Source organism: Clostridium sp. ETTB3 (genome assembly GCF_053571985.1).
Genome location: NZ_CP199832.1, coordinates 2,186,959 through 2,244,629, shown reverse-complemented (window position 1 = coordinate 2,244,629; position 57,671 = coordinate 2,186,959). Strand labels below are relative to the sequence as shown.

Sequence of the window (57,671 nt, the reverse complement as noted above, 5' to 3'; positions counted from 1 at the left end):
TGGAAAGATTGGAATGGGGACAATTATTTCAATGTTAGCAATAGGGCCATTTATACAATTTTGTTTACCATATGGCAAAAATTTAGTTGAGTTTATTATCAATGAAAAAGATGACTCAGATAATGATTCAAATTTAACAGTGGAATTAAATTAAAAATATATTGACAATGTTTACATTTGTTGATAAAATTAAAATAAGTTAATAGTGAAGTCCATTTTGGGATTGTTACTGAGTAAGCAGGCAAAACCTAAATTGATACCAAATATATGTATATTAATTATTTTTATATGATGATTATATGTATTATTTGATATTGATTTAGGTTTTTTTGTATAACTTTAATTAAGTTTAATATCTTAAATTAGTGAATATAAAAATGAGGAGATTATACTGATATGATCATAAATAAAGTATTAAATAACAATGTTGTGACAATTATAAGTGAAAATAGTGAAGAAGCAGTTGTTATGGGAAGGGGTATAGCTTTCCAAAAGAAAAAAGGCGATGAGATTGATGAGAGTAAAATAGAAAAAATATTCGTCTTAGAAAATAAAAGTATAAATGAAAAGTTGCTTACTTTAGTGAATGATATTCCAGCAAAGTATTTAGAAGTTGCAGAAAATATAATAAAATATGCAGAAAATAAGTTGGGTACAAAGTTAAATGAAAATATTTATTTAACACTTACAGATCATATTAGTTTTGCAATTAGTAGAGCAGAAAAAAACTTAGAAATAAAGAATGCAATGCTTTGGGATATTAAGAGACTTCATAAAGTTGAATTTGAAATTGGAATCCATGCATTAAAGATTATTGAGGAGAATTTAAATTTTGAGTTACCAGAAGATGAAGCAGCATCAATAGCAATGCATATTTTAAATGGTGAACTTGATCAAGAAATGCCAGAAATAGTAGATATGATTAAATTAATTGAAGAAATATTAAAGGTGGTAAAGTATCATTTTAATATTGAATTTGATGAAGAGTCGATTAATTATTACAGATTTATTACTCATTTAAAATTCTTTACTCAAAGACTATCTAGTGGAAGATATTATGAAGATAATGATAATGATTTATTTGACATGATAAAACTTAAGTATCCAAATTCTTATGAGTGTGTAAAAAGAATTGAGGGATTTATAAAGCAAAAATATTGTACTCAATTAACTAAAGAAGAAATGCTATATTTAATAATACATACAGCTAGAGTAGTACATGAAAATTGTTAAAATTAAATATAATTTTAATACTTTCCATTAGGATTGTTACTGATTCGATCAGGCAAAACCTAAATTAATAATTAAAATTAAGCAGTAGATATGATAATTCATTAGAATAATTTATTAAGGTATTTATCATTTTATTTGAAGTAGAATGCTAGAAGTAATCATATCTGTAGTTTTAATTTTAAAAGTTAGTTTAGGTTTTTTTATATAATTTTTTATTAGCTGATAATTAAATTGTGGAGGTGATGATTAGGAAAATTAATATAACCTTAGAAGTTTCATAGGATTGTTACTAGGTTAGGCTAGGCAAAACCTTAATTCTTCAAAATTTTAAATTTTAGAAAATTAAAATATTGAAAGCGAGGAATTAAGCTATGAATTATGAAAATTTAGCAAAAGAAATATTAAAAAATATCGGTGGACAAGAAAATATATCGAATTTAACACATTGTGCAACAAGATTAAGATTTAATCTTAATAATGTATCAAAGGCAAATACAGAAAAAATTAAAAAAATTAAAGGTGTAATGGGGGTTGTAGATAAGGGTGGACAATATCAGGTAATTATAGGTAATGATGTGAATTATGTTTATAAGGAAATAATTAAAATTGCCAATATTGAAGGAAATGGTGAATATAAAGAAGTAGATAATCGCAAAACTATTGCAAAGGTTATAGATACTATTACTGGGATATTTACCCCAATATTACCAGCTATTACGGCAGCAGGTATGATGAAAGCAGTGCTTGCATTATTAACAGCTTTTAAATTAATTTCTACTGGCTCTCAAAGTTATCAAATATTTAACTTTATGGCTGATGCAGCATTTTATTTCTTACCAATATTTTTAGCAAATTCAGCAGCTAAGAAATTTAAATGTAATCCATATTTAGCTATGATGCTTGGAGGAATATTACTTCATCCAACATTTGTAACAATGGTTAATGCAGCTAAGGAAACAGGTGAACCACTAGCTATTTTTGGATTACCAATTACTTTAGCTTCATATAGTTCAAGTGTTTTACCAATAATACTTGGTATTTGGTTTATGTCATATGTTGAACCAATTGCAGATAAAATATCACCAAAGGCTATTAAATTTTTTACAAAACCATTAATTACAGCAGTTATTTCAGGAATAGTAATTTTAGTCGTAATTGGACCTATTGGTTATATAGTAAGTGATAAAGTTGGATTAGGAATAAAAACATTAGAATCTTATGCTAGTTGGTTAGTACCTACTTTACTAGGAGGGTTAACACCATTATTAGTTATGACAGGAACACATTATGGACTTATACCAATTGGAATAAATAATCGTATGACTATGGGATATGATACTATAATATATCCAGGTATGTTAGCTTCAAATGTATCTCAAGGTGGAGCAGCTTTAGCAGTAGCAATAAAAAGTAAAGACAAAGAAGTTAAACAATTAGCATCTTCTGCTGGAATTACAGCAGTTTGTGGTATTACAGAACCAGCGTTATATGGTATAAATTTAAGATTTAAAACTCCATTATATGCATCAATGATTGGTGGAGCAGTTGGGGGATTATTTTTAGGGTTATTTAGAGTTTCTAACTATTCAGGAGGATCTCCAGGATTCTTAACATTACCAAGTTATATTGGTGGAGAAACTATGATGAATTTTGTATATGCATGTATAGGGGCTGTAATAAGTGTATTTGTTGCATTTGTTGCTGGATTAATATTATATAAAGATAAAGTAGAAGCTATAGAAGATGAATCTTTAGGAGAAGTTTCAGTAGATAAAGCACCATTAATGAATAAAATTACTATTGCTAGCCCATTAAAAGGAAATATAGTTCCTTTAAATGAAGTTAAGGATGAAACATTTGCATCAGAAATGATGGGGAAAGGTATTGCTATTAATCCAACAGAAGGAAAGGTAGTATCACCAATAAACGGTACAGTTCAAATGATATTTAAAACAAAGCATGCAATTGGATTAAAATCAGAAGATGGAGCTGAAATTTTGATTCATATTGGTATGGATACAGTTCAATTAGATGGTAAGCATTTTACTGCACATGTTAAAGATGGAGATAAGGTTAAAGTTGGAGATACTTTAGTTGAATTTGATATGAATGCTATAAAAAATGAAGGTTATGAATTAATTACACCTGTTATTATCACAAATACTATGGAATATTTAGAAATAGTACCAAAGGACATTAAATCAGTTAATACAGGAGAAACATTGATTACAATACTTTAGTAAATAAAAGAGGAGATAGTTATGAATAATAATTTTAATAAATTTCCAAAAGATTTTCTGTGGGGAGGAGCTTTAGCTGCAAACCAATGTGAAGGTGGATACAAAGAAGGGGGAAAAGGATTAACAACTGTTGATCTTTGTCCAGCTGGAGAAAATAGAAGAAAAGTTATGGAAGGTAAAATTGATATTTTAAGACCTATTGAAGGAGAGTATTATCCATCACATGAGTCTATAGATTTTTATCATAGATTTAGAGAGGATATAGTATTATTTGCAGAGATGGGATTTAAATGTTTAAGAATATCAATTGCTTGGTCAAGAATATTCCCTCAAGGAGATGAAGAAACTCCAAATGAAGATGGATTAAAATTTTATGATGAAATGTTTGATGAAATGATTAAACATGGAATAGAACCAGTAGTTACAATATGCCATTTTGATACTCCAATTGGAATTATCGAAAAGTTTGGTGGGTGGAAAAATCGTAAATTTGTAGATTTCTATTTAAATTATTGTAAGGCTATCTTCACAAGATATAAGGATAAAGTTAAGTATTGGATGACATTTAATGAAATTAATATGATATTACACCTACCATTTATGGGGGCTGGTGTTAGATTTGAAGAAGGGGATAATGAACTTCAAATTAAGTATCAATCAGCTCATCATGAACTTATAGCAAGTGCATTAGCAACTAAAATGGCACATGAAATAATTCCAGGAGCTATGATAGGATGTATGCTTGCTGCTGGAGCAACTTATGCATATAGTTGCAATCCAGAAGATGTGCAAAAAGCTATGGATAAGGAAAGGGAAAATTTATTCTTTATAGATGTTCAATCAAGAGGAGAATATCCTGGTTATGCAAAGAGATTCTTAAGAGAAAATGGAATTGAGCTTGTATTTGGTGAAAATGATGAAGAAATATTAAAGAGTAATACTGTAGACTTTATTGGATTTAGTTATTATTCAAGTAGATGTGCAAGTGTTGATCCAGAAATAATTAATGGAAAAACTTCAGGGAATGCCTTTAAAACTGTAAAGAATCCATATTTAAAGGCATCAGAATGGGGATGGCAAATTGATCCACTTGGATTAAGAATAACGTCAAATCAATTATATGATAGATATCAAAAGCCATTATTCATAGTTGAAAATGGATTAGGTGCTATAGATACTCCGGAAGAAGATGGAACTATAAATGATGATTATAGAATTGAGTATTTAAGTGAACATGTTAAAGCAATGAAAGAAGCAATTGCAGATGGAGTTGATTTAATAGGATATACTCCATGGGGATGTATAGATTTAGTATCGGCATCAACTGGAGAAATGAAAAAGAGATATGGATTTATTTATGTCGATAAAGATAATGAAGGAAATGGTACTTTAAATAGAAGTAAAAAGAAGAGTTTCTATTGTTATAAAAAAGTAATAGAAACTAATGGTGAAGAACTTTAGTAATTAATTAAGAAAATGGATTGCATTTTATTTATAATATGTGATCCATTTTTTATGTTACTTAATAAATTTAACTTTATTATTTATATCTTATATAATAAAGTTTGGTATAATAAATAATATAAAATAACATTAAGGATAAGGAGTAGGCGAATAAAATATGATAAAATTAATAGCAAGTGATATGGATGGAACTTTATTAAATGATGATCATATGATATCTGAAGAAAATTTAAAAGCTATAAGAAAAGCACAAGAAATGGGAAGGCATTTTACAATCGTAACAGGAAGAGATTATGATACAGTAAAGCCATATTTAGAAGAATGCAATTTAAAATGTGAATGTATATTAAGTAATGGTGCAGAATATAGAGATATAAATGGTAATGTAATTGAAAATGTCTATATGAATAAACAAAGTGTAAAAATAGTATTTGATATATTAAATGAAGCAGGATTATGTATTCAATTAATGACAACTAATGGAGCATATATGACTAATAAAGAAAGTGATAAAAAAGCTGTTATAGAAAGATTTAAATTATTTAATCCAAAGATGAATGAAGAAGAAGTAATTGAGTTTGTTAATAAATTTCATGCAGAAAGAGGAATGAAATTTTTAGATGATATTTTTGAAATTATAGAAACAGATATAGAAATTTTAAAAATTATTACTTTTGATAATGATGAAAAATTAATAGCAGAATTAAAGAATAAAATTAAAGAAAACACATCAAATTTAGCAGTTGCATCAACTTTTTCTAATGATATTGAAATAAGTGATATTGAAGCTCAAAAGGGATTAATATTAGCTAAAGCAATTAAAAAAATGGGAATAGATAAAAATGAAGTAATTGTTCTTGGGGATAGTTTTAATGATTATTCAATGTTTATTGAGTTTGAAAATTCTTATGCTATGGAAAATGCAATTCCAGAAATTAAAGAAATAGCTAAATATATTACAGATACTAATAATAATGATGGGGTAGCTAAGGCAATTTATAAGTGTTTAGATGAGTAATGTAAAGCAGCAATCTTACAGTTGTATTGTGAGATTGCTATTTTATATTTTATATTCAAATTTGTCATTAAGTAATTAGTGACATTTATATGACATCTATTAATTGAACTAATAATGGTACTAATATAAAATTAATATTGGTTATATTTACAAGAAATAAAACTTATTTACTAAACTTTAATGCGACTAAGGATTATTTATATTATTGAGACAGTTCGCCCTTAATTATATGTAAATATAACCTAAAAATGAAGAAGAAAGTAGGTGTCAAAAAGGAAATTAATCTTTATATAAAGCGCCAGGACTCTTATGAGTTGACGAGGATGGGGAGTATCGAATTCTTCGGCGGGTGCCCCACGGTATCGCACTACCGTTAACGACTAGTAAAACTACAGAGTGATTTGTATGACAGGTCTAGTTTGGTGTTAAAACCTTAATTGTATTTTTTAATGTCATATTATTTGTATGTATTTTTACAATGTTTGAATTAAATTATTACAATGATTTTTTTGATGGATGATTATTATAACATTGATTTCTTTTATGAAAGTTATAAAGATAAATATATTTTTATAGTATAAATTTTAATAATAATCAATTTTAACTTTAAGAGTAAATTAAATCCATCTTAAACTAATAAATAAGTTTATAAAAAAATGAAATATGAAAGGAAGAAAATATATGTGCGGAATAGTTGGATATGTAGGAAGTAAGAAAGCAAGTAAGTTTTTAATAGAAGGATTATCAAAATTAGAATATAGAGGATATGATTCAGCAGGGATAGCAGTTATTGATAATGATAAGATTGAAATAAGAAAGCATAAGGGTCGTTTATCAAATCTTGTTGATGAATTATCAAATAAATCAGCAGAAGGAACAATAGGAATTGGACATACAAGGTGGGCAACTCATGGAGAGCCATCAGATGTAAATTCACATCCACATCAAGCATCAAAGGGAGATATAACTGTAGTTCATAATGGAATTATTGAAAACTATAATGAGCTTACAAAATGGTTAAAAAGTGAAGGATATGAATTTAAATCTGCAACAGATACAGAAGTAATTCCAAATTTAATACATTATTATTATAATGGTAATCTTCTTGAAGCTGTAATAAAAGCTAGTGAAAAATTAGAAGGAAGTTATGCCTTAGGGGTAGTTTCTGGACAAGAACCTGATAAAATAGTTGCTGTTAGAAAGGATAGTCCTTTAATAGTTGGAATAGGCCAAGGTGAAACATTTATAGCATCAGATATACCAGCAGTATTAAGTTATACTAGAGATATTTATCTTTTAGAAGATAATGAATTTGTAGTATTAACTAATAATGGGGCCCAAGTTTTTGATAAAAATGGAAATGAAATAAAGAAAGAAATATATAAAGTAACATGGAATGAAGATGCAGCAGAAAAGGGTGGTTATGATTCTTTCATGTTAAAAGAAATTCATGAACAACCAAAAGCTATTAGAGATACAATGACAGGAAGAGTATCTTTAAATGAAAAGATTAATTTAGGTGATTTTAAGCTTACAAAAGAAGAATTAGATAATATAGATAGAATATATATTATTGCATGTGGAACTGCATATAATGCAGGATTAATTGGAAAGGTAGCTATTGAAGATTTAGCAAGAATACCAGTTGAAGTAGCTATAGCATCAGAGTTTAGATATAGAAATCCAATAGTAACTAATAAAACTCTTATAGTTACATTAAGCCAATCAGGGGAAACTGCTGATACATTAGCAGTTCTTAGAGATGCAAAAAAAATAGGTGCTAAGACATTAGCAGTAACAAATGTAGTTGGAAGCAGCATTTCTAGAGAGGCAGATAATGTAATATATACTATGGCTGGTCCAGAAATTGCAGTAGCATCAACTAAGGCATATACAACTCAAGCAGTTGTAATGAACTTATTAGGTATGTATTTAGCTGATTTAAAGGGATTATTAAAATCAGAAGATGAAATTGAAATTAAGGAAGCTTTATTAGAATTACCAAATAAGATAGAAGAAGTATTAGAGAAAAAGCCACAAATTTCAGAAATTGCTAAGATTATAGCAGGAGAAAGAGATTTATTTTATTTAGGAAGAGATGTGGATTATGCATTAGCTATAGAAGGAGCTCTTAAAATAAAAGAAATAGCATATATTCATTCAGAAGCATATGCTGGCGGTGAACTTAAGCATGGTACTATAGCATTAATAGAACCAGGAACTAAATTAATAGCAATATTAACTCAAACTAATTTAAAAGATAAAATGATTAGTAATATAAGAGAAGTTAAATCAAGAGGTGCTGAAATTATTGGTATAGCATATGAAAATGAAGATTTAGATTTATCAGTTTTTGATAAAGTTATAAGAATTCCAAATATATCAACTAGAATAGCACCAATATTAGGAGCGGTTGTATTACAATTATTATCTTATTATGTAGCAAGTGAAAGAGGTTGCGATATAGACAAGCCAAGAAATCTTGCTAAATCAGTAACAGTTGAGTAATAAATTAAATTTATAAGTAAATTAATGGATTATATCGAAGTACAAATTAAGTTGATTTTGATATAGTCCATTTTATTAAAATAAAATTAATGAGGGGATAATAAAATGAGAAATGTATCGTTAGATGTATCAAAATTAAAGGGATTTATTAATGAACATGAAATAGGTTATATGGGGGATATGGTGAATAGTGCACATAATGCTATCCATAATGGAACAGGTGCAGGAAATGACTTTTTAGGATGGTTGGATTTACCTAAAAATTATGATAAAGAAGAATTTGAAAGAATAAAAAATACTGCAGAAAGAATAAAGGAAACTTCAGATGTATTAATAGTAATAGGAATTGGTGGATCATATTTAGGAGCAAGAGCTGCAATTGAAATGTTAACTAGCAATTTTAACAATATATTACCTAAGTCAAAAAGAAAAGCTCCAAAGGTATTTTTCGTAGGAAATAATATAAGTTCTACTTATATATCAGAATTATTTGAAGTTATTGAAGGTATGGATATTTCAGTAAATGTAATATCTAAATCAGGAACAACAACAGAACCAGCAATAGCTTTTAGATTATTTAAAAAGTATATGGAAGAAAAATATGGAGTTGATGAAGCAAGAAAAAGAATTTTTGTAACAACAGATAGAAAAAGAGGAGCATTAAAAGGGTTAGCAAATGAAATGGGATATGAAACATTTGTTATACCTGATAATGTAGGAGGAAGGTTTACTGTATTAACACCAGTTGGATTACTTCCAATTGCAGTTGCTGGAATTAACATTGATGAAATTATGAAGGGGGCAGCAGATGCTAGAGAGAGATATTCTAATGAATTAGTAGAAGAAAATGATTGTTATAAATATGCAGCAATAAGAAATATTTTATATAATAAGGGAAAATCAGTTGAAGTATTAGTTAATTATGAACCATCATTACATTATTTTAATGAATGGTGGAAACAATTATATGGAGAATCAGAAGGAAAAGATAAAAAAGGAATTTTTCCAGCAGCAGTTGACTTTTCAACAGACTTACATTCTATGGGGCAATTTATTCAAGATGGTAGCAGAATAATGTTTGAAACTGTGCTTAATGTTGGAAATGTTAATAAAAATATAGTTATTGGAGAGATGAAAGGTGACGTTGATGGATTAAACTTTTTAAATGGAAAAACTATTGATTATGTAAATAAAAAGGCATTTCAAGGAACTGTATTAGCACATAATGATGGGGGAGTGCCTAATGTTATTATAAATATACCAGAATTAACTCCATATTATTTTGGACAATTGGTTTATTTCTTTGAAAAATCATGTGGAATTAGTGGATATTTATTGGGAATTAATCCATTTAATCAGCCTGGAGTAGAGGAATATAAGAAAAATATGTTTGCACTTTTAGGTAAACCTGGATATGAAGAGCTTAAGGAAAAGTTAGAAAGTAGATTAAAATAAATTTTTAGTATTAAATTAAGATAAAATATAAGGATATTTAATAAATATCTATTATATTTTAAAAGATATATGTATAATCTATAATGATATTACTATTATTATAGGGGGTACATGAATTGGAGAATAAGAAACAAGAACTTTTAGCACTAGGATCTATAGTAGTCTTAAATGGTGGATATAAAAAATTAATGATAATAGGAAGAATGCAGTTACAGGGAAAAGAGGAAAAACTGTGGGATTATTTAGGTGTTTTATATCCAGAAGGTTATTTAGGAGATAATTATAAATTTTTATTTAATAATGAAGATATAAGTGAAGTTATTTTTGAGGGATATTCGGATTTAGAAGATGAAACCTTAAAATTAGCATTAAAAAAGTATAGTGAATAAAAGAAGTGTTTTAGGACACTTCTTTTTTTGTGATAATATAAAAATAGTAAATTATATAAAAAATGATGTATAATTATAAAATAGTTATATTCAAATTTGTCACTAAGTAATAGGGACATTTATACTGTATGAATAGATTGATGTAAACGAATAAAAGATATAAAATAAATTTGTAAGTGATAAGTATTTAAAAATGTCACTAATAGGAGAGCCTATGAAAAAGAAAAAATTAATGTCTAGACAAAAACAAATTATACAAATTTTAACTAAATCAACTAACAAAAATCCAATAACTATTTCTACAATTGCAGAAATTTTAAATGTAAGTTCAAGAACAGTATTAAGGGAAATGCCTAAAATTGAAGAATGGTTAGATGAAAATGGTTTTAATTTTATAAAAAAGCCAGGAGTTGGTTTGATAATAGATGAAAGCTTAGAAAATCAACAATTAATATTAGAACTTTTAGAAGTTGAAAACGTTCAAAAAGAATATAGTAAAGAAGAAAGAAAAAGGATTATTTTAAGTGAGCTATTAATAGCAAAGGAACCATTAAAATTATTTTATTTCACTAATCAATTGAAGGTTTCAGAGGGAACTTTAAGTAATGATTTAGATGGAATTGAAGATTGGTTAAGGGCCTTTGACATAAAGCTTATTAGAAGACAAGGGGTAGGTATTTATTTAGAAGGTAACGAAAAAAATTATAGAAAAGTATTATCAGATATTTTGTACAGGACTTTAGAGGAAAAGGAATTAATAAAACTTTTAAAAAAATCATTAAATAGTCCAAGTAGTGAAAATAGTATAGAGTTTTCAATAGAAAATAGAATGCTTAATTTTATTGATAGAACAATAATAAAAGGTATAGAAAAAATAGTATCTGAATTAGAAGAAAAATTTAATTTTAAACTTATAGATAGTGATTATATTGGACTAGTTGTTCATATATCATTAGCAGTTCAACGTATAAAAAATGGTGAAAAAATTTCTATGGACAAGAGTTCATTAAGTGAGTTAGAGATATTACCTGAATTTGCAGTTGCTACTGAAATTACAGAAAAGTTAGAAAAGGTTTTTACTATTGAAATTCCTAAAGATGAAATAGGATATATAACTATGCATTTAAAGGGAGCAAGATTAAGATTAAATAAGGTAGAAAATGATATTGATTTAGATAATTTAGATATTAAGCAAATTTCTAATTATATAATAACTGAAGTTGAAAATGATTTTAATATTGAAATAATAAATAAGCAAAAGTTAAGTAAAGATATATATAATCATTTAGTTCCTGCAATTAGTAGAATGTCTATGAAGCTTAATATTAGAAATCCATTATTGGAAAATATAAAGGAACAGTATAGTGAAATTTATCATTCTTGTGAAAATGCTTGTGAAATACTAAAAAAAATTACTAAAATAGATAAAATACCAGAATCTGAGGTAGCATATATAGCAATGCATATTGCAGCTGCAATAGAAGAAAATTTAAAAAATGAAAATTTATCAGTTGTAATTGCATGTCCAACAGGAGTTGGAACATCAAAATTATTAGGGGTAAATATAAAAAAAGAATTTCCTAATTTAGATATTAAAAATAGCATATCAGTTATAAATATTGATACTAAAAAATTAAAAGATGATGGAATTGATTTTATAATATCCACAGTAGATTTAGATGTAGATTATAGATATATTTGTTTAAATCCAATGTTTTTACAAAAAGATAAAATAAAATTAAAAGAGTTTATTCATAGATATTCTAAACAAAGAATAACTAAAAAGATAATAAAAAAAGAACTTAAGTGTGATAAAGATAAAATAAAAAATATAACTAATCTTGGGACAGAAATAATATCCATATTAGAAGAAGTAAGAGTAAGAGAAATTAATAATGTAAAAACAGTAAACGATTTAATGGGAATAGCTAGTAGTGTTTTTGCTGAAAATATTAATCATGCAAAAGAAATAAAAAAATTACTATTAGAAAGAGAAGAAAAGTCTAGTACTTATTTAAATGGATTTAATATGATGTTGTTACATTGTAAAGATAAAAAAATTACTTCTTGTAAATTTGGAGTTATAAGATTAAATGAAAAATTAATAGAAGATGGAAAAGAAATTAATTTTGCAATTATTTCTTTAATTCCGGAAAAAAATACACAAACTCAAATAAATATAATGAGTCATATAAATGGAGAAATAATAGAAAGAGAAAGTCTTAGAAATTCTATTATGAAAATCAGTGAAGAAGAATTAACTAGTATTATAGAAAAAATATTAGGTGATTTATATAGAAAGGAATTAAAGAGCGTTATGGAGGAATAAAGATGATTAAGGAAAAGGTTCAAAAGTTTGGTAAGTTTTTAAGCGGAATGGTAATGCCTAATATAGGTGCATTTATAGCTTGGGGATTAATTACTGCATTGTTCATACCAGCAGGGTGGTTTCCTAATGAGCAATTAGGAAGTTTAGTTGATCCAATGTTAAAATATTTACTTCCTTTATTAGTTGGATATACAGGTGGTAGAGTAGTTGGAGATGTAAGAGGTGGAGTATTAGGTGCTATTGCAACTGCAGGAGTTATAGTTGGTGCAGATATTCCAATGTTTATTGGAGCAATGATAATGGGACCATTAGGTGGATATACTATTAAGAAGTTTGATAAAGCTATTGAAGGTAAAGCTCCAGCTGGATTTGAAATGTTAATTAATAATTTTTCAGTTGGAATTATTGGTGTAATACTTGCTATAGTTGGATTTTATGCTATAGGGCCAGTTGTTGTTGTTGTAACTGATGCATTTAAGTTTGGAGTTGAAGTAATAATTTCTAAGGGATTACTTCCTTTAGTATCAATATTTATTGAACCAGCTAAAGTGTTATTTTTAAATAATGCAATAAATCATGGAATTATAGCTCCAATTGGAATAGAGCAAACGCAAGAATTTGGTAAATCAATAATGTATTTATTAGAAGCAAATCCAGGACCAGGACTTGGAGTACTGTTAGCATATTGTTTATATAGTAAAGGTGGAGTGAAGCAATCAGCACCAGGAGCAGCAATTATACATGCATTAGGAGGAATTCATGAAATTTATTTCCCATATGTATTAATGAATCCAGTATTAATAATAGCTCCAATAGTTGGTAGCGCAGCAGGAATATTAATATTTTCAATTTTTAATGCTGGACTAGTGGCTATACCATCTCCAGGAAGTATATTTGCTTTAATGGCATTAGCTCCAAAGGGTGGATTAATAGGAGTTTTAGCAGGAGTTCTAGCTTCAACAGCAGTATCATTTGTTGTTGCAGCACCATTAGTTAAAAAAGCTAGTAAAAAATTAAGTGATGATGAGGAAGTTACTTCTGAAAATGAAAAAGTAGTAATTAATAAAGAAGTAATTAATAAAATTGTATTTGCTTGTGATGCTGGAATGGGTTCAAGTGCAATGGGAGCAACAAAGTTTAGAAATAGAATAAAGAATTTTGCTTCAAACATAACAGTTATTAATTCATCAGTTGACACAATACCATCAGATGCAGATATAGTAGTAAGCCATAAGAAGTTAGAAGAAAGAGCAAGAAAGAATTCACCTCAAGCAAACCATGTATTTATAGAAAATTTCTTACAAGATAGTAAATTGGACAAGTTATATTCTATATTAGAAAGTAGAGCAGGTGGAAAAGTAGAACCTCAAGAATGTGTTGTAGAAGAGGTAGCAGCATCAGCACAAGTTAAGGAAACTTCAATATTAAAGAGTGATAATATAATCTTAGGATTAAAAAGCGAAAGTAAGGAAGAGGCTATAGAAAGAGCAGGTAAGATGCTAGTTAAAGAAGGTTATGTTAATAATAATTATATAGCTGCAATGCAAGAAAGAGAAAAGATAGTATCAACTTATATTGGAATGGGAATAGCAATTCCACATGGTGTTGGAGAAGCTAAAAAAGAGGTTAAGGAATCTGGTATAGTTGTACTTCAATATCCAGATGGTGTAGTTTTTGGTGATGATTTGGCATACTTAGTAATTGGTATAGCTGGAGTTGGAGATGATCATTTAGAAATATTATCAAATATAGCAACTTCATTAGAAGATGAAACATTAGTAGATAAACTTAAAAATACAAATAATAAATTTGAAATACTTCAAACATTTAATAAATAATAATTTAATAAATTTGAAATTATTTAAGGATAACTTAATAATGCTAGGTAGTTATGAAAACTATTTCTTAAGTTTGGTTAGAGATTTTTAGAAAAGTATAGTTAATTATTTTTAAAATTTTAATATTTTGTATCTTAAATAGTGATAAAGGGAGGAGTTATTAATGAAAAAAGCAATTCAATTTGGAGCAGGGAATATAGGTAGGGGGTTTATAGGAGCATTATTATCTAAAGCTGGATATCATGTAGTATTTGCAGATGTAAATACTGAAATAATTAATAAAATTAATAGTGATAAAAAATATACAATACATGTAATGGATACTATATGTTCAGAAGAAGAAATTAGCAATATAAGTGGTGTTATATCAACTAGTGATGAAATATATAAAGAAATAGTTGAAGCTGAAATTATAACTACTGCAGTTGGACCTGTTGTTTTACCAAGAATAGCACCAACAATAGCAAAAGGTATAGCTCTTAGAAAAGAAAAGGGAATAAAAACTTACTTAAATGTAATAGCTTGTGAAAATGCAATTAAAGCTAGTTCACAACTTGAAGAAGAAGTTAAGAAGTATTTAAATGAAGAGGAAATTGAATATTTAAAAGAATTTGTAGGATTCCCAAATTGTTCAGTAGACAGAATAGTTCCACCAGTAAAAAGTGAAAATATTTTAGATGTTGTAGTTGAAAACTATTATGAGTGGAATGTTGAAAAAAGTGCATTTAAAGGTGAAATACCTAAAATAGAAGGAATGAACTTAGTAGATAATTTAATGGCATATATAGAAAGAAAATTATTTACATTAAATACTGGACATGCAATAACAGCTTACTTTGGGTATTTAAAGGGATATGAAACTATAGAAGAAAGTATTAAAGATGAAGTAATTTATGGATTTGTTAAAAATGCAATGATTGAAAGTGGAAAAGGATTAATTGCTAAATATAATTTTGATGAAGAAGCTCATTATAAATATATAGATAAAATAATAGATAGATTTAAAAATCCATATTTAAAGGATGATGTAGCAAGGGTTGGAAGAGAGCCTTTAAGAAAGTTAAATGAAAATGATAGATTAATAAAACCATTAATTACAGCAAGAGGATTTAATATTAATACAGATAACTTATTATTAGGGGTAGGTGCAGCACTTCATTATGATAATAAAGAGGATTCTCAAAGTGTGCAATTACAAAGCTTAATTAATGAAAAAGGTATTAAGGCTTCTTTAGCTGAAATATCAAAAATATCAGGTGATACTGATGTACTAGATAAGATAGAAAAATATTATGATGAAGTTAAAGGTTTAATAGGAGCATAATATTTTTTATATAAATATTTAAAACTTAAAATTTAATCTCTAAAAAAGTGATACTAAAGGTAATATATAAAGTACTTTTGGTGTCATTTTTTATTTTATTGCAAAGTATAAATTTTTGAAAAAGTAAATTTAATGATATTAATGAATTTTAAAAGTTAAAATTTATAAAATTGATATTACAAAGTGGAAATAGCAATAGCCACTTTTTAATGTAATAAATATTTAACAAACTTTTAAATGGTTAGTATAAAGTAATTGATATTAAAGGGTTATAAGGATAAAATTAGCATATAAGGTTTAAATGTAAACTAGGGGAGAGGAATAGTAATGATTAGAAGCAATGTACAAAAGATTGGGAGTTTTATAAGTAGTATGATTATACCCAATATAGGTGCATTTATAGCATGGGGTTTTATTGCAGCTATATTTAGTCCAACAGGATGGTTTCCAAATGAAAGAATATCTACATTAATAGATCCATTAAAGAATTATTTATTGCCACTATTAGTTGGATATACAGGTGGAAAAGTAACTGGTGGTGCAAGAGGAGGAATAGTTGCATCAATAGCAACTATAGGTGTAATATGTGGAGCTAATATTCCAATGATTTTAGGAGCAATAATAATAGGACCAGTGTCTGGATATCTTATAAAAAAACTTGATATAAAGTTAAAGGATAAGATTCCTTATGGTTTTGAAATGTTAGTAAATAACTTTTCACTTGCTTTTATGGGTATTATATTAGCAATAATAGGTTTAGTTATAATTGGACCAAGTATAATTATTGTGGATAAGATAATGAATAAAGGAGTTTATTTTATTATTAGAAATGGATTATTACCGTTATTAGCAATTTTTATAGAACCAATAAAGGTATTGTTTTTAAATAATGTGATGAATCATGGAATAATAAATATAATAGCAATGGATCAAATTACGGAGTATGGAAAATCAATATTATATTTATTAGAAGCAAATCCAGGTCCGGGATTAGGTGTAATATTATCATATTATATATATAGTAAAGGCGTAATGAAACAGTTTGTACCAAGTGCTGCTATAATTCAGTTTTTTGGAGGGATTCATGAAATATATTTCCCATACATATTATTAAATCCACAATTGTTAATAGCTGCAATTATTGGTAATACTGTTTCTATAATGATTTTTTTGATTTTTAATACAGGTTTAATATCACTTGCATCACCAGGAAGTATTTTTTCTATAATGATGCTATCTTATAAAGGTGATATTTTAAAAAACTTATTAGGTGTTTTTGGTGGTGCAATAGTTTCATTTTTTATAGCTACAATTTTGCTAAAAAGAAAATATAGAAAAAATGTAGACATAAATATTAATAAAAAAAATAAAAATGAATTAAATTTTGATATTAAAAGTATTAAAAAAATAGTTTTTGCATGTGATGTAGGAATGGGATCAAGTGCAATGGGGGCAAGAAATTTTATAAATAAAATAAAGGATTTTAAATTAGATATAGAAGTAATTAATTCATCTATAAGCAATATACCAAGTGATTCAGATATAATAATAACTCACAAAGGATTACTAGGAGGTATAAAAAAAGATATAAATAAATCCAAGATTATTTGTATAGAAAATTTTTTAGAAGATGATACATTAGAACTTTTATATGAAAAATTTAAAAAGGAGTACAATAGTAATGTTGATAATACATATCATATTCAAAGTAATGAATTATTAAATGAAAAAAATATTTTGCTAAACTTAGAAAATGAATCTAAAGAAGAAGCTATTATAAGAGCTGGTAATTTATTATTTAATAATGGATATGTTGGATATGAGTATATAAATTCTATGCTAGAAAGGGAAAAAAGAATATCAACATATATAGGATATGGAGTTGCTATGCCTCATGGAACAGAATTTGGAAAGGAACAAGTTAAAAAGGCAGGAATTGTGGTTTTACAATATCCTGAAGGGATAAATTTTGGTGGTCAAAAAGCATATTTATTAATTGCTATTGCAGCAAAGGGAGAGGAGCATTTAGAAATATTATCAAATATAGCTCAAGCATTAGGTGATGTTGAAGCAATAGAAAATTTAAAAACAACTAAAAATTCAAAAGATGTATTAAAAGTATTTAATTTATAATAACTATGCCATCTAAATTAATCTATTTATTAGATTAATTTAGATGGCAGTTTTTTTAGGAAATTGTAATATCATTTATAAAATTATATGCAATTTCAATTAAGGTATATACAATTCCTATTAATGCAATTGAGCTTAAAAAAATCATATAATCCTCCAAAATTAATTTTATATTATTATTTTAATAAAAAAAATTAAAGTTATTCAAGATAATATTAAATTGATGTAAAAATATGAGTTAAGGGCATCATGCAAAATCCTAAAAATGTAGATATTAATGCAATTTTTGAATATCCATATTTTTGAGAGGATGGAATAAGTTCAGCAAGTGATATATATAGCATTATTCCACAAACAACAGCAAAAATAATTCCTAATATAAGGTCATTAATGAAAGGCTTTAAACATAAAAATGCAATTAATGCACCAAGGGGTTCAGCCATACCAGATAAGAAGGCATATTTTATAGCCTTATATCTGCTTTTGGTAGCAAAATATATTGGCATTGCAATAGCTATACCTTCTGGAATATTATGAAGTGCAATAGCTATAGTAACTGTAATGCCAAGGGAAGTATCTTGATAACTTGAAACAAATGTTGCTATACCTTCAGGAAAGTTATGTATCATCAAAGCAATTGTTGAAACTAAACCAACTCTAAAAATATCAAAGTTATTATCATATTTAATATCATGATTTGGTGTGCTTTCAGGAATTAAAAGGTCTATTAAATATGCTATTATTGCACCAATTAGCATGAAAAAAATTGACCATAATATACCCGGTGTATTTCCATGATATTTTGATATAGAACTTTCAGCAGTAGGAAATAAATCCATAAAAGACACAGCAATCATTACTCCAGCTGAAAAACCTAAAGCAAAGGTTAAAAATTTTTCATTTTTACTTTGGGTAAAAAATATTATTATAGCACCTACAAGTGTAGATAAACCTGCTATAGTTGATAAAAGTAATGGAAATAAAGAATTATTATAAAACATTTTAAACCTCTCTACTTATTATTACATAAGTATTTTATGATTATAAAGTTATAAAAAGAATATAAAATGGTATAATTATATAAAAATCAGTATAATGAACACATTATATTTGAAATTACTATTATAAAGGGATATAACGATAATGAAGAGTAGGTTAATAAATTAAAAAGTATAATTGATAAAATAAAACCAGATAAAGTTGTTGTTTCAAGAATAGATAATGAAATATTTAAAAATAAGATTGGTATATCATATGAAGAGTTATAAAAGATATCAAAAGAAATATTAAAATAAAACTAAATTTTTGTAGGGAATATTAATTTTAGTAATTTAGAAAATATTAAATCAAGAATTAAAATAATTAATATATTTTTTAGTATATAAAAAAATAAATTTATTTAAAGATATAAATTTATATTATTATTTTTTTGAAATTTCATTTATAATAAAAATAAATATTATTTAAAAAATGGTTTATTTTTATATAAACATAAGAAAAGTAATAAAGTATAAATAATTGATAATTCAATTACAGAAGAGGATGGTGTTTAAGATGAAAGTTATAATCATTGGTGGTATAGCAGCAGGAATGAGTGCAGCTGCTAAATTTAAAAGACTTTCACCAAATGACGATGTTGTAGTATATGAAAAAGGTGATATAGTTTCTTTTGGTGCTTGTGGACTACCATATTATGTTGGAGGATTCTTTGATGATTCAAATGAAATGATAGCAAGAACTCCAGAAGCATTTAGAGAAGCAGGAGTAGAAATACATACAAAACATGAAGTAACAAATGTAGATTTTTCTAACAAAAAGGTAACAGTAAAAAATCTTAATACAAATGAAGTGTTAGAAGAAAGTTATGATAAGTTAATGATTGCTAGTGGAGCAAGAGCAATAATTCCACCAATTAAAAATATTGATTTAGAAAATGTAGTTACATTAAAATCAATGGATGATGGGAATAAATTAAGAGAATTAATGTCAAAGGAAGAAAATAAAAAAATTGCTATTATAGGTGCTGGTTTTATAGGTCTTGAAGCTGCTGAAGCAGCAAAACATAGAGGAAAGGAAGTTACTGTTATTCAACTTCAAGATAGAGTTCTTCAAGAGGTATTTGATAAGGATATAACTGATCTTTTAGAAGAAGAATTAAGAGAAAATGGTGTTAATCTTTTATTATCAGAAACAGTAACTGAACTTATAGGTGATGCAAAAGTTTCTAAGGTGAAAACAAATAAAAGAGAAATTGAAGCTGATATAGTTATACTTGCAACTGGTGTAAAACCAAATACTGATTTCTTAAATTGTGATGAAATAAAAATGATTAGAAATGGTGCAATTGTAGTTGATAAGTATGGAAGAACATCGGTTGAAGATGTATATGCAGCTGGTGACTGTGCAACTATAAATAGTTTAATTACTGATAGGGAAATATATGTACCACTTGCAACTGGGGCTAATAAGCTTGGAAGAATAGTTGGGGAAAATTTAGCTGGACAAAATAATTCTTTCCAAGGTTCTATGGCATCAAGTTGTATTAAAGTTATGGATATGGAAGCGGCTAGAACTGGTCTTTCAGAAAAGGAAGTTTTAAATTTAGGATTTAATTACAAAACTAAATTTATAACAGATATGAATCAAACTAGCTATTATCCTGGAAGAGAAAGAATTTATGTTAAACTTATTTATGATGCACATACTAGGGTTATTTTAGGTGGGCAAGTAGCTGGATATAAAGATGCAGTTCAAAGATGTAATGTTTTAGCTGCATGTATTTATGCAAAGATGACAACAGAACAATTAGGAATGTTAGATCTTTGTTATGCTCCACCATTTTCAAGAACATGGGATGTACTTAATGTGGCAGGAAATGTTTCAAAATAGAAGAAGATAATATTTAATAAATTTTTATATTAGTAAAATGACTTGGTCAATTCTGCCAAGTCATTTTATTATAAGATATATATTAAGAAGTAAATTTTTTATAGTTTTAAATTTGAAATTTATAATGTATTAAGTGTTACAGATAAATATATAAATAATATTAGTTATAGTAGATATAAAATTAAAACAAGTAATGATTAAAATATAGTGTTTAATAAGTATATGAATGTGTTATATCAAAATGTTGTTAACAACATTTTGATATAACACATTCATAAGCATAGATAAATAATATATTTTATAGAAGTATATAGATTAAATTAATTACAATTAAAATAAGATAATAAATGAACAGTAATGAGGAACTTTCAAAAAGTATATTTTATTTGACGAATTATAAATATTCTGAATAAATTAAATTTCGTATTTTATAGTTTACTTTATGAAAATTTTATGTAATAATATTATATATTTTGTGCCTAATTAATAAAAAGAATTAAATTTTTATTAAATAGTTGCAATTTAACATAAATGGATTTAGTAATATAAATCTCTTTATGTTAAAAAAAAACTATAAAATTAGGAGTGGACATATGAAAATAGGATTTGATCATGAAAAGTATTTAGAAGAGCAATCAAAGTACATATTAGAAAGAGTAAATAACTATGATAAGTTATACTTAGAATTTGGAGGAAAACTTTTATTTGATTTACATGCAAAAAGAGTTTTACCAGGATTTGATGAAAATGCAAAAATAAAATTATTACACAAATTAAGAGATAAAGCAGAAGTTGTTATAGCAGTATATGCAGGTGATATCGAAAGAAACAAAATTAGAGGTGATTTCGGAATTACTTATGACATGGATGTTTTAAGATTAATAGACGATTTAAGAAGTTATGATTTAGAAGTTAATTCGGTTGTAATAACTAGATATAATGATCAACCTTCAGCTACTGTTTTCATAAACAAGTTAGAAAGACGTGGAATAAAAGTTTATAAGCATAGAGCTACTAAGGGATATCCAACAGATGTTGATACTATAGTTAGTGAAGAAGGATATGGACAAAATCCATATATCGAAACAAGCAAACCAATAGTAGTTGTTACTGCACCAGGACCAGGAAGTGGTAAGCTTGCTACATGCTTAAGTCAATTATATCATGAAAATAAGAGAGGAAATGTTGCAGGATATTCTAAGTTTGAAACATTCCCAGTATGGAATGTTCCATTAAAACATCCATTAAACATAGCTTATGAAGCAGCAACAGTTGATTTAAAAGATGTTAACATGATAGATTACTTCCATTTAGAAGCATATGGAGAAACTGCTGTTAACTATAACAGAGATTTAGAAACATTCCCAGTACTTAAGAGAATAATAGAAAAAATTACTGGAAAAGAATCAGTTTATAAATCACCAACAGATATGGGAGTTAATAGAGTTGGATTTGGTATAGTTGATGATGAAGTAGTTAAGGAAGCTTCAAGACAAGAAATAATAAGAAGATATTTTAAAACTGGATGTGAATATAAAAAAGGTTATGTAGATAAGGAAATATTTGAGCATGCAAAGCTAATAATGGAACAAGTTAACTTAAAGGAAGAAGATAGAAAAGTTGTTCTTCCAGCAAGAGAACGTGCAGCTAAGTTAAAAGAAGAAAATGCTGAAATTTGCACAGCAGTTGCCATGGAATTAGAAGATGGAGTTATTGTTACAGGTAAAGGATCACAATTATTAGATGCATCAGCAGCAGCTTTATTAAATTCAATAAAATATTTAGCTAATATAGCTGATGATATACATTTAATATCTCCAGTTATCTTACAACCAATTTTAGATTTAAAATCTAAAACATTAGGAAATAAAAAAGTATCTTTAAATTGTGAAGAAGTATTAATTGCATTAAGTATTTCAGCAGCAACTAATCCAACAGCACAAGTTGCTATGGATAAGTTAGCAATGCTTAAAGGAGCTCAAGCTCATTCAGTTACTATACTTCCAACAAGTGATGAACAGACATTTAGAAAGCTTGGAATAGATGTAACTTGTGATGCAGAATATGCTTCAGAAAGCCTATTTTATAATGACTAAATTAATAAATTAAAATGACAAAGGAAATTTCGAATATTAAGCATAATAAGCTTAAATGAAATGACCTTTGTCATTAATTTTTTATAAAAATTTATTTTAAACTAAATTGGGATATGTATAAATTTTTAGTGTCCACAGTCATTAGCCAGGTATTAGGACATAAAACAATTAAATAAAAGAATTGTAGATAGTATAATTGTTTTAGTATCAAAAATTCACTAAAGAAGAGCCTTTCATGAAAATATTAAATTCTTGATTGTTAAAATAGTAACCATTAAGAAATATTAGGAATAACTAATAAATTGCAAAGGAATAATAAATATAAGGAAGTTGATAAAACAATGAAAGGAAATGTTTTAATGAGTGAGGAAAAAGTAAAAATAATTCCACTTGGTGGGTTAGGTGAAATAGGGAAAAATATTACAGCTTTTGAATGTGATGATGAAATTATAGTTATAGATTGCGGAATTTCATTTCCAGATGAAGAAATGTATGGAGTAGATTTAATAATACCTGATATATGGTATTTAAAAAATAATATAAAAAAAGTAAAAGGAATATTTTTAACGCATGGGCATGAAGATCATATAGGGGCATTACCTTATGTGTTAAAAGAAATAAATGTACCTGTTTATGGGACAAAATTGACAATAGGTATTGTAAAAACAAAATTAAAAGAGCATAAATTATTAAATAGTGTAAAGTTAAATAATGTTGAAGTAGGGGATGTTATTAAGTTTAATAAGTTTAAGGTTGAATTTATTAGAAATACTCATAGCATAGCTGATTCTTGTAGTTTAGCTTTATTTACTCCAGTTGGAATAATACTTCATACTGGTGATTTTAAGATAGATTATACTCCAATTGATGGAGAAACAATGGACTTGCAAAGAATATCTAACTTAGGTAAAGAAGGTGTTACTTTGCTTATGGCTGATAGTACCAATGTGGAAAGAAAGGGGCATTCATTATCAGAAAGGAGTATAGGATATACATTAGAAAAAATAATTAGTAAAGCTAAGGGAAGAGTTATTGTTGCTACTTTTGCGTCTAATATACATAGAATGCAGCAAATAGTTGATGCATCAATAAAAAATAATAGAAAAATTGTTTTTAATGGAAGAAGTATGGAAAATATATCAAAAGTTGCTATTGAGTTGGGGTATCTTCATATACCAGATTCTGAAATTTTAATTATTGATGATTTAAAAAATTACGAAAATAATCAAATAACATTAATTACAACTGGTAGTCAAGGAGAACCTATGGCTTCATTGGCAAGAATAGCATTTTCTAATCATAGAAAAATACTTATAGAACCAAATGATACTTTTATTATTTCTGCATCACCAATTCCAGGAAATGATAGATTAATTTCTAGAGTTATAAATGAATTATTTAGAAAGGGGGCAGATGTAGTATATGAGGATTTAGAAGCTGTTCACGTTTCTGGTCATGCATATCAAGAAGAATTAAAGTTAATACATACTTTAGTTCATCCTAAATATTTTATGCCTATACATGGAGAATATAGGCATTTAAAGCATCATGGTGATTTAGCTGAAAAGTTAGGAATGGATAAAAATAATATATTTATTTTAGAAACTGGAAATATATTAGAACTTACAAATGAGGGGTGTAAAAAGGGAGGAAAGGTTAAAACAGGAGCTGTATTTGTTGATGGTTTAGGTGTTGGCGATGTTGGTAATATTGTTTTAAGGGATAGAAGGCATTTAGCTCAAGATGGAATGTTGACTATAGTTGTAGCAATTGATAGGGAAGCTTTAATTATTGTATCAGGACCTGATGTTATTACAAGGGGATTTGTATATGTTAAAGAATCAGAAGAATTAATTAATAAAGTTAAAGAAATATCAATTATAGAAGTTGAAAGGTGTTTAGAGTTAGGGGTTATTGAATGGTATGTATTAAAAAGCAATATGAAAAAAGCTACAGAAAATTATATTTATGAAAAAACTAAAAGAAGGCCAACTATAATTCCAATAATAATGGAAACATAAAAGTTTAAAAACAAAAGTTTACAAATAACTTATCGATTTGATAAATTATTAAAAAAAGTATATAATTGTTATGTAAACATTTAATAAGGGGAAAAGGGGAAAAAAATGAATATGAGCACAACAAAAAGGTATCAAGATATATTACAGGAACTTTCAAAAACTCCAAGAGAAGATGTAGTTAAGTTTAGAAATAAATATGAAGAAGCTTTAAATGAGTTTTTAGAATTAAAAGAAGTTTATACTATAGCTTCAAAAAAATCTTCATTAGAAGAAATTAAAAATAATACTGCTAAGCCATTATGTGCTTTGAATCATAAAAAATTACCAACAATATGGTTTTTTTCAGAAAGAGAATTTGCCCAAGATTTTGTAAATCATTTTAGATTAATTAAAGATGAAGTTGAATATATAAGGGTATTAAAAGGTGAAGAAATAATAGAAGCTATTAAATATGGGGTATTTAATGGTATTTATCAATTTTCTATAGATGAAGGAAAATGTACTATGGTTATGGTACCATATGATTTGTTAAATATACATTTTAATAAAGTTGGAAAAGAAAATTTTCTAGAAAAAAATCAATATGAATTAATGATTTTATTTACTATGATGAAGTTTTATGGAAAAGTTATTTATGCAATTGAAAGTGATGAATTAAATGTTAATGGAAATTATAAATTAGCATATGATAGAAGTGGAATTATTAATTTATTTGAAAATAAAGATGATGCTAATACACATAAATATGATATTGGATATGGAAGAAAAGAAGTTAAAGCATTAAATATAATTGAATTTAGAAATATTATTAATTCAATTGAAAATGAAAAAGAAAATATTAAAATTGAAATTAAGGAAAATGTATTTGAAATTAATATTAAAAAGTTAAAATATATATTAAATGAAATGATAGAAAATAGAAATAAAAAACTGTCTATAATAATAAGATAGTTTTTTACTTTCTAATAAAAATTGTATATAATACATAAGTGAAATATATGAATTTTAAATTTTAGTTTTTTAGACTTGAAAGGAGTTTTTATCTATGAAAGATTTATTAGATAAGGGAGCTGTAATACAAAGGGATATGGAAACATATGCAATAGCACCACATTTAATAGGAGGATTAATAACGCCAAAACAGCTTAGAGATATAGCAGATGTTGCGGAAAAATATAATGCTTCTGCCGTAAAGGTTACAGGTGCTCAAAGAATTGCAATAGTTGGAATAAAGGAAGAAGATATAGATAATGCATGGTTAGATTTAGGAATGAAGCCAGGAGCAGCTATAGGGTTATGTGTAAGAAGTGTAAAGATATGTCCAGGAACAACTTTCTGTAAAAGAGGATTACAAGATTCAGTTGCAATAGGAGCTAAATTAGATGGAGCATTCCATGGAAGAAACCTTCCTAATAAATTAAAAATTGGAGTAAGTGGATGTCCAAATAGCTGTGCTGATAGTCATACTAGAGATATTGGATTAATTGGAGGTCCAAAAGGATGGATTCTTTACCTTGGAGGAAGAGGTGGAGTTATTCCTAGATTAGGTGATAGAATTGCTATGAATATTCCAGATGATAAAATTTTTGATGTTGTTGAAAGAGTAATTGACATTTATGCAGAAAATGGTCAAGGTAGAGAAAGACTAGGGAATTACATAGATAGAATTGGATTAGAAGAATTTAAAAAACAATTAAATATTGAAGAATTTTTAAAATAATTGAAAATGGCAAATAGTTATAGACAAATTATAATTAATAATTTGTTAAGCTATTTGCTATTTTTGATGTAATTAAATCAAAAGTTATTTACTTGTTGTTAATATAGGTTATACTAATTAAATGAAATATAATAAATAAATTAAAAATGAGGGAAATATATTGAACAATACATTTAAAAAATATAATTTATGTGATGAAATAATTAAAGCATTAGATGGTATAGGTTATAAACATCCATCTGATGTGCAAAGTAAGGTAATACCTGAAGTGTTAAATGGTAAAGACATTATAGTTAAATCACAAACTGGAAGTGGGAAAACTGCAGCATTTGGAATTCCATTATGTGAAAAAGTAGTTTGGGAAGAAAGTAAACCTCAAGTTTTAGTTTTAACGCCAACAAGAGAGTTAGCTATTCAAGTTAAGGAAGAATTAACTAACATAGGTAGATTTAAGAGAATAAGAGCTGTTGCAGTATTTGGTAAGCAACCATTTTCAGAGCAAACAAGAGAATTAAAACAAAAGACTCATATTGTAGCAGGAACTCCAGGAAGAGTTTTTGATCATATTGACAGAGGAACATTAGATATTTCAAATATAAGATATTTAGTAATAGATGAAGCTGATGAAATGCTTAATATGGGATTTATAGACCAAGTTAGGGATATAATTAATAAATTAAATAAAAAAAGAGAAACAATGTTATTTTCTGCAACGATTCCGGAAGAAATATTAGGATTATGTAAAATGTATATGAATAATCCTATTAATATTGAAATTAAAGCTCAAAAATTAATAACAGATAATATAACTCATGAATTATATAAATTTGAAGAATTTTACAAATTAGATAATTTAAATAAGCTTTTAATAAATGAAGTGCCAGAAACAGCAGTAATTTTTTGTAAGACTAAAGAAAATGTTGATAAGGTTTTTGAAAATTTAAATAAAAAGGGATATTCAGTAAGTAAAATTCATGGTGGAATGCTTCAAAAAGATAGGATTGAAGTTATGGAGAAATTTAAAAGAGGTAATTTTAAAATGTTAGTTTCTACAGATGTTGCAGCAAGAGGAATTGATGTAGAAGGAATTACTCATGTAATTAATTATGATTTACCAGTTGAAAAAGAAGCTTATGTACATAGAATAGGAAGAACTGGAAGAGCTGGAGCAAGGGGAAAGGCTATTTCTTTTGTTAATCAATATGAAGATAGACTTTTGGATATGATAGAAGAATACATAGGTTTTGAAATTACTGTTGAAAATGAAATTTTTGAATTAAGTAAGGATAAAAGAAATGAAGCAATACAATTTTTAAAATCAAAACCAAAAGTAAAAAAGGAAAAGTCTAAAGATATAAATAAGAATATAACTAAGCTATATTTTAATGGTGGAAAAAAGAAAAAGTTAAGAGCTGGAGACTTTGTAGGTGCAATTTCGAGAATAGAAGGAATTACTGGAGAGGATATTGGAATAATAGATGTTCAAGATAATGTTTCTTATGTAGATATTTTAAATGGAAAAGGGAATAAAGTAATAGAAGCACTTAAAAATTCAACTATTAAAGGGAAGAAGCTTAAGGTTGAAAGAGCAAGAAAGTAAGAAAATAACAAGGGGATGTCGCATTAAGAATAAATACTACAATATATTGTGTATAAAAGCTTTAGTGCGACAGCCCCTTTATTTATTTTGAAACAAATATAAAAAAATTGTACATTATTATGAAAATTAAACAATTTTTATTAAAGCGGTTGATATATTACTTAAAATGTTATATGCTATTGGTAACGTTAACATATAAATTAAGAAATTTTATAATATAAGGGGAGAGATTAATTATGGGGATAGCTGTTAGAGAGAGTAATAAAGTATTTATAAATACTGAAAAGGACGAAAGTAAAGGTAAAGTTAATGGAAAAAGGTTATATGTGATAAATGACTTTTCAGAAAATAAAGTAGCTGAGTGTATTGAAGTAATATCTAAGGATAAATTAGAAGTTGTACTTGTTTTAAAAGGTATAGACTTATGTAATATATCTAATTTTAAAAGATTAAAGTTAAGGGGTTTAAGGGAAGATGCTATTTATAAAAATATAAGAACTCAAGAAGTGTTCTTAGGGGGGGTATTAATGAACTTAGGAGTAGATATAAGCAAATTACGAGGAAATATTGAAGGAAGTATTATTTATTTAAAAGTAATTTAATTTTTATAGCTAAATTATTTAGTAATTGCATAAAAAGAAAATAATATTATAGATTTTTAAAGGTTATAAAGAGAGCTTATTAGGCTCTCTTTTTTCAATATATATATATAAATTACAAAGAAAGTTTTATAGTGAAAATTAATTGAATTTAAGGAAAATAATTATGTAATAAATTATATATAATCTTGATATAGGAGGGGGGAGGTCGCATTAAGAATAAATACTACAATATATTGTGTATAAAAGTTTTAGTGCGTCAGCCCCGTACTTGATTTTATTAAATTTAAATATAGTTTGTATTTCTAAATTGAGAAGGTGTAATTCCTTCAAATGATTTAAAGGTTCTAGAAAAATGGCTTTGATCATAAAAACCAAGTGAAATTGAAATATCAAGTAAACTTTTATTTGTGGTAAGCAATAATACTTTAGCTCTATCAATTTTGATTTTTTTTGAATATTTCATCAATGAGATACCCATGTGTTTTTTAAAACAAGCTGAGGCATATTCTGGAGTTATCCCTAAGTGATTAGATATTTTTTCAAGTGACATAAAACATTCTATATTCATGTGTAAATGTTGAAGAAGCTTGTTTACTATAAAGTTGTCCTTAACTTCAACATCACTAATTAAAAATTCTAAATAAGTTTGAGCCATTTCTAATTCTAAGGCTTGTAATGACTTTAAGTCATTTAGCATAGGTATTTTTTCATAATATTTATTATAAAGAGTATGTAAATACTTTTTTGAAATACCATGCCTTATAATTTCTCTTGAAAAAATAGCATTCCAAATATATAAATCTATTTTTTTATCTTCAAAATTTAAATTATCTTCTAATTCTCCAATATGCTTTTGTTGAATTTTATAAAGTATAGCTGGTCTATCATTAGTATCTATAAAAGATGAAAATTCATTACTAAATATACTTAAATCGGAAATAAAACTTTCATACATAAAAAAATCCCCCAATAAAAATAAAATACATTAAATATATAAATATTATATTACAAATATACAAATTAATCCAAAATTTTAAATTATAATTATTTATGTAAATGTTTAATGATAAATGAGGTGATTATATGAACAAATATGCAGTATTTCATATATTAGATACTCCATATGCCTATGGAAAAGATAAGGATACATTAATAGTAAGAGTAAGAGTTGCAAGAAATGATATAAAAAAATGTTATATTCATTATAAAGATAGGTATGATTGGGAAAATTCTTATAGGAAAAAAGAAATGGTAATAGTAGCTGAAACAGAGTTATTTACATATTATCAAGTAGAAGTTTCAGTATTTAGAAATAGATATAGGTATTATTTTGAGTTTATTGATAATAATGATGAAAGCTTTGAATATAATGAAAGAGGCTTTGTTAATAAGAACTTTAAATATAATGATATGAATTCCTTTCAATTTCCATATATAGCAGAAGAGGATTTATACGAAGAAGAAAAATGGCTTCAAGAATCAATTATATATCAAATATTTCCTGATAGATTTTGTAATGGAGACAATAGCAAAAATATAGAAGGAACACTTTCCTGGGGAAAAGGAAAAGTTAATACAAAAAGTATGTATGGAGGAGATTTAAGGGGAGTAATAGAAAAACTATCATATTTAAAAGAGTTAGGTGTGAATTTGATTTATCTTACTCCAGTTTTTAAATCAACAACTAATCATAAATATAATACAAAAGATTATTTTGATATAGATCCTCAATTTGGAACTATAAATGAAGCAAGAGAATTAGTTGAAAAAGCGCATAATAATGGTATTAAAATAATATTTGATGCTGTGTTTAATCATTCAGGTTCAGATTTTTTTGCTTTTAAGGATTTAATTAAAAATCAACAACAATCAAAATATAAGGATTGGTACTTTATAGATTCATGGCCTGTAAGTCAAGCAAAAGATAAGTATTATACTTTTGCAAATGGATGTGAAAATATGCCTAAGCTAAATACTAATAATGAAGAAGTTAAAGAGTACTTACTTAGTGTTGGAGAATATTGGATTAAAGAAATTGGAATTGATGGGTGGCGCCTTGATGTTTGTGATGAAGTTGGTCATGAGTTTTGGAGAGCATTTAGAAAAAGAATAAAAAAGGCAAATAAAAATACTATTATAATTGGAGAAATAATGCATGAAGCAAATTCATTTTTAAAAGGTGATCAATTAGATGGAATTATGAATTATCCATTTAAAAATGCAATTATAGATTTCTTTGGTAAGAATATAATTAATGCAAGAGAATTCTTAGATATAATGGCTGAAAATAGAGTTCTATATATGGATAGTATTATAAGACAAATGTGGAACTTAATTGGAAGTCATGATACAAAAAGAATTTATAATGAATGTGAAGGAAATATTAATAAAATAAAATTAGCAATTGCATACCAGTTTTTATATATAGGAGTTCCATATATTTATTATGGAGATGAGATTGGATTAGATGGAGAAGATGATCCAGATAATAGAAAGTGTATGATTTGGGATGAAGAAAATCAAAATAAGGATTTATTAAATTTTTATAAAATGATGATTAAATTAAGAAAAGAAAATAAGGAACTTATTTATGGTGATTTTGAAGAAATATATTGTAAAGATGATTTGTTAGCATTTAAAAGAGTATTAAAAGATATAAATATATTAGTTTTATTTAATAATAGTGATAAAGATGAAGCAATAGAATTAAATTTAAATTGTAATGGAACTAACTTAATTACAGGTGAAATTGAAAAAATAAATAAAGTAAAGTTAGATAAAAAATCATTTGCAGTTTTTAAATATTAAATGAAAAAGTTGATTTTAGTGTAAGGATAGGCTAAGGCTTTTCTTTACACTAAAGTAAATAAAAGATATATTTATATTGACAAATTAGAAATATATGATAAAATTTAATTAAGAAAACAATTTCATAGGTCTTAAATAAAAGAAAAAATTTTTTTGGAGACTTTATTAAAATAATTAATAAAGAAGTGGTGCAATGAATAAAGTAGTAAAAGGTAGTTTTGAACTTATGAAGCAAATGAATGTTTCAGCAGTTCTTAAGATAATTAGGGATAATGGAAGTTTATCTCGTGCAGATGTAGCAAAAATAACAGGATTAACTCCAGCAAGTGTTACTAATATAACTAAAATATTAATTGAAGATGGATATTTAGTTGAATGTAAAATAGGAGAATCAAGTGGGGGAAGGCCTCCAATAATATTAGAGTTAAATCCTAATGCCAGATATGTAATAGGAGTAGGCATAGGAGTAGGAGTAATTGATGTAGTCATAACTAATCTTTCAGCTCACATTATATTAAAAAAATCTATTGAAATAAGTGAAGAAAGATATGATTATGATTTTGTTTTTAAAAAGTTAGTTAATTTAATTAATGAAGTTATAAAAGAAAGTAATATTAATAAAGAAAAAATATTAGGTGCAGGGGTTGCATTACATGGAATAGTAAACGCTAAAACAGGAATATCAATATATTCGCCATATTATGATTGGAAGGACAAAGATATTAAAAAGGCATTAGAAAATGAATTAAATTTAAATGTTTATGTTGATAATGATGTTAGAGCAATGGCTTTAGGTGAAAGCTGGTTTGGAATTACTAAGAATATAGGAAATTTTGTAACATTAAATATATCTAATGGTATAGGTGCTGGAATCATTATAAATAGCAAGCCTTATTATGGAGTTGATTTTAGTGCTGGAGAAATAGGACATATAGTTGTAGATGGCGATGGAGAAAAGTGTAATTGTGGGAATTATGGATGTTTAGAAACAGTATCATCTAATAACAATATTACTAAAAAAACTATAAAACTTATTAAACAAGGTGCTAATAGTATATTAAAGGATATTAAAGAAGATATTAATGATTTAACTATAGATGATATATGTTATGCTGCTAAGCTAGAAGATGAACTTGCAATTTCAATAATAAAAGAAAGTTCAAGATATATAGGAATAGCAATTACTAATTTAATAAATATATTAAATCCTACAGCAATAGTAGTAGTTGGTGAAATTTTTGAAAATACATTTTATGCAATTGAAACATTAAATGAAATTGTAAAAAATAGAGGAATGAAACTTTCAAGTGAAAATGTAAAAATAATTAAAAGTATGCTAGGAAGAGATGCAGCTGTAGTTGGTGCATCAACATTAGTTATACAAGAGCTATTTAATGGTATGAAAATTAATTAATTATATGGTAATAAAATAGATAGAAATGGGTGAGATTATGAATAATATTGGATATGAAATTGAAAGACTTTTAAAATTTGCTTTAAAAAAGAATATGATTTCTAAGTGGGATGTAATTCCAACTAGAAATGCATTAATTGATTTATTAAAGCTTGAATCACCATTTGAAGGAGAAGTAGAAGAAGTATCTGAAGAAACACCAGTAAAAATATTAAATAATATTTTAGATTATGCAGTTGAGGTAGGATTGATAGAAGAAAACACAACAACATATAGGGATTTGTTTGATGCAAGAATTATGGGATTATTAATGCCTAGGGAAAGTGAAATTGTAAAGGAATTTTACAATAAATATGAAAATGAATCTAAAGAAAAAGCAACAAGTTGGTTTTATGATTTAAGCAAATCATCTAATTATATTATGACACAAAGAATAGCTAAAAATCTTTGGTGGCCAGTGCAAACTGAATATGGTGATTTGGAAATAACAATTAATTTATCTAAACCTGAAAAAGATCCAAAAGAAATTGCTAAGGCAAAATTAATGAAACAATTAACTTATCCAAAATGTTTACTTTGTAAAGAAAATGTAGGGTATGCAGGAAGGATAAATCATCCAGCAAGACAAAATCATAGAATCATACCTATGACTTTAGGAAACAAGGACTGGTTTCTTCAGTATTCTCCATATGTTTATTATAACGAACATTGTATTGTTTTTAGTGGAGAACATGAACCAATGAAATTAACTAAAAATTCAATTGAAAGATTAGTTGAGTTTACAGAAGTTTTACCACATTACTTTATAGGTTCAAATGCTGATTTACCAATAGTTGGGGGATCTATATTAACACATGATCATTATCAGGGTGGAAGACATGAATTTCCAATGGAAAAAGCTAAGGTTGAAAAATATTACGAAAGTAGTAAGTATAAAAATCTTGAAATTGGAATTGTTAAATGGCCTATGTCAGTAGTGAGGATAAAGGGAAAGGATAAAAATGAAGTTATAAATGCTACTATGGATATGTTTGAAGCATGGAAAAAATATTCAGATGAAGAAAATGAAATATTAGCATTTACAGGAGATACTCCTCATAATACAGTTACACCAATAGCAAGAAGAAAAGGTGAAGCTTTTGAAATAGATATTGTTTTAAGAAATAATAGAGCTTCAGAAGAGCATCCAGATGGAATATTCCATCCACATAAGGAACTTCATCATATAAAGAAAGAAAATATAGGATTAATTGAAGTTATGGGACTAGCTGTTTTACCAGGTAGATTAGAAAAAGAACTAGATATTATAGCAAATATTTTATGTGGTGAAATATCATACAACAGGGAAAAGGCACAAAATAATGAAGAAATTAATAAGCACATTCCATGGATAGAAAAAATGTTAAGTGAAAACTTATCATTAAATTACTTAGAAGCAAAAGAATTAATAAAAAAAGAAGTTGGAATTATATTTTCAAGGGTATTAGAAGATGCCGGGGTATTTAAAAGAAATGAAAAAGGACAAGAAGGATTTAATAAGTTCTTAAATAAAGTAATATAGTGGAAAGTGGCAAGTGATAAGTGACAAGTTAATATATTTTTGTAAATTCAGTCTAAGCTGAATTTGCACCAAAACTACAAACTAAAAAAAGAGGTGTGAACTGTTAAAATAAATCTATAAATATATATAAAAATATATTTTTATTTTATAGAGATAGTTGTATAATATTATTGAGGTGATAAACATGAAATATTACTCAATAGGAGAATTTGCAACTAAAATAGGAAAAACTGTTCAAACTCTTAGAAATTGGGATAAGAATGGAACTTTAAAACCATCACATGTAACAAATGGTGGTACAAGATATTATTCACAAGAGCAACTTAATCACTTCTTAGGTTTAAAATCAGAAGTGCAACTAAATAAAAAGACTATAGGCTATTGTAGAGTTAGTTCCCATAAACAAAAAGATGACCTTGAAAGACAAATAGAAAATGTTAAAACATATATGTATGCTAAGGGATATCAATTTGAAATTATAACCGATATAGGAAGTGGAATTAATTATAACAAAAAGGGCTTAAATCAGCTAATAGATATGATTACTAATTCAGAAGTTGATAAAATAGTAATTCTTTATAAAGATAGATTAATTAGGTTTGGATATGAATTAATAGAAAATCTATGCAATAAGTATGGAACTATTATTGAAATTATTGACAATACTGAAAAATCAGAAGAACAAGAATTAGTTGAGGATTTAATTCAAATAGTTACAGTATTTAGTTATAGACTTCAAGGGAAAAGAGTAAATAAAGCTAAGAAGATGATTAAGGAGTTGTTAGAAGATGATACTTGCGAAAAAAGTTAGATTATATCCAACAGAAATCCAAGAACAAAAGTTATGGCAATCAGTTGGGACTGCAAGATTTATTTATAACTGGACAATTGCAAGACAAGAAGAGAATTATAAGAATGGTGGTAAGTTTATTCCAGATAATGACCTTAGAAAAGAAATAACCCAATTAAAGGAAACTGATTTACAATGGTTATCAGAAGTTTCAAATAATGTAGCAAAACAGGCTGTTAAAGATGCTTGTGATAGTTATAAAAGATTCTTTAAGGGGTTAGCTGATAAGCCGAGATTTAAAAGTAGAAGAAAGTCTAAACCATCATTTTATAATGATAATGGTAAATTAAAAGTTAAAGATAATGCAGTAAATATTGAAAAAGTAGGTTGGGTAAATATTAAACCTTATTCAATACCTTTGGATACTAAATATTCAAATCCACGTATAAGTTTTGACGGAAAGTATTGGTATATATCAGTAGGAATTGAAAGAGAATTACCAAAGGTAAAACTTACTGATAAAAGCATAGGAATTGATGTTGGGGTGAAAGATTTAGCAATTTGCAGCAATGGAATGACTTTTAAAAACATTAATAAAACAAAAGAAGTTAAAAGGCTTAAAAAAGTCTTAAAGAGAAAACAAAGAAAAGTTAGTCGTAAATATGATATAAATAAAATAAAGAAAGGTGGTGAAAACCGTTGTCAATTTAAAAAAACTAACAATATTATAAAACTTGAAAAAGAAATAAGATTACTTCATAGAAGATTAACAAACATAAGAAGTAATCATATCCATCAAGCAACGAATAAGATAGTGAAAACCAAGCCATCAAGAGTTGTTATGGAAACACTTAACATTAAAGGAATGATGAAAAATCGTCATTTATCAAAAGCTATTGCAGAGCAATGTTTATATGAATTTAAAAGACAAATTCAATATAAATGTAAAAAATACGGAATAGAATTTGTAGAAGCTGATAAGTGGTTTCCATCAAGTAAAACTTGTAGTTGTTGTGGAGCTATTAAGAAAGATTTAAAGCTTAAAGACAGAGTTTATCAATGTTCATGTGGACTAAAGATAGATAGAGATTTAAATGCGAGTATTAATCTTTCAAGATATAAATTAGCATAGCATCACTTAAAAGATAATGCTAATGTGTACCATTCGTTGTATGGGAATTTAAGCCCTCGGATTGTTATATCAAATGAGAGTAGCTTATAAGTTTATTTATAGCGAAATTAGACAGGTTGAACAGGGAATTAAACAAGATTTATATATTTTTATATATTTTTGGCAACGGTAGATTGATATGAATAGAGAAGAAATGATAAAGTTATTTAAAAATGAATATGGTGAAGATAATAGAGAAATAAAAACTTTTTTATCTCCAGGAAGAGTTAATTTAATTGGAGAGCATATAGATTATAATGGTGGGTTTGTATTTCCAGGTGCACTTACTGTGGGTATTTTTGCTGCAATAGCATTGAGAGATGATAGTAAGATAAGAATGAGGTCTAAAAATGTTGCAGGTGAAGTTGTAATAAATTTAGATGAGGAATTAAAATATAAGAAAGAAGATGATTGGGGTAATTATCCTAAAGGAGTTATTAAAGCACTTAAGGATTTAGGTTGTGAAGTACAAGGTATGGATATTGTTTTATATAGTAATATTCCAGATGGAGCTGGACTTTCATCTTCAGCAGCATTAGAAGTGTTAATGGCATATATTATATTGTATTTAGAAAATCCAGAACAAATTGATAGAGTTGAAATAGCTAAGCTTTGTCAAAGGGTAGAAAATGAATTTGTTGGTGTTAATTGTGGAATAATGGATCAATTTGCAGTTGCAATAGGAAAGAAGGATAAGGCAATACTTTTAGATTGTGCATCACTTTATTATGAATATGCTCCATTAAATTTAGGAGAATATAGTTTAGTAATAATGAGCACAAATAAAAGAAGAGAGCTTGCAGATTCAAAATACAATGAAAGAAGAGCTGAGTGTGAAAAAGCACTTGAAATTATAAATAATAATAAAGAAGAAAAGTTAGAAAACTTATGCCAAGCAACTTTAAAAGAGGTGGAAAACTTTATTACTGATGAAACAATAAAAAAAAGAGCAAAACATGTAATTACTGAAAATGAAAGAGTTAAAAAGAGCATAGAAATGCTTAGGAATAATGATATATTAGGCTTTGGAAAGCTTTTAACAGCATCACATATGTCTCTTGAAAATGATTATGAAGTTACAGGACTGCATCTTGATACTTTAGTTCATGAAGCATTAAAAATTGAAGGGTGCATAGGTGCTAGAATGACAGGTGCTGGTTTTGGAGGATGTGCAATTGCTTTAGTAAATAATTCTAAGATAGATGAATTTAAAGAAAAAGTATCATGTGCATATGAAGATGTTACAAAAATTAAACCATCATTTTATACAAGTAATATTGGTGAAGGGACACATGTTATTAATTAATAAAATATAAATATATAAAATAAAAACTCAGTGGTTTTGAACAATCTATGTCAAGGTGAAATGGAGTTGTTCATTTTATTAACTACTGAGTTTTTATATTAAATAATAAAATTATTTTATAAGCTTGAATTGTATTACTACTTAAATAAAACTTTAAAATAAGAAAATTTTTAATATTTACATGAAATATTTTCCGAAGGAGAGTTAACTAGATAAGAGATAAAAATATTGACTATAAATTAATAAAAAAGTATAATTAATAAGTATTGCTTGAAAGAATAAAAAAGAATAATATTCGTATAAAAACGAACGAAAAAAAAGTTGACTTAAATAAAGTTCGTATTTATACTAAAGTTGTAATTAAATTCGACAAAATTTTTGGAGGCTTATATTTATGAAAAATGCTTTAGTATTTCAATCAGATTTTGGTATTGCAGATGGGGCAGTTAGTGCTATGTATGGAGTTGCATATTCTGTAGATAAGACATTACAGTTATTTGATTTAACTCATGAAATACCACAATATAATATTTGGGAAGCATCATACAGGTTAATACAAACAGTAGTTTATTGGCCAAAAGAAAGTGTATTTGTTTCTGTAGTAGATCCAGGTGTTGGTTCACATAGAAAAAGTATAGGAGTTAAAACTTCAACTGGACAATATATAATAACACCGGATAATGGAACATTAACTCATATTAAGCGTATGTGTGGAATTGTAGAGGCAAGAGAAATAGATGAAACTATAAATAGATTACCTAATTCAGGTGCATCATATACATTCCATGGAAGAGATATATATGCTTATACAGGAGCAAGACTTGCTTCAGGAGTTATTAATTTTGAACAAGTAGGACCAGAAATTCCAGTTGAAGAAATAGTTGAATTACCAGTAGTTGAATCAACTAAAGAAAATGATATAGTAACTGGAACAATTGATGTTTTAGATGTTAGATTTGGAAGCCTTTGGACTAATATAGGCAGAGAATTATTTGTTAGTTTAGGAATAAGTTATGGCGATAGAGTAGAAGTTTCAATAAAAAATGATACAAGAGAAGTATACAGAAATATAATGATATATGCAAAATCATTTGCAGATGTTCATGTTGGAGAAACTTTAGTATATGTTAATTCATTAGATAATTTAGCAGTTGCTATAAATCAAGGCTCTTTCTCAAAAGCATATAATATACAGACAGGAACTAATTGGATAATTTCTATAAGAAAAGCTCCAAGAGTAGTTTATGAATAAAATTTTAAATATCATACAGTATATTTAGGAGGAGGAAACACAATATGGGGAATAAGCTATCAATTAAAACAATTGTAGCTATAGGTATTGGTGCAGCAGTATTTATGATATTAGGTCGTTTTGGATCTATACCATCAGGAATACCAAATACTAATATTGAAACATGTTATGCATTTTTAGCATTGATGGCAGTTTTATATGGACCAATTGCAGGTGTTGCTATTGGGTTTATAGGACATTTATTAAAAGACTTAGTGTTTTTTGGATCACCATGGTTTAGCTGGGTTATTGCATCAGCTGTTGTAGGCCTTATTATAGGTTTATCATGGAAGAAATTAAAAGTTAATGAAGGTAACTTTGGTAAAAAAGAAATGATAATATTTAATATTTACCAAGTTGTAGCAAATGCAATAGCATGGCTTTTAATAGCACCTACATTAGATATAGTTATATATGCAGAACCAGCAAATAAGGTTTATTTACAAGGTGCTGTAGCTGGAACTTCAAATGCAATTACAGTTGGAGTATTAGGTACTATATTATTATATACTTATTCTAAGACTAGAGTTAAGAAGGGAAGCTTAGATAGAGAATAATATCTATTAAAAATACCGGAGTATTTATGTCTCTGGTATTTTTAATAGTATTTAAAATAAAAGTTGTTTCAGAATATACATATGATTAAAAATATAGTATTATCTTTAATGTAGATTATTACTTAATTTTGTTATGAATGAAATTTTAATAAATAAATTATAAAATGTTGTATATTATAGAATTAAATAATAATTAATAGATTTCACTATACATAAAAACGAGGAGATTTGCTATGAAAAAACCTGTAATTGAGTTCGTGGATTTTTCTTTTCAATACAGAGCTCAAGCAAAGCCAACATTAAAAAATATAAATTTAACTATATATGAAGGAGAAAAGGTGCTTATAGTAGGACCATCAGGGTCAGGTAAAAGCACTCTTTCTAATTGTATAAATGGGTTAGTACCTTTTTCTAATGAAGGAGAAATTTCAGGAAGTTTAAAAGTTAAAGGAAAAGAAACTAAAGAAATGAGTATATTTGAATTATCAAATTCAGTAGGTACTGTACTTCAAGACCCAGATGGACAGTTTATAGGATTAACAGTTGGAGAAGATATAGCTTTTAAATTAGAAAATGATTGTGTATCTCAAGAAGAAATGAAAGAAAAAGTTAAAATAGTTTCAGAAATAGTGGGAATAGATACTCATTTAAATTCTGCACCATATAGTTTATCAGGGGGACAAAAACAACGTGTTACATTAGCAGGTGTAATGGTTGGTGATGTAGATATTTTATTATTTGATGAACCACTTGCAAGCTTAGATCCTGCAACAGGAAAAAGTGCAATTGAATTAATTGATGATATTCAAAAGAAGACAAAGAAAACTATTTTAATTATAGAGCATAGATTAGAAGATGTATTACACTGCTCAGTTGATAGAATAATAGTTGTAAATGAAGGAAAAATAGCTGCAGATATAACACCAGAACAATTATTAAGTTCTAACTTATTAGTGGAAACTGGAATACGTGAGCCATTATATATTACAGCATTAAAATATGCAGGATGTACAATTACTCCAGATATGCATCCAGAGCATATTGATACTTTAAATATAGATAAATGTAGAGAAAATTTAAAGAAGTGGTATGAAGGTGTACCTGAAGATAATGCTGCTAAAACTGAAAATACTATTTTAGAAATGAAAGATGTAAAGTTTTCTTATGAAAGTGGAAAAGAAATTTTACATGGTGTTTCTTTTAAAGTTAACAAGGGTGAAATGGTTAGTATTGTAGGAAGAAATGGTGCTGGTAAATCTACTATTTCTAAGCTTATATGTGGTTTTTATAAACCAACTGAAGGACAAATATTATTTGAAGGCAGAGATTTAATTAATGATACTATTAAAGAGCGTGCAGAAAAGATAGGTATTGTTATGCAAAATCCAAATCAAATGATTTCAAAAACAATGATTTTTGATGAAGTAGCTTTAGGACTTAAAGTTAGGGGCGTTTCAGAAGAGGAAATTAAAAATAGAGTATTTGAAACATTAAAAGTTTGTGGATTATATGAATTCCGTAATTGGCCAATTTCTGCTTTAAGTTTTGGACAAAAGAAACGTGTTACAATTGCATCTATATTAGTATTAAATCCGGAAGTTATTATTTTAGATGAACCTACAGCTGGTCAAGATTTTAAACATTACACAGAAATTATGGAATTCTTAAAGGAATTAAATAAAAAAGGTGTAACTATTGTAATGATAACTCATGATATGCATTTAATGCTTGAATATACAAATAGAGCAATTGTATTATCTAATGGGTTAAAGTTAGCTGATGATATAGCAGCTAATGTACTTACAGATAAAGAAGTAATTATTAATGCAAATTTAAAAGAAACATCTTTATATGAATTAGCTGTAAAAGCTAACTTAGAAAACCCTAGGATGTTTGTTAAAAAGTTTATTGATTATGATAGGAGGGTTAGGGAAATATGAGTACGATGATTGGATATTCAGATATAGATTCACCGATTCATAAGCTAACAGGAGCATCGAAGTTAATTGCATTAATAATATGGGCAGTAGCTTCTATGATTACATATGATACTCGTGTACTTTTAGGAATGTTTGTTATAAGTATAATTGTATTTAAAATTTCAAAGGTGAAATTTAAACAAGTTTCATTTGTTTTATATTTTATATTAATATTTTTACTATTAAATAATATTGCTATTTTTATATTTTCACCATATGAGGGTGTTCAAATATATGGAAGTAGAAATGATTTATTTAAGATTGCAGGGCCATATACAATAACAGCACAACAATTATTTTATCAGTTTAATATAACATTAAAATATTTTTCTATAATACCAATGGCATTATTATTTATGATTGCAACTAATCCAAGTGAATTTGCAGCATCATTAAATAAAATAGGAGTAAGTTATAAAATAGCATATTCAGTTTCTATAGCATTAAGATATATACCAGATGTACAAAGAGATTATCAAGATATATCATTTGCACAACAAGCTAGAGGAATTGATATGTCTAAAAAGGAAAAGCTTACAAAAAGAATTAAAAATTCAGCGTCAATATTAATGCCATTAATATTTTCTAGTTTAGATAGAATAGAAGCTATAAGCTCAGCTATGGAGTTAAGAGCATTTGGAAGCAATAAAAAACGTACATGGTATAATGGAAGACCATTTAAGTTAGGAGATTACATAACTATTTTAGTAGTTAGTATTATATTAATAATAGCTATTATGGCAACCATAAGTAATGGTGGACGTTTTTATAATCCGTTTATTTAAAAAATAAATTGGGGTGTCGCACTAAAATTTTTATACATAATATATTGTTTTGAAAAATAAAAATCAACACAATATATTGCAGTATTTATTATTAATGCGACACCCCAATTTTTTATATAATATACAAACAAAGGAGAAAATAATAAAATGAAAAAATTATTAATAATATCAAGTATCATAGTAGCAACTACAAGCTTTATGGCTTGTGGGAAAGTTACAAATAATAATAGCAGTACTTTAATTCCTAATAATAGTACAGCTGCTAATCAAAATAATAATACAGCTACTAATCAAAATAATATTATAGCTAATAATGCAAGCAATAGTACTGTAAATAGCAATAATAAAATAACAATAGAAGAAGCAAAAAGCATAGCATTAAAACATTCTAACTTAGATGAAAGTCAGGTTTCATTTATGAAAGCTAAATATGATTTTGATAATGGTATAGAAAAGTATGAAATAGAATTTTATAGTAATAACAATAAATATGAATATGAAATAAATGCAAAAACAGGAGATATTATAAGCTATGACTATGATATTGAAAAACATTTAACATCTCAACAAATAAATGATAAAATAACAATAGAAGAAGCAAAAAGCATAGCATTAAAACATTCTAACTTAGATGAAAGTCAGGTTTCATTTACGAAAGCTAAATATGAATTTGATGATGGAATAGGGAAGTATGAAATAGAATTTTATTATAACTTTAAAGAATATGAGTATGAAATAAATGCATCTAATGGTGAAATCATTAAATATAAAATGGATTAAATTGGTTTTGGGGAAAATATATAAATAATAACTATAAGGTAGATAATATATAACGTTATTTATCTTATTTTTTTTATAGAAAATTTATTAAAATAGTCTTTAATAAGTTTATTGTAAATATAATTATAAATGAATAAAAATATATATTATGTAACTGTTTTGTAACTTAAAAGCAGTTATATATAATTATAATATAGGTATAAATTATAGTAAAAGGTATAGGGGGATTTAAAGTTGAGGAAGTTAAAAAGAAAAAATAAAAAAAATTCTAAGGTAGAAAAGATACTTATTAGTATTATATCTGTTTTAATAGTTATATTAATTGGGGTAATTGCTTTAAATATAAATAAAGGAAGGACTTCAGAAGTAAGTGTTAATCAAAATCAAAAGGAAGATAATAATGAAATAAAAAGCAATATTAATGAAGAAAAAAGTAATGAAAAAGAAAGTGATAATGAACAAGAAACTGATAGTGTAATATATACTAGTTATGAAAATGATATAAATGCAGATAATGCTAGAGATATAGAAAATATGCTAAATAAGTGGAGTTATTTAAGGGAAGATGGAAAAAAGATTGCATATCTTACATTTGATGATGGCCCATCTGTTGAAACAACGCCTAAAATATTAGAAACGCTTAGAAAGAATAATATTAAAGCTACATTTTTTGTATTAGGAAGCAATGTTGAAAAAAGTGATACTCAAAAAGAGTTATTAAAAGAAATGGTAAAAGAAGGCCATGCAATAGGAAATCATGGTTATTGTCATGATTATAGTATATTATATCCAGGAAGAGTTGCAGATACTACAGTATTTATAAATGATATGGAAAAGTCAGAAAATGTTATGAAATCAGTTTTGGGAGATAGCTTTAGTACAAAGGTAATTAGATTTCCAGGTGGGCATATGTCATGGAAAACAGGAGATTTGGATAAGGTTCTTGAACAAGATGGATATACTTATATAGATTGGAATGTATTAAATGGAGATGCTGAAAGTAATGGAAGAACTGTGGAACAGTTAATTAATAGGTTAAAAGAAACAGTGGCTGATTTAGCAGGAAATGATGATGTATTAGTTATTTTAATGCATGATACAGATGCAAAAGTAACAACAGCAGAATCTTTACAACAAAGTATTGATTATTTAAAATCATTAGGTTATGAATTTAGAACATTAAAATAATGAGTGTAAATGCTGGGTAAATACAATATTTATCCAGTATTTTATTTGTATAAATTTGAAATTATAAATAAAGTATAATAATTAATTTGGAAGTTTGAGGACTAGTAATGAAGAAGATACTAATAATTGAAGATGAAGAAAGTATAAGAGGATTTTTAAAAATAAATTTAAAAAGAAATGGATATGAAGTAATTGAGGCTGATAATGGTGAGTTAGGGGTAAAATTAGCTTTAAAGGAAAAACCAGCAATTATAATATTAGATGTTATGTTACCAGGAATAGATGGATTTAAGGTTTGTAAAATTATTAGAAATGAAGATGAAAAAGTTGGAATAATTATGCTTACAGCTAAAAGTCAAGATTTAGATAAAATAATGGGATTAGAATATGGAGCTGATGATTATATTATAAAGCCATTTAATCCAATGGAACTTTTATTAAGGATAAAAGCATTATTAAGAAGAATTAGTGATTATGAAGAAAAGAAAGGTATAATTCAAGGCAAATTTAAATTAGATATTTATGCAAAAAGGATATTTAAAAATAATAAAGAAATAGATTTAACACCTAAAGAGTATTCAATAATAAAGCTATTTATTGAAAATCCTAATAAAGCATTTTCTAGGGATGAATTAATGGATTTAGTTTGGGGGGAAGATTATATTGGTGATCCTAAAATTGTTGATGTTAATATAAGAAGATTAAGAAGCAAAATAGAATGTTCGTCATTAAATGAAAAATTTATTGAAACAATATGGGGATTTGGATATAGATGGAGAGATGATTAAATTGAAGAGTATAAGGAGTAAGCTATTAAAAAACTTTCTAATAGTAATAATATCAACTATCACTATATTAGATATACTTACAATTTTATGTCTTAAAGGATATTACTATAAAAGTGCTCAAAATTCGTTAATTAATGAATTAGAATCTTCTATTAATTTTTATCAAAAATATTTTTCGAATAAAAAATTAATGGAAAATATATATGATAATGCTGATGTTTTATGGAATGCTAAAGAAGAACAAATAGAAGTTTTAGATTCAAATGGAAACTTATTAATGGATTCTTATGGAATACGTGATAATAAACTTTTAAGTACTCCAGATATAATAAAAGCTAAAAATGGGGAAATAGGAGTTTGGAGTGGATATATAGATTCTTATAATGAAAAAGTAATGGTAATTTCAAAAGGAGTTAACTCAAAAATTGATGAAAATGAGATGATTGGAATTATAAGAATTATATTTTCATTACAAGAAGTACATAAAGTATTAGATTCATTTGCTATTTTAATATTATTTGTATCTCTTATTGTTATAGTATTAGGAATAATAATGAGTTTAATTGTAGCTATGGATATAGTAAATCCAATAAAAAATATAACCAGAGTAGCAAAGGAAATGGCTGATGGAAATTTAGAAATAAGAAGCAATTTTACAGATAATATTGAAATAGCTCAATTGTCAAATACATTAAATTATATGGGAAGTGAAATTGAAAAGCGTGAAAAGTTAAAAAATGAATTTATTTCTTCGGTTTCACATGAATTAAGAACACCATTAACTGCTATTAAGGGATGGGCAATAACATTAAAGTATGATTACAGTGATACTGATACCCTTGAACTTGGTCTTAATATTATAGAAAAGGAAAGTGAACGGTTAGCACAAATGGTAGAAGAATTATTAGATTTTTCTAAATTAATAAATGGAGTAATAACTTTAAATAAAAATAAATGTGATATAAAAGTTTTACTTGAATTTATTGAAAACAACTGGAAGATAAGGGCTATTGAAGAAGGAAAAAAGTTTACTGTTAATATCCAAGGGGATATTGGAGTTGGAATATTTGATGAAAATAGGTTGAAGCAAGTATTAAATAATGTTATAGATAATTCATTTAAGTTTACTGAAAAAAATGGAAGAATAAATATTAGTGCAAATAGAAATGAAAATATTTTAAAATTGATAATTGAGGATAATGGAGTTGGTATTAAAAAAGAGGATTTACCAAGAGTTAAAGATAAATTTTATAAAGGTAAAAATAGTAAATCTAAAAATGGAATTGGGTTATCAATTTCAGATGAAATAATTATGCTTCATGGTGGTAGTTTTGAAATTTTTAGTAAGGAAAATGAAGGAACAAAAGTAATAATTGAAATTCCTTTAGTATAAGAAAGGAAATAAGATGAAGTTTAAAATAAAATTTATAATAATTAGTTTAATATTTACATCAATGTTTATAAGTTGTGAAAAAGAGAAAGTGGATGTAATGAGTACTTTTAATTTTACTGGAGTTTGGAAGGTTAATTCAGTGGAAATATTAAGTGATGATATTGATAATGGAAATATTAATAATATCATAAATAAAGAAATAAAATTAGGAAATAATGAATTAAAAATATTTGATAACAAAAAGCAAAAAATAAATTATAAATTAAGAGCTGTTAAAAGCGATTATACATTATCTTATGAAAAAAAATTAACTATGGATAAGTATATGGATGGAAGAGAAACAGTAGATTTAATATCAATAAGGGATAACAACAAAATAATAGGTGAATTTTTTTTAAATTCAAATGATGAAATGATTTTTATATATGATGTATATTTATTAAAGTTAATTAGGGTTTCAAATGATGTTGTATTTGAAAATGATGATAATGAAGAAAAAGAAGATGAATTTAATAATTATTATGACTTTTCAGAGGGAGTTATGATAGGACTTAAAACTCCTAGGGAAGAAAATGATGATGGTACTTATAGCATTGAAAAATATAGAACACTTTGGGTATCATATAATAATTATAAGTTAGGATATATATATGCAAAAGATAATATAATTTTTCCAAGATTGACCGGGATATGGAAGTTAAGTGTTTATCAAGATAGTAGCAATGGTTTTAATAGTGATGAATTTCAAGTTTCTTTATATGATGAAAATCATAAAAAAGAGAAAAGTATAAAGGATGAAAATACTACTAATATATATAAAAGCATACTTTTTGTTGGAAATGATTATATAGCAATAAAAGAATATATAGGAAATGAATTTAAGGGAAATTATCCAATATATAAGATATTGCCAGTAAGTAATGTGAATATAGATAATGGATTACAAATAAATGAAGTATTTAATGAAAGTGAAAAAATAAAGTATATTAATGAATTAAAAAATAAAATAAATAGTTTATCCATAGAAGAAAAAGAAGGATTAAATATTGAAAATATTGATTATAACAATATAGCTATTAAGAGGGAATTAGGAAAATGGAGATTTGTAAGTAAGATATTACCTAAGAATATGAATGAAGAAGGAGAAGAGGTTAATTTAGATATACTACCGGATAAAAGGTTTATCAATTATAATTTAATGTATATTTCATGGAAAGATTTAAAAAATGAACTTGGAATATTTAAAGATGTTTTTATATCACCTTTATATAAAATTGCATTAATTCAATTTAATGAATATATATCAATTTATAAAATAGAAGATGGTAATATTATTGCAGAACCTTTAGAAATGATACCTATTAATGAAAATGAAGAAATTGTAATGGCAGAATGGTGTAGTGGAAAATATGTAGAGCAATGGGAGAAAGTTTTTATTGATGGAGAGGTAATCTTAGATAATAATTATTAATATAAAAGTAGCAAAAAAAGATTAAAATGTATAATTTTACTTTGTGGGTATTGAAAATAAAAATATTTATGTTATAATAAATAAGAAGTCAAATTTTGACGATTAAAAGATTTAAAGTAGATTAATAAAATTTCTTCTTATTTTTAAGAGATATATTATTAAACCATGATAAATCTTAAGAAAATGGAGGAATTTATAATGGCAGATAAGACTATCGTATGCAGAGATTGCGAAAAAGAATTTTTATTCACAGAAGGTGAACAAGCATTCTACAAAGAAAAAGGATTCGATAACGAACCAGTAAGATGTGCTGATTGCAGAAGAGCAAGAAAAGCTCAACAAAACAACAGAAAGTAATTAATTTTTTAAAACTGTAAGAATTTTTCTTACAGTTTTTTTTGTATATAAATGATTATTGAATCATTGGAATTATATATAAATTTTTAAATTTTATTTTAGTATAATATTTTAAAAAATAAGGAAAAATAAAAAATAACAAAATAACAAATATTTAACAAAATTAGTGGAAAATATGGTAAAATGTATAAAGTAAATATAGTTTAATAATAGGGGGCAGAATAGGTGAATAAAAATAAGGAAAAAAGGAGTAAGAAAAAGTCTTTAAAAAAGAGAAGTATAATTTTTTCTATTTCAACTTTATTAATATTATGTGTAATTGGTACATGTGTAGGCTATTATATATATGTAAGAAATAAGATATATACTAAAAATGAAAATATTCAATTCCAAACAATAGAATATGAAAATAAAAAAAAGGATGATGATGAAGTTAATTATAAAGAAGTTAATGGAATTACAAATGTATTATTAGTTGGTACAGATGGAAGAGAGGTAGATGAAAGAGCAAGAGCAGATTCTATTATAATTGCAACATTGGATAATAATAATAAAGAAGTAAGATTAACATCCCTATTTAGAGATACTTTAGTTAATATTGATGGTCATGGGGCACAAAAGTTAAATGCAGCAATGGCATTTGGAGGAATAGATTTATTAAGAGATACTATACAAGAAACATATAAGATAAGTATTGATAAGTATGTAATAATAAATTTCTGGGGATTTGAAGCTATAATTGATCAAATTGGTGGAGTTGAAGTAGATGTAAAGGATTATCAGTTAAACGAATTAAATAAATATATAGGTGAATCTACAGGCGGTAATGATTATCCTGTCACAAAATCAGGATTACAATTATTAAATGGAAAACAAGCGTTATCTTATGCAAGAATAAGAAAAGGCGTAGGTGATGAATTTGAAAGAACAGAAAGACAAAGGGAAGTATTATTTAAAGTTGCAGAAAAACTAAGAGAGACAAAGCCAACAAAATATTTTGGTATTTTAAATAGTATGTTAGATAATATAAGCACAAATATAGAACCATTAGATGCATTAAATATGGCTTATACAATTTATAAATTTCCTAGTTTAGAAACAAAGCAAATACACATACCTCTTACAGAATTATCAGATGATATGGATTATGGTGGAGAAGCAGGTTGGGTATTTATAATGGATAAGGAACAAAATACAAAGGTTTTATATGACTTTATATTTAATGATATAGAACCAGATGAAAGTACTTTTGACTATGATGCTCTAAGAGAATCACTTTCAAAGTATAAAACTGGAGAATGGAAAAATGATTATAAAAATATCACAAGTAAAGGTGAAAATGATTAAGAAAATAGTGATATATTAGATTAAATAAGATAAAGTTATTTGCAGTTAAATTTTTATTGCAAATAACTTTATATATAAAATAAAGAATTTATTGTAGATAAAAATATAAAGATAGTATAAAATTAATATATCACAAGGAAACGTTTCCGAAAATTAGGTGATTAATTTAGATAAAAGAAAGAAGTGGGTAATGAGATGAAATTTAATGATGAGTTTGATAAAAAATATGGTTATAATGGAAATTTAGGGGTAATTTATTCTAAGGATAATTGTAAGTTTATATTATGGGCACCAACAGCAAAAGAAGTTCAATTAGTTCTTTATGGAAATAATGGGTATGAATATAACTGTAAACCTACAGATATTTATACAATGAATAAAGGGGTAAAGGGAACTTGGGAAATTGAATTAAGTGGTAATTTTAATGGATATTATTATAATTATTTAGTTAATGTAAATGGTGAAATAAATGAAGTTGTAGATCCATATGCAAAGGCTGTTGGAGTTAATGGAAATAGGGGCATGATTATTGACTTAAGTATAACAAATCCTAATGGATGGGAAAATGATATTAAGCCAAAATTAAAATCAGCAACTGATTCAATAATTTATGAAGCACATATAAGAGATTTATCAATTGATGAAAGCTCAGGGATAAAAGATGAATATAAAGGAAAATTTAAAGCATTAACTATTTTAGATTCATGCATTCCAGGAACAAATGTTAAAACGGTAGTAAATCATATAAAGGATATGGGATTTACACATATACATTTATTACCTGCATTTGATTATGGTTCTGTAGATGAAACAAAATTAGATCAACCTCAATTTAATTGGGGATATGATCCTAAAAATTATAATGTTCCAGAAGGTTCATATTCAACTAATCCTTATTTGGGGAATGTTAGAATAAAAGAATTTAAGGAAATGGTTAAAGCATTGCATGAAGCTGGAATAAGAGTTGTAATGGATGTTGTTTATAATCATACTTATAATTTAGAATCATGTTTAAATAAAGCAGTTCCAGGATATTATTATAGAAAAGATGAAAATAATGAATACAGTGATGCATCTGCATGTGGTAATGAAACTGCTTCAGAAAGATATATGTTTAGAAGATACATGATTGATTCAGTTATTTATTGGGCAAAGGAATATCACATAGATGGATTTAGATTTGATTTAATGGGAATACATGATATTGAAACTATGAAGCTTATTAGAAATGAACTAAATAAAATTGATGAATCTATAATTATATATGGAGAAGGCTGGATAGGTGGCAAAAGTCCTTTAAAAGAGGAGTTAGCAGCATTAAAGAAAAATACACATAAGTTTGATAAATTACAAATAGCAGCTTTTAGTGATGATTGTAGAGATGGAGTTAAAGGACATGTATTTTATGAAGAGGAAGCTGGATTTGTAAATGGAAGAGATGGGCTTGAAGAAACAATTAAATTTGCAGTAGTTGCTTCAACATCACATGAAGGTGTAGATAAAAATAATATAGTTTATTCAGAAGAATTTTGGGCTAATGAACCATATCAAACTGTAAATTATGCTTCTGCTCATGACAATTACACACTTTGGGACAAGCTTAAACTTTCAACAGTAAATTGTAGGGAAGAGGAGTTGATTGCTATGAATAAATTAATAGCAGGAATAATATTAACTTCACAAGGAATAAGTTTTATACATGCTGGGGAAGAAATGGCAAGAACTAAAGTTGATAAAAATGGAAATTTAGTTGAAAATAGTTTTGAATCTCCTGATGAAGTAAACAAGATTTGTTGGGATAGAAAAATTAAGTATAGGGATTTATGTGAATATTATAAAGGATTAATTTCATTAAGAAAAAATTATAAAGCATTTAGAATGGATACAAATGAAGAAATACAAAGGAATATTAAGTTTTTAGAAATAGATAAAAACTTTAAAGAAAATAATGTTGTAGCATATATTATTGATTCAAAGAATATAGATAGCAAGTGCAATAAAATTGCAGTTATAATAAATGCAAATGATGAAGATATTGATGTTTTTATAGATAATGATAATTGGAGTGTATTAGTTAATGAGGAAGTTGCAGGAACCTCAATAATCGAAAAGGTTGAAGGAAATAAGGTAAATGTTCATAAAAAATCTATTAAGATATTAATAAAATAATATACTATTTTTAAAAATATAATAATACATTATATAGAATGCAGCTAGATGATTAATCATATAGGTGCATTTTATATATTATGTAAATAAAAAAGGGGTGGAAGTTTATGGGGATGAACATGATTGTATATCAACTAGTTAATGAATTTAAAAGATTAGATGAAGTAGTAGCTATAACATTAGCAGGATCATGTGCAAGTGCAAGAAAAGATAATTTCTCAGATATAGATATAGATATTATTGTATATAAGGAAATATCAATAGAGGAAAGAGAAAGTATTGCAAGAAAATTTTCAGATTTAATAGAGATAAATAATACATTTTGGGGACCATCTGATGAGTTTATTATTAGAAATTCATCAATACAAGTGGATATAGCATATTTTGAATATTATTGGTTAGAACAAAAATTAAAATATGTTGTGGAAGAGTGTAATGCATCAGTAGGATATAGTACTTGCTTTTGGAACAATGTAATAAATTCAATAATAGTATATGATAAGGATAATAAGTTTAAAGATTTTCAAGAAAAATATAATATTCCATATCCTAAAAAGTTGAAGGAAAATATAATTAAAAAAAATTATCCTATTCTTAATGAAAGATTTTCATCATATTATAATCAAATAGATAAGGCTATAAAAAGGAATGATATAGTAAATATGCATAATAGGGTATCAGCTTTCTTAGATAGTTATTTTGATATAATTTTTGCGATAAATGAATTTCCTCATCCAGGAGAAAAAAGATTAATTAGTATTATAGAAAAAAATTGCAAAAAGGTTCCTAAAGATTTTGAAAAAAATATTAATAATCTTTTAAATAGTAGCATTAATTTTGATTTAGAAGTATTGAGTAATATTAATGATATTGTAAAGCAATTAGAAAAGTTATTGCAAGATGAAGATTTATTAAATCTTTGTGTTAATGTTTATAGTAAGGATAAAGAATGATATAATTAACTTTATAAGTATACTTAAATGGGAGGAAAAAATGGGGATATTAAAGAATAATATTGAGAAGGAAATTGATAATAAACATATATATATTTACAGTTTAGAAAATGAAAATTCTAAAATTGAAATAACGAATTTTGGAGGTATAATTTTATCTTTTATAACAAAGGATAAGGATGGCAAAAAAGATGATATTGTATTAGGATATGATAATTTTGAAAATTATAAAACAACTACAACATATTTTGGTGCAATAATTGGACGTTATGCAAATAGAATTGCTAAAGCTTGTATAGAAGTAAATGGAATAAAATATGATTTAGCTAAAAATGATGGTAATAATCATTTACATGGAGGAATTAAAGGCTTTAATAGAGTTGTATGGGATTCTGAAATATTAAAAGATACAGATGGAGAATATTTAAAGCTATCATATTTAAGCAAAGATGGTGAGGAGAATTATCCAGGAAATTTAGAAGTTGTTTTGGAATATAGGTTAAGCAATGAAAATGAATTAATTATAAAATATTTTGCAAAGAGTGATAAAGATACTATTGTAAATTTAACGAATCACTCATATTTTAATTTAAGTGGCCATGCATCTGGAGATATATTAAATCATAAAGTTAAAATTTATGCTACAAATATAACTGCTTCAGATAAGGAAAGTATTCCAACTGGTGAAATAAGAAATATAATAGGAACACCGTTAGATTTTACAAAGTTAAAGGAAGTTGGAAGAGATATTAATAAAAATTATGATCAATTAATTAATGCAAATGGATATGACCATAATTGGATAATAGATGATTATACAGGTAATTTAAAAAAGGCTGCAGAAGTTGTTGATTATAATAGTGGAAGAGTACTTGAAGTATTTACAACTAAGCCAGGGATACAATTTTATACGGGAAATTTTTTAAATGAAAATGAAATTGGAAAAGGTGGAGTTAAATATAGAAGTAGACAAGGATTATGTCTTGAAACTCAATATTTTCCAGATAGTTTAAATCATAAAGGATTTTCTAATGTAATATTAAAAGCTGGTGAAGAATATAATCATACAACTATATATAAAGTTAGTATTAAAAATAAATAATGAAATAAAAAGACCTAAGGAAATTGATTAATCCTTAGGTTTTTTTTTACATTTTTTACAGTAACCGTATACTTCTAACTTGTGATCAGTTATATCAAAATCCATATCTTCTTTTAGATGTTTTTCGTAAATACAAAGTGGGCAATCTGTTAAAGGGAAAACCCCTTTACATTGTTTACAAATTAAATGATGCATATGCTCAGAAGATGTAATTTCATATGAAGTTTTATTATCATCTCCTAATATGGACTTAGATATAATATTTTTACTGCTTAATGAATCAAGTATTTTATAAATAGATGATAAATTAATGGATATAGCATTATCTTTAAGCTTTAAATAAATTTCTTCTGCAGTTAAGGGGTAATTACTTTGGGCTATTATTCCAAGTACGGAAAGACGATGCTTTGTAACCTTTAAATCATTTGATTTAAGGAGATCATTAAAATTAAAATCATTATTCAATATAAATACACCTCCATAAAAATATTATAAAAATTTACGTCTAATAAATAAAGTTATAAAGAATATAACTGATGCAACAAGAACAATAGTTGCTCCTGTAACTGTATTTAAGTAATAAGAAATTATTAATCCAACAATTCCAGAAAAAATAGCAATTAAAATTGAAAATAAGTGATATTGACGAATATTTCTTGAAATATTACGTGATGCAGCGGCAGGTAATACTAAAAGTGAATTTATAATCAATAAACCTACCCATCTTATAGTTATTGTAACAATAACAGCAATAGTACAAGTAAAGATGATTTCAATTAATAAAGTATTCATACCACGGCTATTAGCTAGGGATGTATTTAAACTTGTAACAAGAAGTTTATTAAATATTAAGCTCCAAAGTACAATTATAGCAATAAAAACAAAAATTAATAAAATTATTTGATTTTGAGATATACTAAGTAAATCACCTACTAAATAAGAAGAAAATTTACTTAAACTACTTGAAAAACTCATAAGAACAAGTCCTAATGCAATTGATGTTGATGAAAAAACACCTATTATTGTATCTGTAGATGAAGTTCCTTTATTTTTAATTATTGTTATTGCAATTGCAAAGCAAATTGAAAATAAAGTAGCACCCCACATAGGATCAATTCCACCTAATAATATACCAACTGCTATTCCGGTAAATGCTCCATGTCCTAATGAATCAGCAAAGAAAGACATTTTATTGCTTACAACCATAGTGCTTAATAATCCAAATAATGGAGTAATTATTATAATAGCAATAAAGGCATTTTTCATAAAAGTGTGAGAAAGCCATTGAAAAGGTAAAATTAAATCAATTGCATTATATAATGTATCAAACATTTTTAAAGTCCTCCTGTTTTAGATGATTTTTCATTTGAATTATTAATTGATAGGCCAAATATTTTTTGTGTAGCAGGGTTGTTAAATACTTGTTTTGGGGTACCTGAGCAAACTACTGTACCATTTACAAGTGCTACACGGTCAGAATATTTATAAACTAAATCTAAATCATGAGAAACTAAAATAATAGATAAATCATAATTTTTCTTTATATCTAATAATATTTGATAAAATAATTCTAATCCATTTTGGTCTACTCCAGATACAGGTTCATCAAGCAAAAGTATATTAGGAATAGGATCTAAAGCAAGGGCTAATAATACTCTTTGAAGTTCTCCACCAGATAATGCACCTAATTGTCTATCTATTAAATAAGGAACCTTAACCCTGTTTAAGCTTTTTAGTACTTCTTCACGTATTTTTTTCTTTGGCTTAATCCAAGCTGGTAAAGAATTTTTGCAACAAACAAATAGATCAAGAACGCTAATTGGGGTACTTTTATCAAAAGTTAGATATTGAGGAACATATCCAATTATAGGTTGATGATAAGTATTGTCATTTTGTCCCATAAAAGAAAGATTTCCAGTATGTTTAACTTCACCAAGTAAAGCTTTTAAAAGTGTACTTTTTCCTGCACCATTAGGACCAATAATAGAAGTAAGTTCTCCACAGTGAATGTGGAGATTTACATCTTTAAGTATTTGATTGTTACCAAGGGTAACAGAGAAATTTTCAATTTTTGTACAACAAAAATTATTACAAGTATTATTTTTGTTAAAGTTAGATTTTTTTATCATTTTAACGCCTCTTTTAAAACATTAAGATTTTCTTTCATTTTATTTATATAATCATCATAAGCATTTGAATTTGAATCACCTGTTACAATAGGGTCTAATTCATAAACTGAAGCACCAGTTTCATTTGCTATAGTTTGAGCAACTCTAGATGAGTATTGTGGTTCAGTAAATAAAGCTTTTATATTATGCTCTTTTATAGTTGAAATTATATTTTCAATTTCCTTAGCTGATGGTTCAGAATCAGGTTCTATTTCAATAACACCAACTATATTTAAATTAAATTCTTGAGCAAAATAAGGAAATGCTTCATGGAAAGTAATTATATCTCTATTTGGTAAATTGTCTAATTCTGAGTGCATTTCAGCTTTTAAGTTTTCAAGTTTAGAAATATAAGTATTTGTATTTGCTTCATATAAATCCTTATTTTCTGGATTTAAAGTTTCAAGTTGAGATGCAATGTTTTTAACTTGATTAATATTTCCACTAACACTTACCCATACATGAGCATTGTATTCATGGTCGTGGTCATGGTCGTGCTCATGGTCATGATCGTGCTCGTGGTCATAGTCGTGCTCATTGTCGTGATCGTGGTCATGATCGTGATCATGAGTATTATCTTCTAAAAGATTAAGACCTTTACTTGCATCAATTATTTTAATATTAGGATATTGAGAAATTATATCTTCTAAAAAAGATTCCATTCCAGCACCGTTTATAACTAATATATCAGCATTTTCTAATATTTTTAAATCTTGGGGAGTAAGCTGATAATCATGTAAGCAACCTGTTTGAGCTTTTGTCATATTTGTAAGATTTACATTTGGAATATCTTTAACGATATTTAATGTAGATATATATATAGGATAAAAAGAAGTTACTATATTTAAAGTATTATCCTCATTTTTATTAATATTATTTGTATCTTGAACTTTATTACAACCTATAAGTAATAAAGAGGTTGTTAAAAGTAAAGATAGTATTTTAGCTAATTTAAATTTCATTGTTTGTCCTCCTAAAGTCAAATGATAATAATTTGCAATTATAATTAATATTATACTACTTTTATACTAAATGTAAATTAAAATATTTTATTGGTATAAATTATATTAAAACATTAAATATATAAAGTATATGAAATATAAAAAATGTGAATAAAGTTCAAAAAAAATAAAAAAATGTTCGTAAAAACTATTGGAATTTTTAAAATTTTTGATATTATATATAAGGTAATTAGTATTTAGGGATTATTAAGCAAATTACTTAGATAATTAAGGGAAATTTAAATATATTTAAATTTAACTATTATGTAATTAAAAATAAGAAAAAGGTGATTAAAGTGAATAAGTTTTTAGATAATTATTTTAAGCTTAGTGAAAATGGTACAAATACAAAACAGGAATTTATTGCAGGAATAACAACATTTATGACCATGGCTTACATATTAATTGTTAATCCAAGTATCTTATCTGCAGC

46 protein-coding genes (2 of these 46 only partly in view) are annotated in these 57,671 nt (G+C 26.3%); 40 read left to right on the top strand and 6 right to left on the bottom strand.

The annotated features are described in order from the left end of the window. The 12 genes from ACUN06_RS10950 to ACUN06_RS10895 all read left to right on the top strand — a co-directional run. Positions 1-154: the 3' portion of a YczE/YyaS/YitT family protein gene (locus tag ACUN06_RS10950; RefSeq protein WP_449389790.1), read on the top strand. The gene continues 572 nt to the left of window position 1, outside the view; the window shows 154 of its 726 coding nt (coding positions 573-726); its start codon lies off the left edge, out of view; its stop codon occupies positions 152-154. Between the two features lie 242 nt (positions 155-396). After that, a complete protein-coding gene (licT, locus tag ACUN06_RS10945) occupies positions 397-1,233 on the top strand; it encodes a BglG family transcription antiterminator LicT (protein WP_291732861.1) in 837 nt (278 codons plus the stop codon). 371 nt (positions 1,234-1,604) lie between these two features. Next, positions 1,605-3,473, top strand: a complete 1,869-nt coding sequence (locus ACUN06_RS10940; protein WP_331893255.1) for a beta-glucoside-specific PTS transporter subunit IIABC — start codon at positions 1,605-1,607, stop codon at positions 3,471-3,473. Between the two features lie 21 nt (positions 3,474-3,494). After that, complete coding sequence (locus ACUN06_RS10935) at positions 3,495-4,934, top strand: 6-phospho-beta-glucosidase (RefSeq protein WP_449389789.1); 1,440 nt, start codon at positions 3,495-3,497, stop codon at positions 4,932-4,934. A gap of 160 nt (positions 4,935-5,094) precedes the next feature. Beyond that, positions 5,095-5,955 (top strand): Cof-type HAD-IIB family hydrolase, encoded by an 861-nt coding sequence (locus ACUN06_RS10930; RefSeq protein WP_294399143.1) that lies wholly within the window; start codon positions 5,095-5,097, stop codon positions 5,953-5,955. A 681-nt stretch (positions 5,956-6,636) separates the two neighbouring features. Then, positions 6,637-8,463 carry a glutamine--fructose-6-phosphate transaminase (isomerizing) gene (gene glmS / locus ACUN06_RS10925; RefSeq protein WP_449389788.1) on the top strand — a complete coding sequence of 609 codons (1,827 nt, stop codon included), beginning with the start codon at positions 6,637-6,639 and terminating at the stop codon, positions 8,461-8,463. A 105-nt stretch (positions 8,464-8,568) separates the two neighbouring features. Further along, positions 8,569-9,918, top strand: a complete 1,350-nt coding sequence (locus tag ACUN06_RS10920; RefSeq protein ID WP_294399145.1) for a glucose-6-phosphate isomerase — start codon at positions 8,569-8,571, stop codon at positions 9,916-9,918. Between the two features lie 116 nt (positions 9,919-10,034). Further along, positions 10,035-10,307: a DUF4176 domain-containing protein gene (locus tag ACUN06_RS10915; protein ID WP_291732873.1), complete on the top strand. Its 273-nt coding sequence runs from the start codon at positions 10,035-10,037 to the stop codon at positions 10,305-10,307. Between the two features lie 214 nt (positions 10,308-10,521). Next, positions 10,522-12,636 (top strand): BglG family transcription antiterminator, encoded by a 2,115-nt coding sequence (locus ACUN06_RS10910; protein ID WP_449389787.1) that lies wholly within the window; start codon positions 10,522-10,524, stop codon positions 12,634-12,636. A gap of 2 nt (positions 12,637-12,638) precedes the next feature. Next, positions 12,639-14,474, top strand: a complete 1,836-nt coding sequence (locus ACUN06_RS10905) for a PTS mannitol transporter subunit IICBA (RefSeq protein ID WP_449389786.1) — start codon at positions 12,639-12,641, stop codon at positions 14,472-14,474. Between the two features lie 163 nt (positions 14,475-14,637). After that, complete coding sequence (locus ACUN06_RS10900) at positions 14,638-15,798, top strand: mannitol-1-phosphate 5-dehydrogenase (RefSeq protein WP_291732876.1); 1,161 nt, start codon at positions 14,638-14,640, stop codon at positions 15,796-15,798. A gap of 327 nt (positions 15,799-16,125) precedes the next feature. Further along, complete coding sequence (locus ACUN06_RS10895; RefSeq protein ID WP_449389785.1) at positions 16,126-17,931, top strand: PTS mannitol transporter subunit IICBA; 1,806 nt, start codon at positions 16,126-16,128, stop codon at positions 17,929-17,931. Positions 17,932-18,146: 215 nt separating this feature from the next. Here ACUN06_RS10895 and zupT read toward each other — a convergent pair whose 3' ends face one another. Beyond that, positions 18,147-18,932, bottom strand: a complete 786-nt coding sequence (gene zupT / locus ACUN06_RS10890; RefSeq protein WP_291732882.1) for a zinc transporter ZupT — start codon at positions 18,930-18,932, stop codon at positions 18,147-18,149. A 553-nt stretch (positions 18,933-19,485) separates the two neighbouring features. On the opposite strand from zupT, the gene ACUN06_RS10885 reads away from it, so the two are divergent. The 7 genes from ACUN06_RS10885 (at position 19,486) to ACUN06_RS10855 (ending at position 28,859) form a co-directional block, all read left to right on the top strand. After that, positions 19,486-20,820: a CoA-disulfide reductase gene (locus ACUN06_RS10885; protein WP_449389784.1), complete on the top strand. Its 1,335-nt coding sequence runs from the start codon at positions 19,486-19,488 to the stop codon at positions 20,818-20,820. A 593-nt stretch (positions 20,821-21,413) separates the two neighbouring features. Then, positions 21,414-22,916 carry a DUF1846 domain-containing protein gene (locus ACUN06_RS10880; RefSeq protein ID WP_291735098.1) on the top strand — a complete coding sequence of 501 codons (1,503 nt, stop codon included), beginning with the start codon at positions 21,414-21,416 and terminating at the stop codon, positions 22,914-22,916. 341 nt (positions 22,917-23,257) lie between these two features. Then, positions 23,258-24,937 (top strand): ribonuclease J, encoded by a 1,680-nt coding sequence (locus ACUN06_RS10875; RefSeq protein ID WP_294399159.1) that lies wholly within the window; start codon positions 23,258-23,260, stop codon positions 24,935-24,937. A gap of 105 nt (positions 24,938-25,042) precedes the next feature. Then, positions 25,043-25,888, top strand: a complete 846-nt coding sequence (locus ACUN06_RS10870) for a hypothetical protein (RefSeq protein ID WP_302569917.1) — start codon at positions 25,043-25,045, stop codon at positions 25,886-25,888. A 94-nt stretch (positions 25,889-25,982) separates the two neighbouring features. Beyond that, positions 25,983-26,657: a nitrite/sulfite reductase domain-containing protein gene (locus tag ACUN06_RS10865; RefSeq protein WP_291735093.1), complete on the top strand. Its 675-nt coding sequence runs from the start codon at positions 25,983-25,985 to the stop codon at positions 26,655-26,657. A gap of 160 nt (positions 26,658-26,817) precedes the next feature. Next, on the top strand, positions 26,818-28,257 hold the full coding sequence (locus ACUN06_RS10860) for a DEAD/DEAH box helicase (protein ID WP_449389783.1): 1,440 nt from the start codon (positions 26,818-26,820) through the stop codon (positions 28,255-28,257). A 236-nt stretch (positions 28,258-28,493) separates the two neighbouring features. Continuing rightward, entirely contained in the window at positions 28,494-28,859 is a 366-nt protein-coding gene (locus ACUN06_RS10855; RefSeq protein ID WP_291735090.1) for a GH36 C-terminal domain-containing protein, read from the top strand. A 283-nt stretch (positions 28,860-29,142) separates the two neighbouring features. Here ACUN06_RS10855 and ACUN06_RS10850 read toward each other — a convergent pair whose 3' ends face one another. Next, positions 29,143-29,814, bottom strand: coding sequence for a helix-turn-helix transcriptional regulator (locus tag ACUN06_RS10850; RefSeq protein ID WP_294162008.1), 672 nt, complete (start codon positions 29,812-29,814; stop codon positions 29,143-29,145). 128 nt (positions 29,815-29,942) lie between these two features. Between ACUN06_RS10850 and ACUN06_RS10845 the strand changes: the two genes are divergently transcribed. The 20 genes from ACUN06_RS10845 (at position 29,943) to ACUN06_RS10750 (ending at position 54,069) form a co-directional block, all read left to right on the top strand. Continuing rightward, complete coding sequence (locus ACUN06_RS10845; protein ID WP_412345592.1) at positions 29,943-31,667, top strand: glycoside hydrolase family 13 protein; 1,725 nt, start codon at positions 29,943-29,945, stop codon at positions 31,665-31,667. Between the two features lie 193 nt (positions 31,668-31,860). Next, a complete protein-coding gene (locus tag ACUN06_RS10840; RefSeq protein ID WP_412345593.1) occupies positions 31,861-33,081 on the top strand; it encodes an ROK family transcriptional regulator in 1,221 nt (406 codons plus the stop codon). Positions 33,082-33,118: 37 nt separating this feature from the next. Beyond that, the gene (gene galT / locus ACUN06_RS10835) at positions 33,119-34,642 is read left to right on the top strand and encodes a UDP-glucose--hexose-1-phosphate uridylyltransferase (protein ID WP_291735925.1); all 1,524 of its coding nucleotides are present in this window, start codon (positions 33,119-33,121) and stop codon (positions 34,640-34,642) included. Positions 34,643-34,826: 184 nt separating this feature from the next. Next, positions 34,827-35,453: an IS607 family transposase gene (locus ACUN06_RS10830; RefSeq protein WP_449389782.1), complete on the top strand. Its 627-nt coding sequence runs from the start codon at positions 34,827-34,829 to the stop codon at positions 35,451-35,453. Further along, a complete protein-coding gene (locus ACUN06_RS10825) occupies positions 35,431-36,564 on the top strand; it encodes an RNA-guided endonuclease InsQ/TnpB family protein (protein WP_449389781.1) in 1,134 nt (377 codons plus the stop codon). Before ACUN06_RS10830 ends, ACUN06_RS10825 begins: the two co-directional genes overlap by 23 nt. A gap of 178 nt (positions 36,565-36,742) precedes the next feature. Next, complete coding sequence (locus tag ACUN06_RS10820; protein ID WP_449389780.1) at positions 36,743-37,909, top strand: galactokinase; 1,167 nt, start codon at positions 36,743-36,745, stop codon at positions 37,907-37,909. Between the two features lie 394 nt (positions 37,910-38,303). Next, a complete protein-coding gene (locus tag ACUN06_RS10815; protein WP_449389779.1) occupies positions 38,304-39,161 on the top strand; it encodes an SAM hydrolase/SAM-dependent halogenase family protein in 858 nt (285 codons plus the stop codon). A gap of 44 nt (positions 39,162-39,205) precedes the next feature. Next, on the top strand, positions 39,206-39,757 hold the full coding sequence (locus ACUN06_RS10810; protein ID WP_449389778.1) for an ECF-type riboflavin transporter substrate-binding protein: 552 nt from the start codon (positions 39,206-39,208) through the stop codon (positions 39,755-39,757). A gap of 233 nt (positions 39,758-39,990) precedes the next feature. Beyond that, on the top strand, positions 39,991-41,697 hold the full coding sequence (locus ACUN06_RS10805) for an ABC transporter ATP-binding protein (RefSeq protein ID WP_291732791.1): 1,707 nt from the start codon (positions 39,991-39,993) through the stop codon (positions 41,695-41,697). Next, positions 41,694-42,521 (top strand): energy-coupling factor transporter transmembrane component T family protein, encoded by an 828-nt coding sequence (locus ACUN06_RS10800; RefSeq protein ID WP_291732794.1) that lies wholly within the window; start codon positions 41,694-41,696, stop codon positions 42,519-42,521. Before ACUN06_RS10805 ends, ACUN06_RS10800 begins: the two co-directional genes overlap by 4 nt. Positions 42,522-42,668: 147 nt before the next feature. Next, on the top strand, positions 42,669-43,301 hold the full coding sequence (locus tag ACUN06_RS10795) for a PepSY domain-containing protein (RefSeq protein WP_291732797.1): 633 nt from the start codon (positions 42,669-42,671) through the stop codon (positions 43,299-43,301). Between the two features lie 234 nt (positions 43,302-43,535). Beyond that, positions 43,536-44,489 (top strand): polysaccharide deacetylase family protein, encoded by a 954-nt coding sequence (locus tag ACUN06_RS10790; protein ID WP_331892569.1) that lies wholly within the window; start codon positions 43,536-43,538, stop codon positions 44,487-44,489. 107 nt (positions 44,490-44,596) lie between these two features. Next, positions 44,597-45,277: a response regulator transcription factor gene (locus ACUN06_RS10785; protein WP_294125267.1), complete on the top strand. Its 681-nt coding sequence runs from the start codon at positions 44,597-44,599 to the stop codon at positions 45,275-45,277. After that, positions 45,270-46,670: an ATP-binding protein gene (locus tag ACUN06_RS10780; protein ID WP_449389777.1), complete on the top strand. Its 1,401-nt coding sequence runs from the start codon at positions 45,270-45,272 to the stop codon at positions 46,668-46,670. The genes ACUN06_RS10785 and ACUN06_RS10780 overlap by 8 nt, the downstream gene beginning before the upstream one ends. A gap of 13 nt (positions 46,671-46,683) precedes the next feature. Continuing rightward, a complete protein-coding gene (locus tag ACUN06_RS10775) occupies positions 46,684-48,141 on the top strand; it encodes a hypothetical protein (RefSeq protein ID WP_449389776.1) in 1,458 nt (485 codons plus the stop codon). 198 nt (positions 48,142-48,339) lie between these two features. Further along, the gene (locus tag ACUN06_RS10770) at positions 48,340-48,498 is read left to right on the top strand and encodes a zinc-ribbon domain-containing protein (protein ID WP_291732806.1); all 159 of its coding nucleotides are present in this window, start codon (positions 48,340-48,342) and stop codon (positions 48,496-48,498) included. Between the two features lie 225 nt (positions 48,499-48,723). Continuing rightward, positions 48,724-49,845 (top strand): LCP family protein, encoded by a 1,122-nt coding sequence (locus tag ACUN06_RS10765; protein WP_331892563.1) that lies wholly within the window; start codon positions 48,724-48,726, stop codon positions 49,843-49,845. 195 nt (positions 49,846-50,040) lie between these two features. Beyond that, positions 50,041-52,014, top strand: a complete 1,974-nt coding sequence (gene pulA, locus ACUN06_RS10760; protein ID WP_449389775.1) for a type I pullulanase — start codon at positions 50,041-50,043, stop codon at positions 52,012-52,014. Positions 52,015-52,121: 107 nt separating this feature from the next. Next, positions 52,122-52,967, top strand: coding sequence for a DUF4037 domain-containing protein (locus ACUN06_RS10755; RefSeq protein WP_449389774.1), 846 nt, complete (start codon positions 52,122-52,124; stop codon positions 52,965-52,967). A 40-nt stretch (positions 52,968-53,007) separates the two neighbouring features. After that, positions 53,008-54,069, top strand: a complete 1,062-nt coding sequence (locus ACUN06_RS10750) for an aldose epimerase family protein (RefSeq protein WP_449389773.1) — start codon at positions 53,008-53,010, stop codon at positions 54,067-54,069. 27 nt (positions 54,070-54,096) lie between these two features. Here ACUN06_RS10750 and ACUN06_RS10745 read toward each other — a convergent pair whose 3' ends face one another. Genes ACUN06_RS10745 through ACUN06_RS10730 form a run of 4 tightly spaced genes read right to left on the bottom strand, consistent with a single transcriptional unit; the run spans position 54,097 to position 57,199 of the window. Beyond that, positions 54,097-54,534 carry a Fur family transcriptional regulator gene (locus tag ACUN06_RS10745; protein WP_449389772.1) on the bottom strand — a complete coding sequence of 146 codons (438 nt, stop codon included), beginning with the start codon at positions 54,532-54,534 and terminating at the stop codon, positions 54,097-54,099. Positions 54,535-54,558: 24 nt separating this feature from the next. Next, positions 54,559-55,401, bottom strand: coding sequence for a metal ABC transporter permease (locus ACUN06_RS10740; RefSeq protein ID WP_291732819.1), 843 nt, complete (start codon positions 55,399-55,401; stop codon positions 54,559-54,561). 2 nt (positions 55,402-55,403) lie between these two features. Further along, positions 55,404-56,198: a metal ABC transporter ATP-binding protein gene (locus tag ACUN06_RS10735; protein ID WP_449389771.1), complete on the bottom strand. Its 795-nt coding sequence runs from the start codon at positions 56,196-56,198 to the stop codon at positions 55,404-55,406. Then, the gene (locus tag ACUN06_RS10730; RefSeq protein ID WP_449389770.1) at positions 56,195-57,199 is read right to left on the bottom strand and encodes a metal ABC transporter substrate-binding protein; all 1,005 of its coding nucleotides are present in this window, start codon (positions 57,197-57,199) and stop codon (positions 56,195-56,197) included. The genes ACUN06_RS10735 and ACUN06_RS10730 overlap by 4 nt, the downstream gene beginning before the upstream one ends. 335 nt (positions 57,200-57,534) lie before the next feature. On the opposite strand from ACUN06_RS10730, the gene ACUN06_RS10725 reads away from it, so the two are divergent. Beyond that, a protein-coding gene (locus tag ACUN06_RS10725) for an NCS2 family permease (protein WP_291733221.1) crosses the window boundary here: on the top strand, positions 57,535-57,671 show its 5' portion. It continues 1,171 nt past the right edge of the window; the window shows 137 of its 1,308 coding nt (coding positions 1-137); the start codon lies at positions 57,535-57,537; its stop codon lies beyond the right edge, outside the window.

Coding starts and splice junctions, on each gene's coding strand:
- ACUN06_RS10815 (WP_449389779.1), top strand. CDS start 38,304: ATGAAAAATGCTTTAGTATTTCAATCAGATTTTGGTATTGCAGATGGG.
- ACUN06_RS10910 (WP_449389787.1), top strand. CDS start 10,522: ATGAAAAAGAAAAAATTAATGTCTAGACAAAAACAAATTATACAAATT.
- ACUN06_RS10735 (WP_449389771.1), bottom strand. CDS start 56,198: ATGATAAAAAAATCTAACTTTAACAAAAATAATACTTGTAATAATTTT.
- ACUN06_RS10795 (WP_291732797.1), top strand. CDS start 42,669: ATGAAAAAATTATTAATAATATCAAGTATCATAGTAGCAACTACAAGC.
- ACUN06_RS10780 (WP_449389777.1), top strand. CDS start 45,270: ATGATTAAATTGAAGAGTATAAGGAGTAAGCTATTAAAAAACTTTCTA.
- ACUN06_RS10775 (WP_449389776.1), top strand. CDS start 46,684: ATGAAGTTTAAAATAAAATTTATAATAATTAGTTTAATATTTACATCA.
- ACUN06_RS10885 (WP_449389784.1), top strand. CDS start 19,486: ATGAAAGTTATAATCATTGGTGGTATAGCAGCAGGAATGAGTGCAGCT.
- ACUN06_RS10800 (WP_291732794.1), top strand. CDS start 41,694: ATGAGTACGATGATTGGATATTCAGATATAGATTCACCGATTCATAAG.
- ACUN06_RS10820 (WP_449389780.1), top strand. CDS start 36,743: ATGAATAGAGAAGAAATGATAAAGTTATTTAAAAATGAATATGGTGAA.
- ACUN06_RS10930 (WP_294399143.1), top strand. CDS start 5,095: ATGATAAAATTAATAGCAAGTGATATGGATGGAACTTTATTAAATGAT.
- ACUN06_RS10810 (WP_449389778.1), top strand. CDS start 39,206: ATGGGGAATAAGCTATCAATTAAAACAATTGTAGCTATAGGTATTGGT.
- ACUN06_RS10850 (WP_294162008.1), bottom strand. CDS start 29,814: ATGTATGAAAGTTTTATTTCCGATTTAAGTATATTTAGTAATGAATTT.
- ACUN06_RS10940 (WP_331893255.1), top strand. CDS start 1,605: ATGAATTATGAAAATTTAGCAAAAGAAATATTAAAAAATATCGGTGGA.
- ACUN06_RS10905 (WP_449389786.1), top strand. CDS start 12,639: ATGATTAAGGAAAAGGTTCAAAAGTTTGGTAAGTTTTTAAGCGGAATG.
- ACUN06_RS10880 (WP_291735098.1), top strand. CDS start 21,414: ATGAAAATAGGATTTGATCATGAAAAGTATTTAGAAGAGCAATCAAAG.
- ACUN06_RS10875 (WP_294399159.1), top strand. CDS start 23,258: ATGAAAGGAAATGTTTTAATGAGTGAGGAAAAAGTAAAAATAATTCCA.
- pulA (WP_449389775.1), top strand. CDS start 50,041: ATGAAATTTAATGATGAGTTTGATAAAAAATATGGTTATAATGGAAAT.
- ACUN06_RS10755 (WP_449389774.1), top strand. CDS start 52,122: ATGGGGATGAACATGATTGTATATCAACTAGTTAATGAATTTAAAAGA.
- licT (WP_291732861.1), top strand. CDS start 397: ATGATCATAAATAAAGTATTAAATAACAATGTTGTGACAATTATAAGT.
- ACUN06_RS10935 (WP_449389789.1), top strand. CDS start 3,495: ATGAATAATAATTTTAATAAATTTCCAAAAGATTTTCTGTGGGGAGGA.
- ACUN06_RS10865 (WP_291735093.1), top strand. CDS start 25,983: ATGAAAGATTTATTAGATAAGGGAGCTGTAATACAAAGGGATATGGAA.
- glmS (WP_449389788.1), top strand. CDS start 6,637: ATGTGCGGAATAGTTGGATATGTAGGAAGTAAGAAAGCAAGTAAGTTT.
- galT (WP_291735925.1), top strand. CDS start 33,119: ATGAATAATATTGGATATGAAATTGAAAGACTTTTAAAATTTGCTTTA.
- ACUN06_RS10855 (WP_291735090.1), top strand. CDS start 28,494: ATGGGGATAGCTGTTAGAGAGAGTAATAAAGTATTTATAAATACTGAA.
- ACUN06_RS10895 (WP_449389785.1), top strand. CDS start 16,126: ATGATTAGAAGCAATGTACAAAAGATTGGGAGTTTTATAAGTAGTATG.
- ACUN06_RS10770 (WP_291732806.1), top strand. CDS start 48,340: ATGGCAGATAAGACTATCGTATGCAGAGATTGCGAAAAAGAATTTTTA.
- ACUN06_RS10900 (WP_291732876.1), top strand. CDS start 14,638: ATGAAAAAAGCAATTCAATTTGGAGCAGGGAATATAGGTAGGGGGTTT.
- ACUN06_RS10840 (WP_412345593.1), top strand. CDS start 31,861: ATGAATAAAGTAGTAAAAGGTAGTTTTGAACTTATGAAGCAAATGAAT.
- ACUN06_RS10785 (WP_294125267.1), top strand. CDS start 44,597: ATGAAGAAGATACTAATAATTGAAGATGAAGAAAGTATAAGAGGATTT.
- ACUN06_RS10920 (WP_294399145.1), top strand. CDS start 8,569: ATGAGAAATGTATCGTTAGATGTATCAAAATTAAAGGGATTTATTAAT.
- ACUN06_RS10740 (WP_291732819.1), bottom strand. CDS start 55,401: ATGTTTGATACATTATATAATGCAATTGATTTAATTTTACCTTTTCAA.
- ACUN06_RS10830 (WP_449389782.1), top strand. CDS start 34,827: ATGAAATATTACTCAATAGGAGAATTTGCAACTAAAATAGGAAAAACT.
- zupT (WP_291732882.1), bottom strand. CDS start 18,932: ATGTTTTATAATAATTCTTTATTTCCATTACTTTTATCAACTATAGCA.
- ACUN06_RS10750 (WP_449389773.1), top strand. CDS start 53,008: ATGGGGATATTAAAGAATAATATTGAGAAGGAAATTGATAATAAACAT.
- ACUN06_RS10730 (WP_449389770.1), bottom strand. CDS start 57,199: ATGAAATTTAAATTAGCTAAAATACTATCTTTACTTTTAACAACCTCT.
- ACUN06_RS10870 (WP_302569917.1), top strand. CDS start 25,043: ATGAATATGAGCACAACAAAAAGGTATCAAGATATATTACAGGAACTT.
- ACUN06_RS10805 (WP_291732791.1), top strand. CDS start 39,991: ATGAAAAAACCTGTAATTGAGTTCGTGGATTTTTCTTTTCAATACAGA.
- ACUN06_RS10825 (WP_449389781.1), top strand. CDS start 35,431: ATGATACTTGCGAAAAAAGTTAGATTATATCCAACAGAAATCCAAGAA.
- ACUN06_RS10845 (WP_412345592.1), top strand. CDS start 29,943: ATGAACAAATATGCAGTATTTCATATATTAGATACTCCATATGCCTAT.